Origin of the sequence: Deinococcus fonticola (assembly GCF_004634215.1) — a bacterium.
GTDB classification, from domain to species: domain Bacteria; phylum Deinococcota; class Deinococci; order Deinococcales; family Deinococcaceae; genus Deinococcus; species Deinococcus fonticola.
Genome location: NZ_SMMH01000003.1, coordinates 1 through 55997, shown reverse-complemented (window position 1 = coordinate 55997; position 55997 = coordinate 1). Strand labels below are relative to the sequence as shown.

The 55997-nt window shown below is 65.3% G+C and carries 55 protein-coding genes and 1 tRNA gene (1 of these 56 running past the window's edge); 30 read left to right on the top strand and 26 right to left on the bottom strand.

Annotated elements, in window-relative coordinates:
• On the bottom strand, window positions 1–451 hold the 5' portion of the coding sequence (locus tag E5Z01_RS02605; RefSeq protein ID WP_240738145.1) for a TetR/AcrR family transcriptional regulator. The gene continues 122 nt to the left of window position 1, outside the view; 451 of the gene's 573 nt are visible here — the first part of the coding sequence; it begins with the start codon at window positions 449–451; the stop codon falls past the left edge of the window.
• Window positions 452–581: 130 nt separating this feature from the next.
• On the opposite strand from E5Z01_RS02605, the gene E5Z01_RS02600 reads away from it, so the two are divergent.
• From E5Z01_RS02600 to E5Z01_RS02585, 4 genes are read left to right on the top strand one after another with little or no spacing between them, the layout of a single operon-like run.
• Complete coding sequence (locus E5Z01_RS02600) at window positions 582–1286, top strand: MBL fold metallo-hydrolase (RefSeq protein ID WP_135227952.1); 705 nt, start codon at window positions 582–584, stop codon at window positions 1284–1286.
• A 52-nt stretch (window positions 1287–1338) separates the two neighbouring features.
• Window positions 1339–2100 (top strand): type I methionyl aminopeptidase, encoded by a 762-nt coding sequence (gene map, locus E5Z01_RS02595; protein ID WP_167757734.1) that lies wholly within the window; start codon window positions 1339–1341, stop codon window positions 2098–2100.
• 18 nt (window positions 2101–2118) lie between these two features.
• Window positions 2119–2763, top strand: a complete 645-nt coding sequence (locus E5Z01_RS02590; RefSeq protein WP_135227950.1) for a metallophosphoesterase — start codon at window positions 2119–2121, stop codon at window positions 2761–2763.
• Window positions 2753–3388 (top strand): pentapeptide repeat-containing protein, encoded by a 636-nt coding sequence (locus E5Z01_RS02585; RefSeq protein ID WP_135227949.1) that lies wholly within the window; start codon window positions 2753–2755, stop codon window positions 3386–3388. The genes E5Z01_RS02590 and E5Z01_RS02585 overlap by 11 nt, the downstream gene beginning before the upstream one ends.
• A gap of 161 nt (window positions 3389–3549) precedes the next feature.
• On the opposite strand, the gene E5Z01_RS02580 is transcribed toward E5Z01_RS02585, so the two are convergent.
• Complete coding sequence (locus tag E5Z01_RS02580) at window positions 3550–4086, bottom strand: hypothetical protein (RefSeq protein ID WP_135227948.1); 537 nt, start codon at window positions 4084–4086, stop codon at window positions 3550–3552.
• Between the two features lie 150 nt (window positions 4087–4236).
• On the opposite strand from E5Z01_RS02580, the gene E5Z01_RS02575 reads away from it, so the two are divergent.
• The 6 genes from E5Z01_RS02575 (at window position 4237) to gluQRS (ending at window position 9603) form a co-directional block, all read left to right on the top strand.
• Window positions 4237–5364, top strand: a complete 1128-nt coding sequence (locus E5Z01_RS02575) for an ABC transporter ATP-binding protein (protein ID WP_240738144.1) — start codon at window positions 4237–4239, stop codon at window positions 5362–5364.
• An 88-nt stretch (window positions 5365–5452) separates the two neighbouring features.
• Window positions 5453–6277: an ABC transporter permease gene (locus tag E5Z01_RS02570; RefSeq protein ID WP_135227947.1), complete on the top strand. Its 825-nt coding sequence runs from the start codon at window positions 5453–5455 to the stop codon at window positions 6275–6277.
• Window positions 6274–7086 (top strand): ABC transporter permease, encoded by an 813-nt coding sequence (locus E5Z01_RS02565; RefSeq protein WP_135227946.1) that lies wholly within the window; start codon window positions 6274–6276, stop codon window positions 7084–7086. The genes E5Z01_RS02570 and E5Z01_RS02565 overlap by 4 nt, the downstream gene beginning before the upstream one ends.
• Entirely contained in the window at window positions 7083–8186 is a 1104-nt protein-coding gene (locus E5Z01_RS02560; protein WP_135227945.1) for a polyamine ABC transporter substrate-binding protein, read from the top strand. The genes E5Z01_RS02565 and E5Z01_RS02560 overlap by 4 nt, the downstream gene beginning before the upstream one ends.
• Window positions 8186–8677, top strand: coding sequence for a DUF3592 domain-containing protein (locus E5Z01_RS02555; RefSeq protein WP_167757733.1), 492 nt, complete (start codon window positions 8186–8188; stop codon window positions 8675–8677). Before E5Z01_RS02560 ends, E5Z01_RS02555 begins: the two co-directional genes overlap by 1 nt.
• A 17-nt stretch (window positions 8678–8694) precedes the next feature.
• On the top strand, window positions 8695–9603 hold the full coding sequence (gene gluQRS / locus E5Z01_RS02550; RefSeq protein WP_276321223.1) for a tRNA glutamyl-Q(34) synthetase GluQRS: 909 nt from the start codon (window positions 8695–8697) through the stop codon (window positions 9601–9603).
• Here gluQRS and E5Z01_RS02545 read toward each other — a convergent pair.
• Entirely contained in the window at window positions 9580–10722 is a 1143-nt protein-coding gene (locus tag E5Z01_RS02545) for an alpha/beta fold hydrolase (RefSeq protein WP_135227942.1), read from the bottom strand. The genes gluQRS and E5Z01_RS02545 overlap by 24 nt on opposite strands.
• A 29-nt stretch (window positions 10723–10751) precedes the next feature.
• Here E5Z01_RS02545 and E5Z01_RS02540 point away from each other — a divergent pair, with 29 nt between their 5' ends.
• Window positions 10752–11396, top strand: coding sequence for a helix-turn-helix domain-containing protein (locus E5Z01_RS02540; protein WP_167757732.1), 645 nt, complete (start codon window positions 10752–10754; stop codon window positions 11394–11396).
• 179 nt (window positions 11397–11575) lie between these two features.
• Here the strand turns inward: E5Z01_RS02540 and kynA are convergent, their stop codons facing one another.
• The 3 genes from kynA to E5Z01_RS02525 all read right to left on the bottom strand — a co-directional run bounded on the left by kynA (window position 11576) and on the right by E5Z01_RS02525 (window position 14767).
• Window positions 11576–12424 carry a tryptophan 2,3-dioxygenase gene (gene kynA / locus E5Z01_RS02535; protein WP_240738143.1) on the bottom strand — a complete coding sequence of 283 codons (849 nt, stop codon included), beginning with the start codon at window positions 12422–12424 and terminating at the stop codon, window positions 11576–11578.
• A complete protein-coding gene (kynU, locus tag E5Z01_RS02530; protein ID WP_135227941.1) occupies window positions 12421–13638 on the bottom strand; it encodes a kynureninase in 1218 nt (405 codons plus the stop codon). The genes kynA and kynU overlap by 4 nt, the downstream gene beginning before the upstream one ends.
• 202 nt (window positions 13639–13840) lie before the next feature.
• Window positions 13841–14767, bottom strand: a complete 927-nt coding sequence (locus E5Z01_RS02525; protein WP_135227940.1) for a restriction endonuclease — start codon at window positions 14765–14767, stop codon at window positions 13841–13843.
• Window positions 14768–14907: 140 nt separating this feature from the next.
• Here E5Z01_RS02525 and trpB point away from each other — a divergent pair, with 140 nt between their 5' ends.
• Both trpB and trpA read left to right on the top strand, forming a co-directional pair.
• On the top strand, window positions 14908–16188 hold the full coding sequence (trpB, locus tag E5Z01_RS02520; protein WP_135227939.1) for a tryptophan synthase subunit beta: 1281 nt from the start codon (window positions 14908–14910) through the stop codon (window positions 16186–16188).
• Window positions 16185–17048 (top strand): tryptophan synthase subunit alpha, encoded by an 864-nt coding sequence (gene trpA / locus E5Z01_RS02515; RefSeq protein WP_135227938.1) that lies wholly within the window; start codon window positions 16185–16187, stop codon window positions 17046–17048. The genes trpB and trpA overlap by 4 nt, the downstream gene beginning before the upstream one ends.
• Before the next feature lie 98 nt (window positions 17049–17146).
• Here trpA and E5Z01_RS02510 read toward each other — a convergent pair whose 3' ends face one another.
• Window positions 17147–17857: an esterase/lipase family protein gene (locus E5Z01_RS02510; protein WP_135227937.1), complete on the bottom strand. Its 711-nt coding sequence runs from the start codon at window positions 17855–17857 to the stop codon at window positions 17147–17149.
• 249 nt (window positions 17858–18106) lie between these two features.
• On the opposite strand from E5Z01_RS02510, the gene E5Z01_RS02505 reads away from it, so the two are divergent.
• Window positions 18107–18182, top strand: a tRNA-Lys gene (locus E5Z01_RS02505).
• Window positions 18183–18315: 133 nt separating this feature from the next.
• On the opposite strand, the gene ychF is transcribed toward E5Z01_RS02505, so the two are convergent.
• From ychF to E5Z01_RS02485, 4 genes are all read right to left on the bottom strand, one after another.
• Window positions 18316–19413: a redox-regulated ATPase YchF gene (ychF, locus tag E5Z01_RS02500; protein WP_135227936.1), complete on the bottom strand. Its 1098-nt coding sequence runs from the start codon at window positions 19411–19413 to the stop codon at window positions 18316–18318.
• Window positions 19414–19530: 117 nt separating this feature from the next.
• Window positions 19531–20511, bottom strand: a complete 981-nt coding sequence (locus tag E5Z01_RS02495) for an MBL fold metallo-hydrolase (protein ID WP_135227935.1) — start codon at window positions 20509–20511, stop codon at window positions 19531–19533.
• On the bottom strand, window positions 20508–20975 hold the full coding sequence (locus E5Z01_RS02490; RefSeq protein WP_135227934.1) for a MaoC family dehydratase: 468 nt from the start codon (window positions 20973–20975) through the stop codon (window positions 20508–20510). The genes E5Z01_RS02495 and E5Z01_RS02490 overlap by 4 nt, the downstream gene beginning before the upstream one ends.
• 92 nt (window positions 20976–21067) lie before the next feature.
• Complete coding sequence (locus E5Z01_RS02485; protein ID WP_135227933.1) at window positions 21068–21688, bottom strand: nitroreductase family protein; 621 nt, start codon at window positions 21686–21688, stop codon at window positions 21068–21070.
• A gap of 87 nt (window positions 21689–21775) precedes the next feature.
• Between E5Z01_RS02485 and E5Z01_RS02480 the strand changes: the two genes are divergently transcribed.
• The 7 genes from E5Z01_RS02480 (at window position 21776) to meaB (ending at window position 29374) form a co-directional block, all read left to right on the top strand.
• The gene (locus tag E5Z01_RS02480) at window positions 21776–22117 is read left to right on the top strand and encodes a winged helix-turn-helix transcriptional regulator (protein ID WP_135227932.1); all 342 of its coding nucleotides are present in this window, start codon (window positions 21776–21778) and stop codon (window positions 22115–22117) included.
• 222 nt (window positions 22118–22339) lie between these two features.
• On the top strand, window positions 22340–23617 hold the full coding sequence (locus tag E5Z01_RS02475) for a S41 family peptidase (protein ID WP_240738142.1): 1278 nt from the start codon (window positions 22340–22342) through the stop codon (window positions 23615–23617).
• A 228-nt stretch (window positions 23618–23845) separates the two neighbouring features.
• Window positions 23846–26092: an ATP-dependent Clp protease ATP-binding subunit gene (locus E5Z01_RS02470; protein WP_135227931.1), complete on the top strand. Its 2247-nt coding sequence runs from the start codon at window positions 23846–23848 to the stop codon at window positions 26090–26092.
• 158 nt (window positions 26093–26250) lie between these two features.
• Window positions 26251–26532, top strand: a complete 282-nt coding sequence (locus tag E5Z01_RS02465) for a DUF2087 domain-containing protein (RefSeq protein ID WP_119762534.1) — start codon at window positions 26251–26253, stop codon at window positions 26530–26532.
• On the top strand, window positions 26525–27880 hold the full coding sequence (gene radA / locus E5Z01_RS02460; RefSeq protein ID WP_135227930.1) for a DNA repair protein RadA: 1356 nt from the start codon (window positions 26525–26527) through the stop codon (window positions 27878–27880). The genes E5Z01_RS02465 and radA overlap by 8 nt, the downstream gene beginning before the upstream one ends.
• A gap of 78 nt (window positions 27881–27958) precedes the next feature.
• Window positions 27959–28213, top strand: coding sequence for a WGxxGxxG family protein (locus E5Z01_RS02455; protein ID WP_135227929.1), 255 nt, complete (start codon window positions 27959–27961; stop codon window positions 28211–28213).
• Window positions 28214–28408: 195 nt separating this feature from the next.
• A complete protein-coding gene (gene meaB, locus E5Z01_RS02450) occupies window positions 28409–29374 on the top strand; it encodes a methylmalonyl Co-A mutase-associated GTPase MeaB (RefSeq protein WP_135227928.1) in 966 nt (321 codons plus the stop codon).
• 124 nt (window positions 29375–29498) lie between these two features.
• Here meaB and E5Z01_RS02445 read toward each other — a convergent pair whose 3' ends face one another.
• A complete protein-coding gene (locus E5Z01_RS02445) occupies window positions 29499–30740 on the bottom strand; it encodes a cytochrome P450 (protein ID WP_135227927.1) in 1242 nt (413 codons plus the stop codon).
• Between the two features lie 168 nt (window positions 30741–30908).
• On the opposite strand from E5Z01_RS02445, the gene E5Z01_RS02440 reads away from it, so the two are divergent.
• The 4 genes from E5Z01_RS02440 (at window position 30909) to E5Z01_RS02425 (ending at window position 35957) form a co-directional block, all read left to right on the top strand.
• Complete coding sequence (locus E5Z01_RS02440) at window positions 30909–31937, top strand: PIN/TRAM domain-containing protein (protein ID WP_135227926.1); 1029 nt, start codon at window positions 30909–30911, stop codon at window positions 31935–31937.
• Between the two features lie 29 nt (window positions 31938–31966).
• A complete protein-coding gene (locus tag E5Z01_RS02435) occupies window positions 31967–33178 on the top strand; it encodes an alanyl-tRNA editing protein (RefSeq protein ID WP_135227925.1) in 1212 nt (403 codons plus the stop codon).
• 46 nt (window positions 33179–33224) lie between these two features.
• Window positions 33225–34904: a bifunctional metallophosphatase/5'-nucleotidase gene (locus tag E5Z01_RS02430; RefSeq protein WP_135227924.1), complete on the top strand. Its 1680-nt coding sequence runs from the start codon at window positions 33225–33227 to the stop codon at window positions 34902–34904.
• 120 nt (window positions 34905–35024) lie between these two features.
• The gene (locus tag E5Z01_RS02425; protein WP_167757731.1) at window positions 35025–35957 is read left to right on the top strand and encodes an NUDIX domain-containing protein; all 933 of its coding nucleotides are present in this window, start codon (window positions 35025–35027) and stop codon (window positions 35955–35957) included.
• Here the strand turns inward: E5Z01_RS02425 and E5Z01_RS02420 are convergent.
• The gene (locus tag E5Z01_RS02420; RefSeq protein WP_135227922.1) at window positions 35954–38191 is read right to left on the bottom strand and encodes an ATP-dependent helicase; all 2238 of its coding nucleotides are present in this window, start codon (window positions 38189–38191) and stop codon (window positions 35954–35956) included. The genes E5Z01_RS02425 and E5Z01_RS02420 overlap by 4 nt on opposite strands.
• A 147-nt stretch (window positions 38192–38338) precedes the next feature.
• Here E5Z01_RS02420 and E5Z01_RS02415 point away from each other — a divergent pair, with 147 nt between their 5' ends.
• Window positions 38339–38737, top strand: coding sequence for a hypothetical protein (locus tag E5Z01_RS02415; protein WP_135227921.1), 399 nt, complete (start codon window positions 38339–38341; stop codon window positions 38735–38737).
• Here the strand turns inward: E5Z01_RS02415 and E5Z01_RS02410 are convergent.
• The 4 genes from E5Z01_RS02410 to E5Z01_RS02395 form a co-directional block, all read right to left on the bottom strand.
• Entirely contained in the window at window positions 38715–40109 is a 1395-nt protein-coding gene (locus E5Z01_RS02410; RefSeq protein WP_135227920.1) for a hypothetical protein, read from the bottom strand. The genes E5Z01_RS02415 and E5Z01_RS02410 overlap by 23 nt on opposite strands.
• A gap of 166 nt (window positions 40110–40275) precedes the next feature.
• Window positions 40276–40542, bottom strand: a complete 267-nt coding sequence (locus E5Z01_RS02405; RefSeq protein WP_135227919.1) for a hypothetical protein — start codon at window positions 40540–40542, stop codon at window positions 40276–40278.
• Window positions 40543–40692: 150 nt separating this feature from the next.
• Window positions 40693–41775 (bottom strand): enolase C-terminal domain-like protein, encoded by a 1083-nt coding sequence (locus tag E5Z01_RS02400; protein WP_135227918.1) that lies wholly within the window; start codon window positions 41773–41775, stop codon window positions 40693–40695.
• A complete protein-coding gene (locus E5Z01_RS02395) occupies window positions 41772–42539 on the bottom strand; it encodes a DEAD/DEAH box helicase family protein (protein ID WP_240738141.1) in 768 nt (255 codons plus the stop codon). Before E5Z01_RS02395 ends, E5Z01_RS02400 begins: the two co-directional genes overlap by 4 nt.
• A 328-nt stretch (window positions 42540–42867) precedes the next feature.
• Between E5Z01_RS02395 and E5Z01_RS02390 the strand changes: the two genes are divergently transcribed.
• Entirely contained in the window at window positions 42868–44790 is a 1923-nt protein-coding gene (locus E5Z01_RS02390; protein WP_135227916.1) for a PRC-barrel domain-containing protein, read from the top strand.
• A gap of 54 nt (window positions 44791–44844) precedes the next feature.
• Here E5Z01_RS02390 and E5Z01_RS02385 read toward each other — a convergent pair whose 3' ends face one another.
• A complete protein-coding gene (locus E5Z01_RS02385; protein WP_135227915.1) occupies window positions 44845–45519 on the bottom strand; it encodes a Type 1 glutamine amidotransferase-like domain-containing protein in 675 nt (224 codons plus the stop codon).
• Window positions 45520–45645: 126 nt separating this feature from the next.
• Between E5Z01_RS02385 and recQ the strand changes: the two genes are divergently transcribed.
• Window positions 45646–47868 (top strand): DNA helicase RecQ, encoded by a 2223-nt coding sequence (gene recQ / locus E5Z01_RS02380; protein ID WP_135227914.1) that lies wholly within the window; start codon window positions 45646–45648, stop codon window positions 47866–47868.
• A 59-nt stretch (window positions 47869–47927) separates the two neighbouring features.
• Here the strand turns inward: recQ and E5Z01_RS02375 are convergent, their stop codons facing one another.
• From E5Z01_RS02375 to E5Z01_RS02360, 4 genes are read right to left on the bottom strand one after another with little or no spacing between them, the layout of a single operon-like run.
• Window positions 47928–48308, bottom strand: a complete 381-nt coding sequence (locus tag E5Z01_RS02375) for a DUF1622 domain-containing protein (RefSeq protein WP_167757730.1) — start codon at window positions 48306–48308, stop codon at window positions 47928–47930.
• Window positions 48308–49822 carry a S10 family peptidase gene (locus tag E5Z01_RS02370; RefSeq protein ID WP_167757729.1) on the bottom strand — a complete coding sequence of 505 codons (1515 nt, stop codon included), beginning with the start codon at window positions 49820–49822 and terminating at the stop codon, window positions 48308–48310. The genes E5Z01_RS02375 and E5Z01_RS02370 overlap by 1 nt, the downstream gene beginning before the upstream one ends.
• Before the next feature lie 25 nt (window positions 49823–49847).
• Complete coding sequence (locus E5Z01_RS02365; RefSeq protein WP_135227913.1) at window positions 49848–50642, bottom strand: Cof-type HAD-IIB family hydrolase; 795 nt, start codon at window positions 50640–50642, stop codon at window positions 49848–49850.
• A 53-nt stretch (window positions 50643–50695) separates the two neighbouring features.
• Window positions 50696–51586, bottom strand: coding sequence for a PhzF family phenazine biosynthesis isomerase (locus E5Z01_RS02360; RefSeq protein WP_135227912.1), 891 nt, complete (start codon window positions 51584–51586; stop codon window positions 50696–50698).
• A 281-nt stretch (window positions 51587–51867) separates the two neighbouring features.
• Between E5Z01_RS02360 and E5Z01_RS02355 the strand changes: the two genes are divergently transcribed.
• Entirely contained in the window at window positions 51868–52281 is a 414-nt protein-coding gene (locus tag E5Z01_RS02355; protein ID WP_135227911.1) for a bleomycin resistance protein, read from the top strand.
• Between the two features lie 2 nt (window positions 52282–52283).
• On the opposite strand, the gene E5Z01_RS20330 is transcribed toward E5Z01_RS02355, so the two are convergent.
• Genes E5Z01_RS20330 through E5Z01_RS02345 form a run of 3 tightly spaced genes read right to left on the bottom strand, consistent with a single transcriptional unit; the run spans window position 52284 to window position 53757 of the window.
• On the bottom strand, window positions 52284–52436 hold the full coding sequence (locus E5Z01_RS20330; protein WP_167757728.1) for a hypothetical protein: 153 nt from the start codon (window positions 52434–52436) through the stop codon (window positions 52284–52286).
• Window positions 52437–52454: 18 nt separating this feature from the next.
• The gene (locus E5Z01_RS02350; protein ID WP_135227910.1) at window positions 52455–53168 is read right to left on the bottom strand and encodes an SDR family oxidoreductase; all 714 of its coding nucleotides are present in this window, start codon (window positions 53166–53168) and stop codon (window positions 52455–52457) included.
• A gap of 28 nt (window positions 53169–53196) precedes the next feature.
• Complete coding sequence (locus E5Z01_RS02345) at window positions 53197–53757, bottom strand: DUF3592 domain-containing protein (protein ID WP_135227909.1); 561 nt, start codon at window positions 53755–53757, stop codon at window positions 53197–53199.
• A gap of 44 nt (window positions 53758–53801) precedes the next feature.
• On the opposite strand from E5Z01_RS02345, the gene asnS reads away from it, so the two are divergent.
• On the top strand, window positions 53802–55145 hold the full coding sequence (gene asnS / locus E5Z01_RS02340; RefSeq protein ID WP_135227908.1) for an asparagine--tRNA ligase: 1344 nt from the start codon (window positions 53802–53804) through the stop codon (window positions 55143–55145).
• A gap of 74 nt (window positions 55146–55219) precedes the next feature.
• On the opposite strand, the gene E5Z01_RS02335 is transcribed toward asnS, so the two are convergent.
• A complete protein-coding gene (locus E5Z01_RS02335) occupies window positions 55220–55870 on the bottom strand; it encodes a mycothiol transferase (RefSeq protein ID WP_135227907.1) in 651 nt (216 codons plus the stop codon).
• Window positions 55871–55997: the final 127 nt, after the last annotated feature.

Sequence of the window (55997 nt, the reverse complement as noted above, 5' to 3'; positions counted from 1 at the left end):
ATGTCCAGAGGGCGACGGCGTGGTCGGTGTCGTCGGGGTGGCCGCTGACTGCGCCGACCAGTTGCAGCAGGGTGTTCCAGAGCTGCTTTCCGGCGCTGGCCTGGAGTTGTTCGGGGGTCAGTTCGCTTTCTTTAGCCAGGAGCAGCGCGTACAGGTGCGGGTGCGTGCGCGCGTAGGTCAGGTAGGCGTCGGCGGCCTGGCGCAGCGCAGTGGCAGGGGGGCTGCTTTGCGCGGCCTGCTGAAGTTCGTCGCGAAGGTTCAGGGCGGCCTGGTCGCCCAGGGTGCGCAGCAGGGTGTCGCGGCCCTCGATGTGGCGGTACAGACTGCTGGCGCGAACGCCAAGAGCTTCGGCAAGGGTTCGCATGCTGAGGGCTTCGGCTCCGTTCTGTTCGACGATTTCCTTTGCGGCCCGGGTGATCTGTTCAGGGGTGAGTCTGGCGGGGTACGGCACGGTGAACAGTGTACGTCTTGACGGTCTTCTCGGAATTGCGTACAGTGTTCGCCATCAAAACTAATGATGTTCGTCTTACTAGGGCAGGAGTTTGTTCTCGACCCCAATCGAACCCCTCAGGAGCCTCCCCATGACTCAGCCTCCCGTTCGTACCGCTCTGCTTGGCCTCATCAACACCTACCTCGTCCCGGAAAAAGACGGCCTGACCCTCATCGACACGGGGATGCTTTCACTCGTTCCCCGCATCCTGAAGAAGGCCGCGCAGCTGGGCCAGCCGATCACGCGAATTGTCCTGACGCACGGCCACGACGACCACGCGCTGGGCCTCGATGGCGTCAAACGGGCCTATCCGGAAGCGCGTGTGTTCATGCACCAGGCCGAGGCTGCCAGCCTGACCCGCCTGAACGTCGAAACACGTCCGGACAGGGCCGTGCGGGGCGGGGAACAGCTCGGTTCGTTGCAGGTCATCGCCGCGCCCGGTCACTCCGAAGGCCACCTGGCGTACCTGGATCCCCGCGACGGCACGCTGTACGCCGGGGACGCCTTCGTGAACGTGCCTTCCCTGCGCGTAGCCACGGAACTCCATCCCCTGTTCCCCATGCCGACGTTCGCAACGTGGAACGCCGACGCCGCCCGGGCCAGCGCCCGCACCCTCACTGAACTGCACGGACTGAACTGGCTGGCGTTGGGGCACGGCCAACCCATTCGTGCGCCGCAACAGGCCATGCGTACCGCACTGCTCCGGGCAGAGCAGCAGATTCCGGTGACCGGCTGGCAACTGGCGCTGGCCCACCGCATCAATACCCTGTCGGGTGGAGCAAAAGGACACATTTAAGTCCCTCCCACGCCGCAGTGTTCAGAGGGCAAAAGTGCTAGCCTCTGACGTTATGAGCCGCGTCGCCCTGAAGTCCGCCCGCGAAATCGAGATCATGCGCCGAGCCGGTGGGCTGGTGGCCGAAACCTTCCGCCTGCTGGAACCCCACGTGAAACCCGGCGTGACGCTCAAAGAGCTTGACCGCATGGCCGAGGAGCACATCCGCAAAGCCGGCGCGGTGCCCGCCTATGTCGGCTATGGCCCGCGCAACAATCCCTTTCCTGCCACCCTGTGCATGAGCGTGAACGAAGTGATCTGCCACGGCATTCCCAGCGACCGCGAGCTGAAAGAAGGCGACATCGTGGGCGTGGACATCGGTGTGTTGCTCGACGGGTACTACGGTGACGCCTGCTACACGTACAAGGTCGGCCAGGTCGCGCCGGAAGTCGACGCCCTGGTGGAAACCACCCGGCAATGCCTGCAAGCGGGGCTGGAAACCGTGCGGCCCGGCTCGCGCACCGGGGACATCGGCCACGCCATCCAGACCCTCGCCGAAAGTCGGGGCTTCAGCGTGGTGCGTGAGTACACCGGCCACGGCATCGGCAAACGCCTGCACGACGAACCCACCATCTATCACTGGGGGGCGCGCTACACCGGCCTGAAGCTCCAGCCGGGTATGGTGTTCACCATCGAACCCATGATCAACCTCGGCCAGCCCGACACGCGCCTGCTCGACGACGGCTGGACGGTCATCACCGCCGACAAGAAACCCAGCGCCCAGTTCGAGCACACCCTGGTGGTCACGTCCAGGGGGTACGACATCCTCACCCTTTAAGGCACGCCAGGTCACGTCATGAATTCCATCGTTGTCCCCGACCTGCACGGCTGCCCGCATTTCCTGGACTGGGTGCTCCTGAAGTACCCGGGCCGCCACCTGATTCTGCTGGGTGACCTGATCAACCGTGGCCCGGACGCCCGGCTGGTCATGCGAACGGCCCTGAACCTGGCCCGTGAGCGCCGCGCCACCCTGCTGTGGGGCAACCACGAGGACTGGGCCTGGGCCGCCACCGCCAGACTGAAATTCCCCGCGCAGGAACGCTGGTTTAAAAGCAAAGGCCGCGAACTGCACCAGGCCTATGACGGAGACGTGAAAGCCTGCATGGCTGACCTGACGCAATTTGCCCTGTTCGCCCACTCTTACGTGGTCGAGGGGGACATGCTGTGCGCCCACGCCGCCCGCCCCAACCTGGGCCGCGACCCACAGGACGTGCTGGACAAACGCTGCCTGCGAGACCGCCCGGACAGACGCCTGCTGCCGTTGCCGGTGCAGTTTTTCCCGAACCTGCGGTATTCCGTTCACGGCCACACCGTCATGCCAGAGCCGCTGGTCGACCTGGGTGGAAAAGGCGTCGTCTACCTTGACCTGGGCAGCGCCAAGACCGGGAAATTCTGCGTCTGGGACTCGGTCAAGCGCGAGGTGGCATCGTATGGTGAGTGATGCGGTCAAGCCGCCCACGGCGCCGAAAATCCCGAAGAAGCCCCTCCCGCCCCTTGATGTTCAGTTGCTGGAAGATGAAACGGTCATCCGGGGCCGCCTGATCAGTGGTCTTGACCTGACCGGCCGTGAACTCCGGGCAGCCTCCTCCGAGAATTGCGTGTTCCAGCGCGTCAACCTGATCGGCACATCCTGGCAACAGCTGCGCCTGCTGGACGTGAGCTTCGAAGAGTGCGACCTGAGCAGCGCCAGATGGCCGGAAGCCAGCCTAGAACGGGTTTCTTTTACGGATTGCCGCCTGCTGGGGTTCCAGAGCCCGCAAGCCCGTTGCCGCCACGTGCGGTTCACGCGGGTTCAGGCCGGGCTGGCCCTGTGGTACAAACTCGACGGTAAAAACGTCTGGTGGCAGGACAGTGACCTGAGCGAAGCCTCGTTTCTGGAAGCCAAATTACCGGGGGCGGTGTTCCGCATGTGCAAACTGCACCGCACGGACTTCCTGGGCGCGGCGCTGACCGGGGGCGACCTGCGCGGCTCCGACCTCACGAAAACCCGCCTGGGCCTGCGCGAAGTGGCGGGGTCACCGTCGAGGCTGCGCAACTCCTCGACCTCGCCTACCTGCTGGACGTGACCGTAAAGGCGTTAGAAGAGAATTGACGGCTCCCGCCTTGAAAAGCCCCAATGCCGAGCGGCGGTGCTTCGAGGGGACAAGCGTCATTCGGAGAACGGCTGTAACAGCCCTGCAGCTGGCCCCTCTCCTGAAAGGAGGGCGGCCCGGAGCGCCAGAGCCTCTTAAACCTGAACTTTTTCCCGCCCCGGCTCGAACACTTCACGCAGGAAAGCGCCCTGCGTCAGCACGTTCTGGGCGGCGTGGTGATCCTGGCGTAGGGCGTCGTCTACCCCCCGGCTGATGAGTTCCAGTTGCTCGCGCAGCAGCCCCTCGGGGTCATGGCCCTGTGCCCGAAGCTGAGCCTGTGCGGCTGGCGTGACCCTCAGGTAGCTGCGCAGGGTGGCGGGCAGGTACTCGAACCGCGCCTGCTTGATCAAGAATGCGGCTCTGGCGTCGAGCTTCGTGCCCTGCGTGTCCTGAAGGCGGCACAGCAGGGCCAGCGCATAAAGCCGGTGCGGTTCGGGCAGGCGCAGGGCTAGCGCCGCCGCGTCCTCCGGCAGGGGCGGCCCCTCTGTCCCGGACAGCCTTTCTGGCATGGGCGGCGCGGCGTGCTGCAACCTCAGTTTCTCCATGGTGTGGCGGTGAATGAGTTCGCGCCGCAGCAGCGGAAACCCGAACACCATACCGAAAAACCCCAGCGGAACCAGCACTTCTTCCATACGTGACCTCCAGCGTGAACCCAGCCTAGAGGGGCAGGAGGGGGGCTGGCGTCCACCGAAAGAGGGACGGGCGAAAGGGGAAGCGGGCAGCGTTACAATGCCGGGCATGACGGGCATTTCACGCCGGGGGGCACGCGCATAACAGGCGTCGTGTTCAGGGGAAAACGCGTTCGTGAACTCTCGGCCGATGCCGCCGTGAGCGTCGTGGACGTGTTCAAAAGTTACCGCGACACCCACGGTCAACCCACGCCAGTGCTGCATGACATCGACCTGGACATTCGCCGGGGCGAGTTCTTCAGCCTGCTGGGGCCGTCCGGCTGCGGAAAAACCACGCTGCTGCGCATTCTGGCCGGCTTCGAGCAACCGGACTCCGGCGCGGTGGTGATCGGCGGGCGGGACATGACCGGCGTTCCCGCACACCAGCGGCCCGTCAACACCGTGTTCCAGAGTTACGCCCTATTTCCCCACCTGAGCGTGGCCGACAACGTGGCGTTCGGCCTGAAGCAGAAGGGCGTGCGCGGTCAGGAACTGAAAACCCGCACGGAACGCGTGATGGAAACGGTGCAGATTGGCGATCTCGGGAACCGCAAGCCCGATCAGCTTTCGGGCGGTCAGCGGCAACGTGTGGCCCTGGCCCGCGCCATCGTGAACCAGCCCGAAGTGCTGCTGCTCGACGAACCCCTTTCCGCGCTTGACCTGAAACTCCGCAAGCAACTGCAAGTCGAACTCAGCAACCTGCAGGAACAACTGGGCATGACCTTCGTGTTCGTGACGCACGACCAGGAGGAAGCCCTGGTCATGAGTGACCGCATCGCCGTCATGAACAGGGGGCGCATCGAGCAACTGGGCCGCGCCGAGGAACTGTACGAGCGGCCCCGCAGCGCCTTTGTCGCCAGCTTTCTGGGCAGCAGCAACCTGATTCCCGGCACGGTCACGGACATTCAGGCCGGTGGAGCCATCATCCAGACCGAATTTGGCCCACTGCGCACCACCCAGACGCAGGGCATGACCACCGGACAGCCGGTTACCCTGTCCATTCGCCCCGAAAAACTGCGCATGGAGCGCGACATGGAGACCGAAGGCAACGAAATCCGCGCCCGCGTCGACGACATCGTTTATACCGGAGCGGAAAACCAGTACCTGCTCGAGGCGAACGGCCAGCGCCTCATTGCCTTTCAGCTCAACACCGATATCGGCGCCGATGAAGACTTCGGCTATGACGAGGAAGTCGCGCTGTACCTGCCGCCTGCCAGCCTCGTGGTGCTGGAGGAAGGGTGAAGGGGCTTGACCCGCGAGGCGTGTGGCGTGCATTGGCTTTCGCTGCTCGACAGACCGTAAGCTACAGCTCGCAAGCCGGGGCCAGGGCGTGACCGTTCGCCGTTTCCTCGCCACGCTTGGCCCCGGGGTAGTCTGGCTGGCGGCGTTCCTGGTGGTTCCTGCGGTGATCATGTTCGGGTATTCGCTGCTGACCCGAACCGACTTGGCGCAGGTGGGGGGGCCGTGGACGCTGGAGAACTGGCAGCGCGTGTTCGGGTACGACGCGCTGTTCAGGGAGTGGATTCCCGACAACCTGCGCGTGCTGTGGCGTTCCCTGTGGCTGGCGGCCCTGAGCACACTGCTCTGTGTGCTGATGGGGTACCCGCTGGCGTTCTTCATTGCGCGGCAGGACGACCGGCGCAAGAACCTGTTGTTGCTGCTGCTGATTATTCCATTCTGGACAAATTTCCTGATTCGCGTTTACGCCTGGATTCTCATCCTGCGCCCGTTTGGCCTGGTGCCCAGCATGACCGCCACGTTTCTCGGCATGGTGTACGCCTTCCTGCCGTTCTTCGTGCTGCCCGTATATGCCAGCGTCGAGAAAGTCGACTGGCGGCTCCTCGAAGCGGCGCAAGACCTCGGGGCACCGCCCACGCGCGCTTTTATGAGCGGCGTGTTCCCGCAGACCCTGCCGGGGCTGGTCGCCGGCATTCTGCTGACCTTTATTCCCGCGCTCGGCATGTTCGTCGTGTCGGACATCCTCGGCGGCGCTAAAACGGCCCTGATCGGCAACCTCGTCCAGAACCAGTTCGGCCAGGCTGGCGACTGGCCCTACGGCAGTGCGCTGAGCTTCCTGCTGATGGGCGTCGTGCTGCTCGGCCTGTGGCTTTACGCCCGCACCGCCGGACAGAAAGGCCTGGAGGAACTGCTATGAAAAGTCGCACCCATCCGGCCCTGACCGCCTGGGCGTGGCTCACGTACGCTTTTCTGTACCTGCCTATTCTGGTCTTAGTCGTCTTCTCGTTCAACGACAGCAAGTTCGGGGCGACCTGGGCGGGATTCACCACGAAATGGTACGGGGTGCTGTTTGCGCGGGAGGACGTGCGCGAGGCGGTGCTGAACACCTTGCTGGTGGCGGTCACGAGTACGGCGGTCAGCACGGTGCTGGGGACGCTGATCGGGTTCGGGTTGTGGCGCTACGATTTCCGGTGGCGCACGCCGCTGACGTTTCTGCTGGTGATGCCGATCGTCATTCCGGATGTGGTGATGGGCGTGATGTTCCTGATGTTCTACGCCATCGTGCGCGGGCTGCTGGAGCGCAGCGGCTGGACCTACGAGAACGGATTCTGGACCGTCATGTTCGCCCACGTGACCTTCCAGATCAGTTACGTGGCGCTGACGGTGCGTTCGCGCCTTGCGGGGTACGGGCGGGAACTGGAGGAAGCCGCCGCCGACCTGGGGGCCAGCCCCATCCAGTCGTTCCGTCAGGTCATTCTGCCGCTGGCGTTGCCGGGCGTGCTGGGCGGCGCCCTGCTGGCCTTCACGCTCAGCCTGGACGACTTCGTGGTCACGTACTTCACCAGCGGCTCCGGGTTCAAAACGCTGCCCGTTCTCATTTACACCGCCGTGAAGAAAGGCGTGACGCCCGACATCAACGCCCTGAGCACGCTGCTGATTCTGTTCACCGTGCTGGCCATTCTGGTGGCGAATGTCCTGCTGCGGCCCCGGAAGGAAAGAGCATGAAACGCGCCCTGCTGCTGGCCTTGCTGCTGCTGACCGCGTGTCACCGGGTGGAGAAGAAGGACACGGCCACCGAGGGAAACGGCACCACCACGCCGAAACCCACGCTGAAGGACGACGGGAAGACGCTGCGGATTTTCATGTGGTCCGATTACATCGACCCGGAAATCGTCAAGGATTTCGAGACCGCGAACGGCGTGAACGTCGTTATCGACACTTACGAGAGTAACGAGGCCATGATCGCCAAGTTGCAGGGCGGTGGGGCCAGTTACGACCTGGCGAACCCCAGCAATTACGTGGTGCAGACGATGGTACGGGCCAAGTTGCTTCAGCCCCTGCAAAAGGAGCAGTTGAGCAACTTCAGGAACCTGCTGCCCGGTTTCGTGAGCCCAAATTTTGACCGGGGCAACGAGTACTCCATTCCTTACCAGTTCGCCGCGACCGGCCTGGCGTACAACTCTGCCCGTTTCACACCGCCCAGGATGAGCTGGAACCTGATTTTCGGCCCGCAGGACAGCATCCGTTTCGCCCTGCTGGACGATCCCCGCGAGGTGATCGGCGCGGCCCTCAAGTATCTGGGCTACTCCGTGAACGCCACGAAACCCGAGGAACTGCGCGCTGCCCGCGACCTGCTGCGCAAAACCGTGCAGAAAAGGGGGTTCGAGTCCTTCGCGGGCGGCCCGGAAATTCGGAACAAACTGCTGGCGGGCAGCATCGACCTGGGACAGATCTACGTCGGTGACCTGCTGCAGGGCGCCGCCGAGAACGATAAGTTGCACGTCTTCATTCCCCGGGAGGGCACCACCATCAGCACCGATACCCTCGTCATCCTGCGCGGCAGCCCCAACCCCGCGCTGGCCCGCAAGTTCATGGATTACGTGCTGCAACCCGGCGTGAGCGCAGCCATCAGCAACTACACGTATTACGGCAATCCGAACGCCAGGGCCCAGCCGCTGCTCGACCCGTTCCTCAAGGATCAACCTGCCTTCAACCCCCCCGCCGGGGAATTCGCCAGCGGACGCATCGAATTCATCAACGAACTCCCCAGAGGCAACCCGCCGCGCCTGTACGACCGCATCTGGACGGACTTGAAGAGTCGCTAGTGAAAGTGCCGTCCTTCTCTCCCGGTTGTGTCACGGGGCTAAGCACCGGGTGCCTCGGCTTTTTCTTCGGTGGCTGGTTTCTGCTGCTGTTCCTGTGGCTTTCGGGCACGGGCCTGAAAGAAAGTGTCAGCCAGTACTACCACTCGGCCACTTACCCAACTGTTCAGGGAGTGGTGGTGCAGTCTGAACGAATTGACGGCCAAAAACATGACACCTGCCATTACCGTTACCGGTACGTGGTGAATGCACAACCCTATGAAGGCACTGAAATGGGCGTGGAAGGGCAGGATTGTTGGGCGTTCAGTAAGGTTCCTCACGAGACAGGGGCCACTGTGAAGGTGTACTATCAGCCGGAAAATCCTGCACAGTCCTTTGTCGGACGCTGGTTTCCGTGGAACACCCTCCTTGTTTTTGCCATGATGCTGGGAATGCTGTTTGGGGTTTTCTTGACGGCCTATCAGATGAGCAGGGGGCAGGTACGTTGGAAGTGATTCCCTCACCCTTCCGTGTGGGCCGTTTCGCCCCGAGTCCGACCGGGGCGATGCACCTGGGGAATGCACGGACGGCTTTGCTGGCGTGGCTGCACTCCCGTTCACTTGGTGGAGCCCATCTCCTGCGCTTCGAGGATCTGGACGTGGGGCGCGTGCGGGAATGGGCCTTCGACTGCACGCGGCGCGACCTGGAATGGCTGGGCCTCGACTGGGACACGGAGTTCATTCAGTCGCAGCGACTGGACTTGTACGCGCAGGCGCTGGCGCGACTGGACACCTACCCCTGCACCTGCACGCGCCGGGAAGTGCTGGCCGCCATTCAGGACAGCGCCGGCGCCCCGCACGGCGCGGAACCCGTTTACCCCGGCACGTGTCGTCCCGGCTCAGGTCGTCCCAAATTAGGCGGCACGGCACCAGGCCGCACAGAACCGGTCAACCCGGCGCGTCCCGCCGCGATCCGCTGGCGGGTGCCTGACGAGCAGGTGTGCGCCCATGACAGCTGGACAGGGGAGACGCTGTGCCAGCACCTCGCCGCTGACGTGGGGGACTTCGTTCTTCGCCGCAACGACGGCGCTTACGCCTATCACCTGGCGGTGGTGGTGGACGACGCCTTGATGGGCGTGACCGACATCGTGCGCGGGGTCGACCTGTGGCCGGCCACGCCCCGGCAAATGGCGCTGCAACAGGCGCTGGGTTACCCGACCGCGCGCTACTTTCACGTTCCGCTGCTGACCGATTACCACGGCGAACGCCTCGCCAAACGCGGCGGCGCACCGCCCGTCAAGGATTTACGCGAACGGGGCGAGAACCCCCGGCAGGTTCTGGCCCAGCTCGCGCAGTCCCTCGGCTGGCCCGTGCCGCAGGAAGTCAGTGCGCCGGAGCTGATTCCGGTATGGCGGGCTTCACTTGGCGCTGAGTTGCTTTAGCCAGTCGGTCAGGTCGTTCAGCGGCCGGGCCTCCATCGGCCCCAGCGTGGGGATGCCGCCCTTCATGGGGGCCAGCGAGTGGCCCAGGCCGGGGTAGACGATCAGTTTCGCCTGGGTGTTGCCGCTGGCCTGCACGGCCTGTAAGGCTTTCCGGGCGCCGTCCAGAACAGTCTGGGCGTCCAGTTCGCCGTGCAGCATCAGCACCGGGCCCTGGTAGCCGGGCAGCAAGGTGGTGACGGAGCCGAATTTCTCGGCGTCCGAGAGGTACAGTACCTCCTGCGCGGGCAGGCCGGGCAGGTTGGGGAACGGAGCAAACAGCGCTTCCAGGTGCGCTTTCAGGTCACGGTCAATGTTCACGCGGCCCTGCGCGTCCGGGTTGAGGCTGGGCGCGAACACCCACGAGTCTCCTTTGGGCACCAGGCCCAGACCGTCCGCCTGACTGGCCGGCGGAATGCCCAATTTTTTGAAGGTGTCCAGCAGCTCGGGAATGGTCAGGAAACCGTCCCTATCGGTGTCGAACAGCTGGTGCAGTTGCGCCAGGGGGCGATCCACCAGCTGAAAATGCAGGGTGTCACGGAAGGAATGGCCGACCGTACCGATCAGCACCAGGCCGCGCACCAGCTGGGGGTGCTGGCGGGCAAGGCTGGCGGCCAGCATGGTGCCTTCCGAGTGGCCCAGCAGGTAGACCTGCGCGGGGTTCACGGCGCTGAGGGTGCGGGTGTGGTTCAGCACCGTGAGCGCGTCCTTCAGGTAACCGCTGACCGTAAAGGCCGCGCCCATGCGCTGCGCCGCCGGCAGTACCTGTGGCCCCACGCCCAGCACGCCGCGCTTGTTGAAACGCACCACCGCGAAGCCCTGGCTGTTCAGTTGCTGCGCGAGTTGCAGAAACACCGCGCTGCCGCCCGGCACGCCCGCCACCTGCGCGGGCAGGGTTTCGTTCAGGTCGTTGGGGCCGCTGCCGTGCAGCAGGATAACAGTGGGGAAGCGCTGGCCGGGTTTCGCGCCGACCGGCAAACTCAGTTCGCCGCTCAGCACCGCGCCGTCCGCCGTTTTGAAGGTTAGGGGCTGGGTGTTCTGCAAGGTGATTTGTGCGGCGGGTGGGGGAGGGGGCGTGGTCATGTCAGCAGTCTCCAGCTATTCTACTGGCCATGCCAGCGCAGCCTGCAAGTAGCCTGCCGGACGGAGTCGTTCAGTCGGAGGCCACCGCCCGCGCCCTGATCGATGCGGTCGTCAGTAATGAACTTTCCGCTTTCCGGCAGGGGCCACTCAGTCCCGCCGAACTGGCGGCGCAGACGCAGCAGCCCGTATACCGCGCCCTGCGCTGCATTCGCAAATGGGAAAAAATGGGTGTCCTGCGCGTCCACTCCGAGCACAAACGGGCCGGGCGACCCATCCGGCGCTACGCCCTGAGCGCCCCCAGTTTCTTCATTCCCGCCCAGGTGCTGCCGCTGGAAGACGTCGCCGGGATCATCAGCCGGCCGCTGGAACAGCAGCTTCATGCCCACGTGGCCCATGCCCTGAGGGACGTGGTGGGCCTGCAAGGCAGCGAGGTCTTTTTAGAACCGCGCCGTTACGGGGCATTTCTGGTCAGTGCGCCGGGGCAGGTGTGGGACGGCAGCGGTGAGAATCTGCCGGTGCTGGCCAACCGCTGGGCCACCCTGAAACTGTCCTACGCCGACGCCTGCGCCATGCGGACCGAACTCGACGAGGTGTTCGCCCGCTACGCGGACAGGGCCGGCCCGCAGACCTACTGGCTGCACCTGCGCCTGGTGCCGGAAACCAGCAAAGCCTGAGCTTTAAAGCAGGACGAAGAATGGAGCGCGCTGTGGAGGGGCATCCCAAAGCACTCCATTCTCTCCTTCAGGGCTGTGCCAGTTCGTCCTGCTCGTCCGAATTCACTCGCTCTCTGCGAGCTGTACCAGTCTGCTCGGACAGAAAAGACCATGTTTCTTGGTCTTTGCTGTCAAATGCTTTACAGCCGCGTGCGTACCTCCCACAACTCGGGGAACAGCACGATGTTCAGCGCCTGCTTGAGGTAGCCCACACCACTGGTGCCGCCCGAACCGCGTTTGAAGCCGATGGTGCGCTCCACGGTGGTGACGTGGTTGAAGCGCCAGCGGCGGAAGTTGTCTTCCACGTCCATCAGTTTTTCGGCCAGTTCGTACAGGTCCCAGTAGGTGTCGGTGTCGCGGTACACGGCGATCCAGGCGTCCACCACGGCCTCGTTCAGGGTGTACTTCTCGGCGTAGTTGCGCTGCAGCACCTCGTCGGGGACGTTCAGGCCACGCGCGGCCACCAGGCGCAGGGCCAGGTCGTACACGCTGGGGCCTTCCAGGGCGGCTTTCAGGGGATCATGCAGATCCGGGCGGTGCGCGTGTGGGCGCAGCATCACGGGGTTGCGGTTGCCCAGCAGGAACTCGACCATGCGGTAGTTCTGTGACTGGAAGCCCGACGCCTGCCCAAAGGCGCTGCGAAATTCCAGGTAATCGCTGGGCGTCATGGTTTTCAGGACTTCCCAGGCGTTCGTCATCTGCTCCTGCGCCCGCACCACGCGGGTCAGCATCTTCAGCGGGGCGTCGGTAATGCCCTGTTCCAGCAGCTTCATGGCGGCCTGAATTTCGCGCACGATCAGCTCCAGCCACACCTCGGAGACGTGGTGAACGGCGATGAACAGGTGCTCGTCGTGCGCCTGGGTAATGGGCTGGTGGGCGGCATGAATCCCATCCAGGTGCAGGTAATCCCCGTAAGAAAGGCTGCGTGTAAAGTCGCTGTAGGCCTGCTCGGCGGAATTCTTGTCGTTCATGGCCGGCTTGTCGTTCATGGCTGGCCCTCCAGCACTGCGCGGATGCCCAGGACAGCCCGCTCCACATCTGCGTGGCGGTGGTACAGCGGTGTGAACCCGAAGCGCAGGATGTCCGGCGTGCGGAAATCCCCGACGATGCCGCGCTCGATCAGCTTTTTCATGACCTGCTGGGCGTCCGGGTGGCGGTAACTGACCTGGCTGCCGCGTTCCTCGTGGTTCAGCGGCGTGACCAGGGTGAGGGGGTACTGCCCCGTCAGCGGTTCCATCAGGCGAATAAAAGTGTCCGTCAGCGACAGGGATTTGCGGCGCAGGGCGTGCATGTCCACGTCGGAAAAGACATTCAGGGCTTCATCCAGCGCACTTAAACTCAGCACCTGCGGGGTGCCCACCACGTACCTACGCGCCCCCGCCGCCGGCGCGTAGGCGCGGGCCATCTCGAAGGGGTCGGCGTGGCCCATCCAGCCGCTCAGAAAGACCGGCGCGGACCCGTGGTGCCGCTCGGCCACGAACAGGAACGCCGGCGCGCCAGGCCCGCCGTTCAGGTACTTGTACCCGCACCCCACCGCGAAATCCGCGCCGCAGCCGTTCAGGTCGACCGGGAACGCGCCCGCCGAGTGGGCCAGGTCCCAGACGGTCAGAATGCCCAGTTCACGCGCCCTGGCGGTCAACCCCTTCATGTCCAGTTTGCGCCCGGTGCGGTAATCCACTTCCGTGAACAGCAGCGCGCCCACGTCCGGGGTCAGGTGCTCCATGATCTCGGTGTTCCGGCAGGAGCGCAGTTCCCAGGTGTCGCCCAGCAGTTTGTTGAGGCCCTGCGCCATGTACAGGTCCGTGGGGAAGTTCTCGGTGTCGGTCAGCAGCACGCGCCGCTCGCCGGCCATGCTCATGGCCGCCGCCAGCGCCTTGAAGGTGTTCACGCTGGTGCTGTCCCCCACTGCCACCTCGTTCGCGTTCGCGCCGATCAGGCCGGCCAGTTTTGCGGCGACCCGGTCCGGCAGCCCCATCCAGTCCTGCGCTGCCTCTGCGTTGCGCGTCCAAGAGCGGATCAGGTGCTCGCCCCACTCCTGCTGTGCCACCTGCGCCAGTCGGGCCGGCACGGCTTTCGGCAGGCACCCCAGGCTGTTGCCGTCCAGGTAAACGATGTCCTCCGGCACGCTAAATTCGTCGCGTTTGTGTCTCAGCGTGTCCTGCGCGTCCAGTTGCTGTAAATCGGTGGGAAGTTGCGAAGTCATCAGTCACCTCAGGGAAAGAAGTCGGAAAGTGAAAACCAGGTTCTTTCCGGTTCAGCGTGGCTGGCCCAGGTTGGCACACCACCAGTCGCACAGCGCCGCCGCAATACTGTTCGCGGCGGCCCTGGCGCGGGCGTCGGCCCGGTGGTGCGGCATGCCCCGCAGTATAGGGGCGCAGGGTCAGGCCAGCCGGGGGCCCTACCCGTCAGAGTTCCTCGAAATACTCGCTGTCCACGCGGCGAATCCTGTACGTCTCGCGGGTGCTCACGCCCACGCCGTAATCGATCATGAGGCGGGCCAGGGTTTCTCCGTCGATCAGGATGATGTTGCCGATCTGGGCCGCTGTTTTCCTGGCCCCCTCACTGAAAGTCGACGTGGTGATGAACACGCCTTTGCTGGCTTTGTGGTAGGTCAGACTGCCGGAAAATGTCCGAATTTCCGGACTATGTACCGTGTCCCGCCAGCGTTTCGCCTGAAGATAAATGCGATCCAGGCCCAAAGGATCCTGTTTGATCAGTCCGTCCACGCCGTTGTCGCCGCTGCGCCCCAGGGCCTGCCCGGCGTCGCGCACACTCCCGCCGTAGCCCATCGCCACCAGCACTTCCACCACCAGCCGCTCGAACTGTGCCGGGGTCAGCCCCTGCGCCTGGGCCAGCAGCTCGGCGGCCAGGGAAGCGTTGAGTTCCGCGTAGAGCGAGGAAAACTGTTCTTCGGGCGACAGGCTTTCGGGGCTGGCTTCACTGCTGTGTGGGCGGGCAGTGTCGGCGTCAGTTCGTACGCTGCCCGTTTTGGCCTGCTGAAACGCCATGAATTCGTCGAATTGCATCAGGTCTTTGGCGGTCACACGCTCAGGGAAGCGCTGAAGCAGGGCCAGGCCACGCGGCGTAATGGCCACGCTGGCCCGCTGCGGGCTGCTCAGCGTCCCCGCCTTGACCAGATACGTTTTCGCCCAGCCGACGCGGTTCATGAACGTGGATTGCCGTCCGCTGGGCAGCATCTCGGCCAGGTCGGCTTCGGTCAGGTGGAACTGTTCGGCCAGCGCCGCGTGCACCTCGCGCATGGTTCGGGTCTGCCCGTCCGACAGCAGGGCCAGCAGGGGACGCATGAAAGTCTGGTAATCAGGGACAGCCATAATGGGCAGTGTGGCATTTTATGTTGCCCAGACGGTGAAAAACCCAGTTTGCGCTCAGGCTTTACCATTCGGTAGGATTAGACCGCTTGTCTAAGACTCCCGTGCTGTTCGGCGGGTCAGGCTTCTAGGCTAGGGACATCATGACCTTTTCTATTCCAGAGTTCCCGTTGCCCGACGGGCGAGGCCGCTACGGGCGCTACGGTGGCCGTTATGTGCCCGAAACACTGATTCCGGCACTGGACGAACTTGAAACCGCTTACCGCGCCGCGAAGAACGATCCCACCTTCCTGACCGAACTGGAGCGCCTGTTCAAGGAATTTGTGGGCCGCCCCAGCACCCTCTACCTGGCCGAGCGCCTGACGCAGCACGCGGGCGGCGCCAAAATCTACCTGAAGCGCGAGGATCAGAATTTCACCGGGGCGCACAAGATCAACAACTGCCTGGCGCAGGCCCTGCTGGCGCGGCGCATGGGCAAAAAGAAAGTCATCGCGGAAACGGGAGCCGGCCAGCACGGCGTGGCCACTGCCACCGCTGCCGCGCTGCTGGGCCTGGAGTGCGTGGTGTACATGGGCGAGGAAGATATGCGCCGCCAGGCCCTGAACGTGTTCCGCATGCAACTGCTGGGCGCGCAGGTGCGCCCCGTGACCAGCGGCACCGGCACCCTGAAGGACGCCACCAACGAGGCCATCCGTGACTGGGTGACGAACGTCCGCGACACCTTCTACATCCTGGGCAGCGTGGTGGGGCCGCACCCCTACCCGGCGATGGTGCGGGATTTCCAGAGCGTCATCGGCGTGGAAACCCAGGCGCAAATGCTGGAGCACGAAGGACGCGCCCTGCCCGACGCTGTGGTTGCCTGCGTGGGGGGCGGCAGCAACGCCATTGGTATTTTCGCGCCGTTCGCTTACCTGCCGCAGGAGCAGCGCCCGCGCCTGATCGGTGTCGAGGCCGCCGGCAAGGGCGTGGAGACCGGACTGCATGCCGCCGCCATCGCGGGGGGCCGGGTGGGCGTGCTGCACGGCTCGCTGATGTACCTGATGAACGACGATGAGGGCCAGATCGTGCCGCCGCACTCCATCAGCGCGGGCCTCGACTACCCCGGCATCGGCCCGGAGCACTGCTATTACGCCGATTCAGGCCTGGCCGAGTACGTGCCCGTCACCGACGCGCAGGCCCTCGAAGCCTTCCAGCTGCTGACGCGCCTGGAGGGCCTGATTCCGGCCATCGAGTCGGCCCACGCGGTGTACCACGCGGTCGAGCTGGCCCGCAGCATGCGCCACGATCAGGTGATCGTCGTGAACCTCTCCGGGCGCGGCGACAAGGACGTGGCCGAGGTCATGCGCCTGCTGGAACTGGAAAGGCAGGGTGGGGCGCAGGAGTTCACCCCTGGCCCGGCCAGACGCGAGGAGGTCTTCGCATGAGTGCCACTTCAACCCCCAGCGACACCGCCCCCAGCAACACCGCCCCTGGTACCACGGCCCCCAGCAGCACGACCAACCGGGGGGTGCAGCGCATTCGCGCCGCGTTCGAGCGTGCCGAGGCCGCCGGGCGGGCCGCCTTCATGCCCTGCATGACCGCCGGGTATCCCAGTGCGGCCACTTTCCCCCAGGTGGCCGACGACCTGCTGACACACGCCGACCTGATGGAGGTGTGCATCCCCTACAGTGACCCCCTGGGAGACGGCCCCACCATGCAGCAGGCCAGCGAGCAGGCCCTGGCGGGCGGCACCAGCACCCGCCGCAGCCTTCAGCTCGTCAAAGAACTGCGGCAGCGCCACGACACGCCCATCGCCCTGATGACCTATGTCAACCCGATCTACGCGGTCGGCCCGCGTGAATTCATGCGCCTGGCCGCCGACGCCGGGGTGGACGGCCTGATTCTGCCCGACCTGCCCCCGGATCAGGATCTCGAAATCGCTGACCTGGCCGCCGAGTACGGCCTGGCCGTCACTTTCCTGATCGCGCCGACCAGCACCCCGGAGCGTGTGAAGCTGGTCGCCGAAGCCTGTACGGGGTTCGTCTACGCCGTCAGTGTCGTTGGCGTGACCGGTGCCCGCGAGGGCAGTGCGCTGGGTGAGGTGCCCGCTATGCTGGCCCAGGCGAAACAGTACAGCCGGGTGCCGGTGGCGGTGGGTTTCGGCGTGAAGGACGCCGCCACCGCCCACAGCGTCGCGCAGGTCGCTGACGGCGTGGTCGTCGCCAGCGCCTTCGTCGATGCCCTGCGGCGTGGGCAGGAGGTCGGGCCGCTCGCCGACGAGATCTGGGCGGGGTGCCAACGGTAACAGCCAGAGGCAATGATCAGTGAGGTTGAAGGTGTCCAGGCGAGCCAGGGCACCTTCAACAAGTTATAAAGACAGACATGCCTGGGAAAGTCGGGGGCTTACTTCGTGATGAATGCGAGCACCTGCGCGAACACGCGACCGTCGTCGTGGAGGCCGCTGTGTGACAGGCAGGACGTCTGCACGTTCATCGCGCCGGTCAGCGGGACACTGCTGTCCGGGTTGATCGCCTCGTCACACGGTGAACGCCAGGTGCCGTAACGTACGTTGCCCGGCGTCTCATCACCGGCGTTCAGGTTTGACAGGAACGCGGAATTCAGGCGCATCTCCCCGCAGGCCACCGACGCGCAGTAATTCGACATGAATGTCCCGTGGTTCGGCCCGGCTATGGACACCCAGGCGTCCACCTTCGCCGTCCCGCCCAGGAATTTCAGGTAGTACCGGCTGGAGAGGCCGCCCATGGAGTGCGTCACGAGGTCGACCCGCTGCGCCCCGGTCTGGCGCAGCACCCGGTCGACCAGTTCACGGAGTTGCTCGGCTGTCCGGGCATTCGACTGCGAAACGTCATACGCCCAGTTGAAAAGCTGCGCGTCCGGAAATCCTGCCTGACGAAAATGCTGAAGCATGGCGTCCCAGGTCGTGGCGTCTGCATGCCAGCCGTGAACGAAAATCACGGGGTCGTTGCCCGCCGCTTGTGGCTGCGGTAATTCCTGCTCCTTGAGCCAGTTAGGCGGCCCTTCTTCACGCCCGCACCCCGAAAGGACGAGCAGCCCCAGCAGTGCCGCCAGACCTATTTTGACTCGACGCGTCATCTTTCCCCTCCCCATGCAATCACCTCAAAGTAACAACCGTGACAGAAGGGCACAAGCAGAAATGCGAGGTGGGCGTTCAGCCAGCCGGGCCGCCTCCCATTTAGACGGGAGAGTCCGGCTTACTTTTCCCCAGTTGCGCGGTTCCTGCCTCAGGTTGGGGTGACGCTTGATTCTTACGAATTTCAATGCTATCTTCTTCCTCGCTGCCGAAACGGCAAACAGTCGGTAACGTGCAGCACGAACAAATCAGGGTTGTTAGCTCAATTGGTAGAGCAGCTGACTTTTAATCAGCGGGTTCCGGGTTCGAGTCCCGGGCGACCCACCAGAAATAGCCCCGCCTAGTGCGGGGCTTTTGTGTTGTTGGTCGTGACAGCCCTCAGAGGTCTTGCAGGGCCAGCAGCAAAACCGGGCCTTCCAGATTGGAAAAGCCCGGCTATGCCTCGATTTCCCGAAGATTTTTACATGTTGTGCAGGACGTTCATGATGTCGCCGTCCTTCATGACGTAGTCCTTGCCCTCGGTGCGTACCCAGCCTTTGCTTTTGGCGGCGGCCCAGCCCCCTGCCTCGACCATCTTGTCCCACTCGATCACTTCGGCACGAATGAAACCGCGTTGCAGGTCGCTGTGAATTTCCCCGGCGGCCTCGGGAGCCGTCTCACCTTTCCGGATCGTCCAGGCACGGACTTCCTTTTCACCCGAGGTGATGAAGGTGATCAGGCCCAGCGTCTCGTAGCCGACTTTCACCAGTTGATCCAGACCGCTTTCCTGAACGCCCAGGTCGTGCAGGAACTCGCGGGCTTCGTCCTCAGGCATTTCGGCCAGTTCCCCCTCGATCTGGGCGCTGATCTTCACGACGGGGGCGCCTTCCCTGGCGGCATACTCGCGCACGGCTTTCACGTGCTCGTTGTCCTCCTGCAGGTCGCCCTCACCGACGTTGGCGACATAGATGATGGGTTTGATGGTGATCAGCCCGAAATCCTTGGGAATCTTGCCGTCGTACGTGCCGGCGCGCGCGGGCTGGCCTTCGCCCAGGACTTTCAGAATCTGTTCGGCCAGTTCAGCCTGCTCCCTGGCTTCCTTGTCATTGCTCTTGGCTTTCTTCTGGAGGTTCTGCACGCGTTTTTCCAGGCCGGCCATGTCGGCTAGGATCAGTTCGGTGTTGATGGTCTCGATGTCGTCCAGCGGATCGACTTTGCCGGCCACGTGAACCACGTTGCCGTCCTCGAAGCAGCGCACCACGTGTGCGATGGCGTCCACCTCGCGGATGTTCGCCAGGAACTGGTTGCCCAGGCCTTCGCCCTTGCTGGCCCCCTTCACCAGGCCCGCGATGTCCACGAACTCCACGAACGTGGGAATAATCGGGGGCACGCGCTCACCCTTCGTGAACACCTTGCTGAGCCCGCTGAGGCGCTCGTCAGGCACAGTCACGCGGCCCACGTTCGGCTCGATGGTGGCGAAGGGGTAATTCGCGGCCAGCGCCCCGGCGCGAGTGATGGCGTTGAACAGCGTGCTTTTTCCGACGTTGGGTAGACCCACAATTCCAATTCCGAGACCCATGGTTTCACTCCTTTACTCCGCCTTAGGGCGGCAACCCTGACAGTTTAAAGGATGCACGTGTTAAAGGAGGCGCGGGCCTAGAGCAGCGGCCCAGAGCGTCGACACAGAGCGGCTGGCTCAAGTCCATTCTGCCGAGGCGGGGGGCCAGTCACTCACGTTGGTAGGTGTGCTGGCCCAGCCGGGGGTGGCCTGTCGGTAAGGCCTGGTGATGATGAGATGGTCGCCTTCCCAGCGGGCCGCGCCGGAACGGGTCATTTCCCCGAGCAGTTGCGTGAAGAATTTGGTGGGCGTGACGTGGAAGACATCCCTGGCGTAGTCCGTGATCCAGGGGTTTCTGGTCTGGTAGGCGTGTAAGTCCTGCTCGGTCATGGGATCTTCGCTCATAAGGGCGAAAGCAAAAATACGCTTGGTGCCGTGCCAGGCGGCCTTCATGGGGTTCCCAAGCATTTTCTCCGTGCGGGTGCGGGCGTCGTTGATGGCGCTGGGAACGTCCGTAATCACGGGGCCGTGACCGGGGTAAGCCACTTCAAGGTTCAGTGCCGCCAGCCTGTCCAGGGATTCCAGGGCTCGCTCGGCGGAGTTCAGGCCATCCCGGTGAAAGTTGAGCCGCCCGATGTCCCCGGTCATGAGGGCGTCCCCGGTGATCCCGCCCCCCTCACGGTGCAAAACGATGTGCCCCAGCGAGTGACCGGGCGTGTGCAAAGCGTGCCAGGTCGAGTCGCCAGCGTTAAGGGTGTCCCCGTCCCGCAGGAACTGGGTGACGTGGTACGCCTGCACGGGTTGCGTGAGCCAGCGGCCCAGGCACGCTTCCGGGTCGCGGCGGTTCACGGCCCGGCCTTCCCAGGGGTGCGCGGCAATGGGCGTACCGTGGTGGGTTTGCAGGTGGTGGTTTCCGCCCACGTGATCGGTGTGGTGGTGCGTGTTCACGATCAGGGCCAGCCGGGCCGCACAGACGCCCTGAGCGGTCAACCAGCTTTCCAGCTCATGCACGCCACTGCCAAAGCCCGCGTCCACCAGGGTGGGGCGTTTTCCGTACATCAGGACGCTGTTCGCGTCGGGGTAAGGGCGCTCGAAAAAGGAAATCCGGTTACGGCTCACGCCTGACCTGCGGGCGCGTCGGGCTGCAGGCGCGGGAACGTGGGAAAACCCGTGAACGTCGCCTGGACGACCACTTCGCCGCCCTGGTTGGTCATGCAGGCCGCGCACAGCAGGCGTTTACGGCTTTCGTCCTTCTCCAGCACCTCGACCACACACGTCACGGTGTCGTCTATAAACACGGGCCGCCGGAACTCGAAGTGCATGTCGGCCGCCAGAAACCCCTGCATGCCGCCGATGTGCGTCAGCATGCTGCCCGTCAGCAGGCCCGGCACGATGCGCCGCCCGAAGGGGGCTTCACGCGAGAACTCGTCGTCCTGGTGAAACGGGTTGAAATCCCCGGTCACGCCGCAGAACACCGACACGTCGCCGTCCGTGAAGGTGCGGCGGTAAGTGTACGTCTGTCCAACCTGCGCCTGTGCAAAGGCCTGCTGGCGACGCTGTCTGAAGTAGGCGGCATCGGTCATAGACCACTGTACCGCCCAGCTACCGCTAAAAAAACCGCCCGGCACGTTGGCTGGGCAGTTCTTCAGTGGCGCGCGCACACGGAGGTATCGGTTCAGTAGAACGTGCTGATGCGCTCGACGTTGTGGCGGTGGTGCGGGAAGCCTTCCTCGGCACGGTGACCGATGGGCAGCATGCCGGCAAATTGCACGTGCTGGGGCAGGCCCAGGAGTTCCTTCACTTTCTCGGGGTCGAAGCCCAGCATGGGCACGCTGTCGTAGCCTTTGCCGCGTGCGGCGAGCATCAGGAAGCCGAAGGCGATGTTGGCCTGGGTCAGGCCCCACTGGCCGCGCTGGGCGACGTCCTGGCCCTCGAAGTTGCTGCGCAGGCCGGCGGCGCGGGTTTTGATCTGTTCTTCGCCCATGTTGGGGTGAACGGTCTCCTCGGCGCTTTGCAGAAAGTCTTCCATGTCGCTGTAAACGACGATCACGGCGGGGGCGCTGGTGACCTGGCCCTGGTTGTAGGCGGCTTCCTGAAGCCTGGCCTGAAGCTCCTTGTTCTGAATCACGGCGAAGCGGGTGGGCTGCACATTGTTGGCGGTGGGCGCCAGCGAGGCGAGGCGCAGGATGTCTTGCAGGTCGTCCTGGTTCATGGGTTCCTGGACGAATTTGCGAATGCTGCGGCGATTTTCGATGGCTTCGGTCATGCTCAGGGGTTTGGTGGCGGTTAACGTCATGACCCGATATTAATTGAAGTGCTTTGAAATATCAAGCAGTGTAATTGACCTCCTGATTTGTAGGGCAAAAGAGTGTAAGATGTTGTCATGAACGATCACTCTCCTTCCTTCTGCCCGGTCTACAGGGCCATCGGCATGCTGCAGGAAAAGTGGGTGCTGCACATTATCCGTTCGCTGCTGGACGGCGAAAAGGGCTTCAACGAACTGGCCCGCGCCATCGGCGGATGCAACAGTGCCACCCTGACGCAGCGCCTGGAACACCTGGAAACGCAGGGCCTCATTCAGAAACGCAGCGAGGACAGCTACGGCAAACTGGCCCGCAGCGTCTACAGCCTCACGCCCGCCGGACAGGAACTCCAGGCCGTCATCCAGGCCATCGACGGCTGGGCCCGAAGCCACCTGCACGCTCAAGAGCCCGCCCACGCCTGAGCGTTGTGGAGTTCATGAATTTTCGACGTTGCTCGGTCGGGAAGCGTTCTAAAGTCAGGTTCCACCCCTCCTGACCACCTGCTCTCTCGTCGAACTGGGAAGGGGAGAGATCGGGTGACCGACAGGGACGCCGAGAACTCCTTTCATCTCATGCCGCTGAAGTTCCAGCGTCACCAACCCTGCATCCCTTTTCCCATGCGCTTCACCGCCTACACTTCAGGGGTGAAGCGTCTTTCACTGTCCCTTCTGCTTGTGCTCGCGGCCAAACCGGCGCAGGCCAGCCCCGCTACCGACCTTTTCAGGGCCGCCACCAGCGTGGTGCAGCGCGAGTACTACGGCTGGGCCAGCGCCGACCTGAATGCCCTGATCGCCGGGGCCGCCACCTCGCTGGACGCCGAGTGCGCCCCGCAGGCCGACACCTGCCCTTTCGAGACCGGCCGCGCCGCGCTGACGAACCTGTTCGAGCATTACGGGGACGCGCACACCAACGTCCGCTCGCCCGAAGCGGCGCAGCGCCTGCGCGAAGCGATGCAGGATCTGGCGGTGCCGCGCACCGGCGCACGCACCGTCCGCGCCGAGGGCGGCCTGCTGGTGGTGTCCGTCATCGCGGGTAGCCCTGCCGAGCAGGCCGGACTGCGCCGCTTCGACCTGCTGCCTACGGTGGACGGCCAGCGCGCCGGGCAGCGTGACGGCCAGAACGCCGAGATCGGCCCCAACGAGTTCATGCGGCTGGAACGCCGCGCAAAGCCCATCACCGTCACGCGCCGCCGCGCCGGGCAACCCGAGGACACCCTGCAACTGGGCAGCGCCCTCCTGCGGGCCCGTGATGAACCCACCCTGCTGTGGGCCGACGACCAGCACGGCACCGCCCTGATCGACCTGCCGTCCTTCCTGACGGCCGGCACCGCCCGGCGCTTCCTGAACGCCGTGCAGCAGGCCCGGCAGCAGGGGGCGCGGCAACTGGTTATCGACCTGCGCTTTAACGGCGGCGGCAGCCTCAGCGAGTGCGTCATGGCCGCCAGTGTGTTCGGCCCGGTGATCTACCGCAGCCAGGACAGGTGGGGCCAGTTCAGTTACTACGGTTTAAGAGGCGGGCGCGGCGACCCGGCCAGCACCGAACAGGCGGCCAGCCGCCCCGACTCGCCCTCCGGCGAGGCCGTGTGGTCAGGCCCAGCGGCCGTGCTGGTCGGCCCGAACACCGCCTCATGCGCCGAGGTGTTCAGCCATTACGCCCGCCAGGCCGGGGTGAAGGTGGTGGGCGAGGAGACCAAGGGCGTCGGCAATTCCGGCGTGCAGTTCCACGATCTGCCCGACGGCGGCCTGGTGGCCGTGACCGTCCTGAAGGCCTTTGACGCCGACCAGCACCCCCTGCCGCCGCGTCTGGCCCCCGACGTCACCGCGCCCCTGAGCATTCCGGCACTGACCGGCCTGGGGCGCGACACCACCCTGGAAGCCGCGCTGCAAACCCTGTCGCAGGCGGTGGTGGGTTCGCCGCCCTGATTGCCTTACTGAGGTCGCCGTAGTGGGGGCGCCGCACTGGGGTGGGCCGGCCCGCTATCCTGCCTGACGGGTGGCCCCGGTTGCCTTGAGGGCTTGGGCAAATCGTAACTTCCGGTCTGCTATGCCCCCCCCGGAACGCTATTCTGAGGGTGGTCAAGCCCTACAGACCACGATCACACCCACCAAGCGCCGCCCCGGCGCACTTCGCCCCAAAGGGGGTTTCCCTGCATGACCAACCGTTACGATGACCGCGCCCGACTCGTGTTCCACTACGCACGCGAGGAAGGCAACCGCCTGGGCCATGCCATGGTTGGCCCGGAGCACCTCCTGCTGGGCCTGATGCGCGAAGGGGGCACCGCCGCCGGAATCCTCGCGGAGTTCGGCGCTTCGCTGGACGGCCTGCGCCGCCGCGTCGAGGAAATCATCGGGCGGGGCGAGGGCAGCCGCCTGAACGACGCCCCCAGCATCACCCCCCGCGCCCGCCGCGTGATGGAACTGGCCAGCAGCGAGGCCCGTTCCCTGGGTGCCCAGGTCACTTCCACCGAGCACATCCTGCTGGGCATCATCCGCGAGGGTGACGGCGTGGCCTTCCGCATCCTTCAGGAACTCACCAAGGACGTGGACACGATTCGCTGGCGCATCCTGGCGCAGGGCGACACCAGCAGCGGCGGTAAGGCCAACAAGCCCGTTCCCACTCCCTTCCTGGACGAGTACGGACGCGACCTGACCAAGTGGGCCAGGGAAGGCAAACTCGACCCGGTGATCGGGCGCAGCGAGGAAATCCGCCGCGTGACGCAGATCCTTACCCGCCGCACCAAGAACAACCCGGTGCTGATCGGTGACCCCGGCGTGGGCAAAACCGCCATCGTGGAGGGGCTGGCGCTGGCCATTCACGAACAGCGCACCCCGCCCAACCTGCACAACGTGCGCCTGGTCAGCCTCGACCTGAGCGGCGTGGTGGCAGGCACCAAGTACCGCGGCGAGTTCGAGGAACGCCTGCGTCAGATCATCGAGGAACTCCGCAACGCCAAGGTCATCGCCTTCATCGACGAGCTGCACACCCTGGTCGGCGCGGGCGGCGCGGAAGGCACGCTGGACGCCGCCAACATCCTCAAGCCCGCCCTCTCGCGCGGGGAGATCCAGGTGATCGGCGCGACCACCACCGGCGAGTACCACCGCTACATCGAGAAGGACGCCGCGCTGGAACGCCGTTTCCAGCCGGTGATCGTGCTGGAACCCAGCCCCGCCGAAACGCTGCAAATCCTCAAGGGCCTGAAACCCAAGTACGAGGAACACCACGGCGTGCAGATTCCCGACAGCGCGCTGGAACTGGCGGTGCGCATCGGCGAACGCAGCCTGCCGGGGCGCAACTTCCCCGACAAGGCCATCGACCTGATCGACGAGGCCGCCAGCCGCGTGCGCCTGAACATGAGCGTGGGCCTGCCCGTGGCCGAAACCGACGACGGCGAACCGATGGTCACCCGCGAGGACATGGAAGCCGTCATCAACAGCATGGGCGGCATCTACAGCGAGGAAACTGCCGCGCAACTGCAAGACCTGGAAGAGCAACTGGGCGAGCAGGTGTACGGCCAGCCTGACGCGGTGAAGGCGCTCTCCAGTGCGCTACGCCGCGCCCGCGTGGGCCTGGGCGGACGCACCCGCGTGGCCGCCAGTTTCCTGTTCGTCGGCCCCAGCGGCGTGGGCAAAACACACCTGGCAAAAGCCCTCGCCAGAACGCTGTTCGGCAGTGAACGCGCCCTGATCCGAGTGGACATGAGCGAATTCCAGGAAGGCCACAGCGTCAGCAAACTCATCGGCAGCCCCCCCGGTTACGTCGGGTTCGAGCAAGGCGGACGCCTGACCGAAGCGGTGCGCCGACAACCATTCAGCGTCATCCTGCTCGACGAGATCGAGAAAGCCCACCCGGACATCTACAACACCTTCCTGCAAGTCCTCGACGACGGACGCCTCACCGACGGCCTGGGCCGCACCGTGGACTTCAGGCGCACCATCATCATCATGACCAGCAACACGGGCTTCAACGTGAACCCCACCATGGGCTTCAGTCCCGTCACGCCCGACAACAACGCCCCGCTGCGCCACATCTTCACCCCGGAATTCCTGGATCGCCTGGACGACGTGATCCGCTTCAAGGCCCTGGGAGAGGAAGAACTGGTGCGCGTGGCCCAGCAACTGATGGGCGAGATGCGCGAGGAACTGGCCAGCCGCGAACTGAACGTCACCTTCGACCCGGCCATCGCTAGCTGGCTGGTCGGCAAACTCAAGGCCCGCAGCCCCAAACACGCCGTGGGCAGCAGCCGCCAGCTCCGCACCCTGGTGCGCGAGGAAATCGAAGACCCGCTGGCCGTAGAACTCCTCGGCAACAGCGGCCAGGAAGTTCGCGTGGTGCTGGGTGACGAAGGCATCCAGTTCGAGAAAGGCGAGGAACCTGCCGCCCGGCAAATCCTGGCGTAAACGGAGGGAGCAGCAGACTGGGCGGGGGAGACCTCGCTCAGTTTTCTTGTCTGGATTCCCAAGTCCCGGCCGTTCTTTCCTGACTGGGAAGACCGTTCATACCCTGAGTCTGCTGCCTCACCCATTCGTTTTGGAAGGCACGCTTTAACATACGGGTCATGACGAAAAGCATCCACGATTTTCAGGACGAGCACGGACGCATTACCTACTGGCCCAGTGACCGCCGCAAGGCGCACCAGCAGGCAGTGCTGCATTACCTGAGGGGCCTGTTCGAGACGGGTGTGTCCTACCAACAGGGCGAGGTCGAGCAGATTCTGACCGATCACAGCACGCTGGAAGACCCCAGCATTCTGCTGACCGAATTGCTGGAGAGCGATTACCTCGTCACTGACGGCGAGACGTACTGGCGGGCCGACGGGCGCCCCAGTTCACGTGGCTAAAGCCCCGAAAACGCAGTTTGTCTGCAACAGTTGCGGCTACCGTTCCGCCAAGCCGCTGGGGCGCTGCCCGAACTGTCAGGCGTGGAATTCCTTCGAGGAGGAAGCACCTTCGGTCGTGGCTCCTGCCGGTCGGGGCGGGTACGGTGGCGTTTCCGGTGGCAAACTTACGCCGCTGTCCAGCGTGGGGCGGCGCGAGGAGCCGCGCACGAGCAGCGGCGTGCCGGAACTTGATCGGGTGCTGGGCGGCGGGCTGGTGGCGGGCGGCGTGACGCTGATGGGGGGCGAGCCGGGCATCGGGAAAAGCACGCTGCTGCTTCAGGTGGCGGACAAAGTGGCGGCCTCCGGCGGCCCGGTGCTGTACGTGGCGGGCGAGGAGTCGCTGGAGCAGATCCGGTTACGGGCGGATCGGCTGGGCGTCACGGCTGAGCTGCAACTCACGCGCGACACGCGGGCTGAACACATCGCCGCGCTGATGCAGGAGCACCGGCCTGCGCTGTGCATCGTGGACAGTATTCAGACCGTCACCGTCGAGGGCGAGGGCGCGCCCGGCGGCGTGGCGCAGGTGCGCGACGGCACGTCCATGTTGACCCGCGCCGCCAAGGAAACCGGCACGTCCACGGTGCTGGTGGGACACGTCACCAAGGACGGCACGGTGGCGGGGCCGAAGGTGATGGAGCACATCGTGGACACCACTATTTTTCTGGAGTCGGTGGGGGCCTTCCGCCTGCTGCGCAGCGTGAAGAACCGCTTCGGGCAGGCCGGTGAACTGGGCGTGTTCGAGATGCGCGGTGAGGGCCTGATCGCCGTCGAGAACCCCAGCGCCGCGTTCCTGGCCGAGCGCCCGGTGGATGTGCCCGGCAGCGTGGTGGCCGCCACCGTGGACGGTCAGCGCCCCATGCTGCTGGAGGTGCAGGCCCTGGCCTCCAAGACGCCTTATCCGAACGCCCGCCGGGTGGTGGTGGGCCTCGACCCCCGGCGCGTGGACGTGGTGCTGGCGGTGCTGGAACGCCGCCTCGACCTGACGCTGGGCGGCCTGGACGTGTACGTGAACCTCGCCGGTGGTCTGAAGGTGCCGGACCCTGGCCTGGATCTGGCGGTGGCCCTGGCGGTGTATTCCGCTGTGGTGGGCCGCGCCCTGCCGCAGAACGTGGCCGTGTTCGGTGAGGTGGGCCTGGCCGGCGAGGTGCGCAGCACCCAGATGGCGCTACGCCGCGCCGAGGAAGCCGGCCGCGCCGGATACCAGCGCCTGGTGTTACCGCCTGGCCTGGAAGGGCATCCGGGCGTGAAGAGTGTCGAGGAAGCCGTGGGCGCCGTGTGGCGCGGCACCGAACATTCAAGAGCGCATTAAGGTTTGATGGTGTTTTTCCCCGGCATTTCGGCGGCCGCTCGGTACATGGCCCGCCCGGGGATGGGTCAAACTGCCTGCATGAAGAACGCCCTGAAACTGCTGACCCTCACCGCCGTGCTGCTGACGCCCGCCGCCCTGGCCCAGGACAACAACAACGACGTGGCCACGACCGACACCACCACCGCCGACAACCGTGGCGCCACCGATTCCGCCACCGACTGGGGCTGGCTGGGCCTGGCCGGCCTGCTGGGCCTGGCCGGCTTGGCAGGCCGCAAGTACACCGAAACGTACACCACCACCCGAACCACCGGCACCACCAGCACCCCCCGCTGAAGCGCGCTCAGCTCGCCTGACCGTCCTCTTTGCAGGACGGTTTTTTTGGTCTTGCACTGGAGCAGGTCTGCGAATTCTGTCAGGTAGAGAACTGCACTCCGTAGGGCTCCATTCTTCGTCCTGCTCATCTCAATTCACTCGCGCTGCTCGGACAAAATTACTTCGTTCTTTCATCAAATGTTCTAGCATCAGGGCATGACCACCGCGCTTGCCGAACTGGCCGGGGCCCTGCTGGCCGGGCAACGCCGCGCCCTCGCCAAGGCCATAACCCTGGCCGAGTCCACCCGCCCCGAACACGAGCAACAGATCCAGCACCTGCTGACCCTGCTTCAGGGCCGGGCTGGGCCGTCCATTCGCGTGGGCCTGACCGGCGTGCCAGGCGTGGGGAAAAGCACCTTCATCGAGGCGCTGGGCGTCCTGCTGGCCGAACACGGGCACAGGGTGGCGGTGCTGGCAGTCGACCCCAGCAGCGCCCGCACTGGCGGCAGCATCATGGGCGACAAGACCCGCATGCCCCAGCTGACGGTTCACCCCAACGCCTTTATCCGGCCCAGCCCGTCAGGCGGGACACTGGGGGGCGTGGCGCGGCGCACCCGCGAAACCACCCTGCTGTGCGAGGCCGCCGGGTATGACGTGATCCTGGTGGAAACGGTCGGCGTGGGCCAGTCCGAAACGCATGTGGCCGGCATGACCGACCTGTTCGTGCTGCTGACCCTGCCCAACGCCGGCGATGAACTCCAGGGCATCAAGCGCGGCATCATGGAACTGGCTGACATCTGCGTGGTGAACAAGGCCGACACCGCCCCCAGGGCCGCCATTCGCGCCCAGACCGAACTGCGGACTGCCCTGACCCTGCTGACCCCGCACGACGCGCTATGGCGACCGGTGGCGCTCAAGGCCTCTGCCGTGACGGGCGAGGGTATCCCGGAACTGTGGAAGAAAGTGCAGGAGTACATCAGCCAGGTGGACATTGCCGCCAAACGCCACCAGCAGACCGCCGGGTGGTTCGATGAACTGCTGCGCGAGGCCGCCTGGCGCGAATTCAGGGAGCGAACCGGGCCGCCGCGGATGCAGGAGGTGCGCCGCGCGGTGCAGGCCGGTGACCTGACTGCCGTGCAGGGCGTCGAGAAGCTGCTGTCCAGAGAAGCCGCGCAGGTTTAGAGCATTGAACAAAAGAACGCAGCGCTTTTTGTTCGAGCAGACCGGCATAGCTTCACAGGAGAGACAGGAGAGAATGGAGCTATGTAAGTGGCGTTCTCGGCAGAACGGAATTCGGAGACCTGCTCTAGCGCGTGCTCACCGGCAGCCGCGCCAGACCCCGGATCACGAACCCCCCCGTATATTCCGGCGTTTCGTTGACCAGGCGCAGGTTCGGGAAGGTGCGGCACAGGGCTTGCAGGCTCAGCGCCAGTTCCAGCCGGGCCAGCGGGGCGCCCAGGCAGTAGTGAATGCCCAGCCCGAAGGTCAGGTGCGGGTTCGGCTCGCGGGTCAGGCGCAGCTCATCCGGCTGCTCGAAGCGCCTTGGGTCGCGGTTGCCGCTGGCGTACAGCAGCGCCACCCGCTCGCCCACCTTGACCTCGTGCCCAAAAAGCGTCATGGGTTCCAGCGCAATCCGCTCGAACATCGGTAGCGGCGTGTCGAAACGCAGCAGTTCATCCACCGCCAGCTTGAATTTCGGCAGGCTGCCGGGTTCCTGCGCCCACCCCACCAGCTCGTTCCAGCGGTCGCGGCGGCGCATCAAAGCCAGGATGCCCGCCGACAGACCGTTGACGCTGGCCTCGTGCCCGGCGTTCAGCAGCAGGATGCAGGTGTCGATCAGCTCTTTTTCTGTCAGGCGCTCACCCTCGCTTTCCACCTGCGAGAGCGCGGTAATCAGGTCGTCGGCCGGGGTTTTCCGGCGTTCGTTCAGCAGTTCTTGCAGGTGCGCGCTGAAGTCCAGCACTGCCCTTTCCGCGTCCGCCTGATCCTGTGGGGTCTTGTCCGGTTCGTACATCTTGACGATGGCCGCCGACCACGGACGCAACTGCTCGCGCCATTCGTGCGGCACGCCCAGCAACTCGGCGATCACCGTGACGGGCAGCGGTTCGGCATAGTCGGCCACCAGGTCGAACGTGTCGCCCAGAGTCCTCAGCCGGTCAGCCAGAATGACCTGAATACGCGGCGTAAGGCCCTCCACGCGCCGGGGCGTGAAAGCCAGTTGCAGCAGGCCCCGCAGGCGCGTGTGCTTGGGCGGTTCGCTGTCCAGCACGTGGTTGTCATTGAAAGCGTCGAAGTTCACCTGCCGGGGGTCCGGCGGCGGCCAGCCCAGCTCGTCGCGCGAGTAGCGGTGCAAGACGCTGCGCCCAAAGCGTTTATCGCGCAGCAGGGCGCTGATGTCCGCGTGGCGGGTCAGCACCACCCGGTCGAGGCCCGGATCGAAGAAAGCCGCCGTCTCCTCGCGCCACTGTGCCAGCAGCGGGTAAGGATCGGCCACGAAGGCCGGATCGGAGAGCGGCAGGGTTCGTTGCGGGAGGGAAAGGCCCGTCATGGCGTCAGTATCGCGCATCTGGGCACGCTGCGGCGGCTGAACTGGGCGGCTGGCTTGGGCGGATGAGCTGGGCTGATCCTGTTCGGCTGGCCCTGTCCCCAACTGAGGCGCAGGTGAACTTCAGGACGGTTCCTGTTTTTCACGTGTACCCGGTACACTGAGGAAGTTATGCTGCCGGTGCGCCTCCTGATGATGTTCCTCGGACTCCTGGCCGGATACGGTGCCGGGGGGGTGCTGGCGGCCTCGACGCCGCCGGACACGGCCACCGTCAACACCGTCAGCCTGATGCTCGCCGGGATGCTCAGCGGCCTGCTGCTGGCCCCGCGCGTCGAGAAGTTCATCGCGCCGCGCCTCAGCGCCCTTCAGGGCTGGTACGGGCGCCTGACGCCCACCACCGTGACCGCCGCGACCTTCGGGCTGATCGTGGCGCTGCTGGTCAGCGTGCTGCTGGCAAACCTGCTGCGCGGCCTGCCGTTCTATTCGTCGGCCATCAGCATCGCCTTCACGGTGATTCTGGCGGCCTTCTTCATCACCTTCGCGGTGCGCAACGAGGACCAGTTCGGGGCGCTGGCCTTTCAGCAGCCCAAGCGCAAAACGGGTGGCAAAATCCTGGACAGCAACGTGATTATCGACGGGCGCCTTCTGGAGCTGGCCCGCTCGGGCTTTCTGGAAGGCGACCTGATCGTTCCCGCGTTCATCCTGCGCGAACTCCAGACCCTCTCGGACAGCGCCGACCCGCAGAAACGCACCCGGGGCAAACGTGGCCTGAACGTGCTGGAAGAGCTGCGCGGCCTCCGGCCCCTGCGCATCGAGGACTGGGACGACCCCAACCTGCCCACCACCGACGACAAACTGATCCGGCTGGCCCGCGAAACCCACGCCAAACTGCTGACCAACGACGGCAACCTCACCAAGATCGCCAAGCTGCACGACGTGCAGGTGCTCAGCATCCACGAGGCCGCCGTGGCCCTCAAGCCCCAGGTGCAGGCCGGCGACAACCTGACCATCACCATCACCAAGGGCGGGCAACAGAAGGATCAGGGCGTCGGTTACCTGGAAGACGGCACCATGGTGGTCGTCGAGGACGGGATGAAAATGCGCGGCAAGCCTGCCCGCGTGACGGTGGTGAATAACGTGCAGACCAACGTGGGCCGCATGATCTTCGCCAAGCTGGACAAAGAGCAGCCCGCCGCGTGACACGCTAGAAATGCTCTAGCCTCTGGGGCATGACCCGCGCCCTGTACCATGAAAACGTGTTCCATGAGAGCGGCACGCCACTCGCTTTTCAGGCGACCGTGAGCGCCGTGCGAGACGGTGAAGTGAAGCTGGATGCCAGCGCGTTCTACCCGGAAGGCGGCGGTCAACCCGGCGACACGGGCCGGCTGCGCTGGAACGGCCACGAGGCCCAGGTCACCGACACCCGCAAGGACAAGGGCAGCGGCGAAATCTGGCACGTGGTGCAGGGTGATCTTCCGCCCGTCGGCACCGCCATCTCCGGTGAAATCGACGCGGCGAGGCGCTGGCGGCATATGCAGCGCCACAGCGGCGAGCACCTGCTGGCCCAGGCCTTCTTGCGCGTGAACCCCGCTTTTCAGGTGGTGGCAGTCAGCATGAACAGCCCCGAATGCCACCTTGACCTGAAAGGCGACCCGCAGGAAGCCGACGTGCGGGCGGCCGAGGTGCTGCTGCGCGAAGTCCTGGGCCGCGACGAACTCACGCTGGAAACGCCCGTCGTTGCCGAAACGGAACTGGCGAATTACCCGTTGCGGCGTGAAACGAAAATCACCGGGCAGGTCAGGCTGGTGATCTTCAGAGACCGAATGGGCCACTCCTTCGATGTAAGTGCCTGCGGCGGCACGCACGTCCCCCGCGCCGCCATGTGCGCGCCGGTCGTCGTGCTGCGCACCGAGCGCATCAAGGGCGGACTGACCCGCGTCACCTTCATGGCCGGGGAAGAAGCCGGCGAGTACCTCAGCGGCGTCTACCGCGTGGCGCGGGCGCTGGGCCAGACGTTCAGCGTTCCTGTCGAGCGCCTGACCGAGAAAGTCGAGGCCCTGGACGGCGAACGCCTGGCCCTGAAACGCGAACTGGAGGCGGCGCGCTCCAGGCTGGCCCAGGTTCTGGTTCAGGCCACCCCGGCAGAAGGGCTGGGCCAGTTGCGGGTGCGCTTCATGGAAGTGACGGACGCCGCCCTGCTGCAACCCGCCCTGACCGCCGACCATGACGGTGACCTGGTGGTGGGCCTCGCGCCGGATGGCCGCTGCGGCGTGGCTTCCCGCGTGCCCGAGCTGCACGCCGGCCACCTCCTGCGCGCGGCATTGACGGTCACCGGCGGCCAGGGCGGCGGGAAACCTGACCTGGCCCAGGGCAGCACCCTGAACCCCAGCGGGTTCTTCGAGGCCGTCCGTTGGCACATGAAGACCATGAAAATATTGTGAAATGCCGATACTTCCCTGACATTTTTCCCCCTACACTGTGGAACGCATGAAAAAGAACCTTGCCCTGATCGGCCTCAGCCTGACCCTGAGCGGCTGCACCATGCTCGGCCCGGCCACCACGGACATAACGGTGATCGGCCTGAACGACTTCCACGGCAACCTGGAACCCACCAGTTTTGCCGGCGTGATGGTGCCGGATCCCAAAGACCCCAGCAAGCAGGTCAGGCTGACCACCGGGGGCATCGAGGTGATCGGCGGTTACCTCGACGCCGAACGCGCCAAGCAGAAGAACCTGGTGTTCGTGGGGGCAGGTGACCTGATCGGCGCGTCCCCGATCACCAGCAGCCTGCTGCGCGACGAACCCAGCACCATCGCCCTGAGCAAGCTGGGCATGAAGTACAGCAGCCTCGGCAACCACGAGTTCGATCAGGGGCTCAAGGAACTCCAGCGCATGCAGAATGGCGGCTGTGACAGTAACGACATGAGCAAGGCGTGCAAGTTCATGAACCCATACCCCGGCGCGACCTTCAAATGGCTGGGCGCGAACGTCGTGGACAAGACCACCGGCAAACCCGTGTTCCCCGCTTACCAGATCGAAACAGTGAACGGCGCGAAAATCGCTTTCATCGGCGCAGTCACCAAGACGACGCCCACCATCGTCAGCCCGGAAGGCGTCGCCAGCCTGAACTTTCTGGACGAAGCCGAAAGCGTGAACAGGTACGTCCCGGAACTCAAGGCGCAGGGTGTGGACGCCATCATCATGCTGATTCACGAGGGCGGCGTCAGCAAGGACGGCTTCGACAAGCCCGCCTGCGGCACCCTGACCGGCCCCATTGCCGACATCGTCAACAAGCTTGACCCGCGCGTGGACGCCGTGATCAGCGGTCACACCCATCAGGGCTACAACTGCGTCGTGAATGGGCGCACCGTCATTCAGGGCGACTTCTACGGGCACCTCTTGCAGCGCCTGGACATGACCATCGACCGCCAGCAGCACAAGGTCACCAGCATCCGCGCCGCGAACGTTGTCATGGATCCGCGCAGCACTGCCAGGAACGCCGACATGACCGCGCTGGTCACCAGGGCCCGGCAACTCACCGACGCCGTGAAGCAGACGCCCATCGGGACGCTGGCCAGCGCCAGCGTGTCGCGCACCAACAACGACGCCGGCGAAAGTGCCCTGGGCGACCTGATCGCCGACAGCCAGCTGGCCGCCACCAAAGACAAAGGGGCCGTCATCGCCTTCATGAACCCCGGCGGCGTCCGCGCCGACCTGAACGCCACGGCACCCAACAACACCGCCACCTTCGGCGACCTGTACGCCGTGCAGCCCTTCGGGAACACCCTGGTGGTCATGGACTTGACCGGGGCGCAGATCAAGACCCTGCTGGAACAGCAATTCGACAACCCCAGCGCGGGCCAGAACCGTATCCTGCAGGTCAGCCAGGGCTTCACCTACAGCTACGACAGCACCGCCCCCAAAGGCAGCAAAGTCGACCCCGCCAGCATCAAACTGGACGGCCAGACCCTCGACCCGGCCCAGACCTACCGCGTGACCATGAATTCGTTCCTGGCCACCGGCGGCGACAACTTCGCGGCCTTCAAGGACGGCGTCAACGTCCTGCAACTCCCCAACCTGGTGGACGTGGAGGCCTTCAGCACGTACCTGAAAGCCAACGCGGGCCTGGCGGGGGGCAAACAAGACCGCATCATCAAGAGCAAGTAAGCACGCCGAACAGGGCAGACGGCTCCGGGAAACTGGGGCCGTCTGTCTTTTTTCGGGATGCGCCAGCCGGCAGAGGGAAGAAGCCGCAGCCAGAAGCCACAGCCCAGGCATACTGGGCGGGTGCCTGACCTGCGCCTGCTTGTGGATGATGTGGCTTTCGCCGTGCGTGCCGTACTGGTCTGCCAGCGTGACGGGAAGCTACTGGTCGAATCAGGCGATTACCCCTTTCAGAATTTGCCGGGCGGAGCCCTCCTCACGGGTGAAGCCCTGGCAGACGGCGCAGCGCGTGAATGGCACGAGGAAACCGGGCTGAAGGCGCAGGCGGTGCGTCTGCTTGGCCTGGTGGAGAATTTCTTCGAGTTGAATGGCCGCTGCTGGCACGAACTGGGGTTTTACTTCGGGGTCGATGCGCAGGACGCCTTACCGGACAGGCCCTTCAGGGTGGTCGACAACACCGCGAACGTCCTGAACTGGATTGACCCGCTGGCCGAAATGGACAGACCGACTTACCCCACCGCCGCCCTGAAACTTCTTGACGTTCCAGAAGGAAAATTTCGCCACATCATCAACCGGGAGGCTAAACGCCCGCCCGCGCTGGACTTGCGGCTCGACATTCACGGAACAGCTTTCCAGCTGCGGGTACACTTGATCTACGTGCAGGACGGCCAACTCCTGACCAATACCGTGCCCGGTTCAGGGTTCTGGTTCCTGCCGGGCGGCAGCGTCCTGCTGAACGAGGATTCCCTGACGGCGGCCAGGCGCGAATTCCAAGAGGAAACGGGCCTGCACGCCCAGAGTGCGCGACTGGTCGGTATCACCGAAGGCTTCGACCGCCGCACGAACAGGCAGCAACTCGGGCTGTGTTACCGCGTCGAGACGGAGGAGCGGCTGCCAACAAGAGCTTTCCCTGTTCGGGATCACGACGAGTTGCAAATGCAGTGGGTTGCCCTGTCCGAGGTGGATTCGACCGTGCATCCACGCGATCTGTCGAAAATGCTCGACGGTGCAGAAGGACAGATCGAGCATTCCGTCACCGGGTGGGACACCGTCTAAGCGGGGCTGAGGTTGGCAAATTTCACCAGCAGTTTCTTGGCACCCACCGAGGGGAAATGCACCGTGACCTCCTGCTTGTCGCCGGTGCCGGCCACCGCCAGCACCTGCCCGGCGCCGAATTTCGGGTGCGTGACCTTCTCGCCGCCCCGGTAGGCCATGCCGGCGGTCAGGGGGCTGGTGTTCTTCACGGCCACGCTCGCGGAGGTGTCGGGGCGCGCCGGCACAGTGGGGCGGTACTGTTTCCAAGATTTGGCGCGGTAGTCGATCACCTGCCCGTAGGGGTCGATGGTGTCGAAGTGGCCCTCCAGTTCCTCCAGGAAGCGGCTGTCCTCGGCGGCGTTCGTTTTGCCGTACTGCATGCGGTTCTCGGCGGCCGTCAAAAAGAGACGTTCCATCGCCCGAGTAATGCCGACGTAGAACAGCCGGCGTTCCTCCTCGATGCCGCTGGGGCCTTCGGTGAGGGCGCCCCGGCTGGGCAGCAGGCCTTCTTCGGTGCCCACGATGAACACCACCGGGAATTCCAGGCCCTTGGCGTTGTGCATGGTCATCAGGGTGACGGCTTCCTCCGGCACGTCCTTGTTTTCCGTTTTTGTGCGCATGTCGTCCACGCTGGACAGCAGGGCCGCGTCGTCCAGGAAGTCGGCGATGGTGCCGTCGTGATCCTGCGACCACTCCTCGGCGGCGTTGATCAGTTCGTCCAGGTTCTCCATCCTGATCTGCCCTTCCTGGCCCTCCTGGCGCAGCATGTCCAGGTAACCGCTGGCGTCCATGACCGTGCGCAGGAACGCCGAGGGGCCGTAAGCGTCCGCCGCGTCCGAGAGGCCCTGCATGAGCTGGGCGAACTCCACGGGTTTGTTGGCGCCGCGTTCCAGAATATTTTGCTCGGCGGCATTCGCGCACGCGGTCAGCAGGGAAGTGCCGTTCATCCGCGCCCAGTCCATCAGTTTCGCCAGCGCCGTGTCCCCGATGCCGCGTTTGGGCCGCCCCACGATGCGGCGCAGGGCCACGTCGTCCGCCGGGTTGATCGATAGCCGGGCGTAGGCCAGGATATCCCTGATTTCGCGGCGGTCATAGAAGCCCACACCGCCCACGATTTTTGCCGGAATCTGCACGCGCCGCAGCGACTCCTCCAGCACGCGGGACTGCGCGTTCGTGCGGTACAGAATGGCCATGTCGTTCCAGCTGCGGCCCTCGCCGTGCAGGCGCGTCAGCCACTCGGCCACGAAATCGCCCTCACTGCGCCCGTCCGTCGCGCGGTGAAAGTGAACCGGGTGCCCGTCCTCTTTCACGGGTTTCAGGGTTTTTTCTAGACGTTCGGCATTGTTCTCGATCAACTTGTTGGCGGCCGTCAGAACCCTGGCGCTGGAGCGGTAATTGTGCTCCAGCATGTACACCTTCGCGTCCGGATAATCCTTCTGAAAGTCCAGAATATTCTGAATATCAGCGCCTCGAAACTTGTAAATCGACTGGTCGGGGTCTCCCACCACCAGCAAATTCCGGTCCCTGGAAGCCAGCAGCCTCGTCAATTCATACTGCGCCTTGTTCGTATCCTGGTACTCGTCCACATGAATGAACCGGGCCTTGTTCTGCACCTTGTCGAGAACGGCCGGCACCTCCTTGAACAGCCGCACGGTTTCCGTGATCAGATCGCCGAAATCAATGGCGTTCTGAGCTTTCTTGCTGCTCTCGTAACGGCGGTAGGCTTCGGCGGCGGACTCGCGCGGAATGCCGGAGATGTAGACCTCGGGCACGCGCTCCAGGTCGTCGGGGGTCATCAGGTGGCTCTTGGCGCGGTCGAGGATGCCCCGGATGGTGCGCGGCGTGGTGTCCGGCCCGATGCCGGGGATGCTGCCCATGATCTCCTTGAGCAGGTCGAGCTGGTCGTCGTCGTCGTAAATCACGAAGCCGCGTTTCAGGCCGATGTACTCGCCGTAAGCCCGCAAGATGCGCACGCCGGCACTGTGGAAGGTGCTCATCCACAGCCCCCCCGCGCCGGGCACCAGGTGGCTGGCCCGCTCGCGCATCTCGGCGGCGGCCTTGTTGGTAAAGGTCACGGCCAGGATTTCGCCGGGGTCGACGCCGTAATGCCCGATCAGGTGAGCGATACGGTACACCAGCGTGCGCGTTTTGCCGCTGCCCGCGCCCGCGATCACCAGCGCCGGGCCGGTGAAGTGGTCAGCCGCCTGGGCCTGCGTTTCGTTCAGTTGAGAGAGAAGATCAGTGCCAGAACTCACCGAACCAGTATAACCGCGCTGATTCTGTTGGGGGCATAATGAGCGGAAAGTGGAAGTCGCCGCCCCCGCACCGACCCGTAAAAAAAGACATTGCTTGGAACCTCTAAGATTTTTTCCAGGTCAACATCGGGTAAAATTCCGCCACCTATGCCCGGTCTGACGCGACCTCTTCACCAGCCGGCCGTGTCCCTGGCGATGTTTCTTCTGGCCGTCTGCGTCCTGGCGACGCTTGCGGTGTATGTCCTTCTGATCGTGAACTTCCTTCAGGATCCCGCTGGCAGCCCGCAGGAAAGACAGTTGGGCGAAGGTCTCCTGAGGGCCATGGTCTACCTGCCAGCCCTCGGTGCTTTAGGTCTGGCGTGGCTGGCGTGGTTACTCCGGCGGCCGTGGCTGTGGATCGTAGCGGCGGTGCAATTCCTTCTCAGTTCCGTGATGTTTTTGAACGTCTTTCCCGCCCTGATCACCCTCGCGGTGCTTTTGCTATGGAGATTCATTTCAGGCCGTTCGCCACGGGTTTGGCAGGCTAGGCGGTCGCTTCCACTCTAACGTTTCCATCTATGTCGTTTCGCAGCAGGTCACGGATGTTTTGCGGCAAATCTCCCCGCCCGGCGATCATCAGGCGCACGCCGTCGTCGAGGTCGGCGGCCAGCTGGCGCACGATTTCGGGCGTGAGGTCGTCGCGGATCGCCACGCTGCGGCGCACACCTGCATTGGTGTCGCCCGTCAGCCGGGTCAGCACAGCGGGCGGCAACGTCTCCGCGAAAGCCACGCCCCGGCGCACCTCGGCGCTGTTGTCCTGCGCCAGTTGCATCAGCCGCTCGCTGCCCAGATCCGGGCGCACCGCCAGAATCGTGCGGATGTTCGGGTCGTCGTCCTGCATCAGGACATCGAGCGCCCCGGCGGGCAGCGTCTCGGCGCTCGCCACGTGCACGCGGATGTCCTGCTCGGGGGCCCGCGCCAGCGCCACGACGGCCTCGTCCGGCAGGTCGTTGCGTTCCAGCAGGGCGCGGCGCACCGTCTCGGCCTCGTCGTGCGCCAGGTGCGAGAGCAGCGCCGGGGAAGCGTCCGGGCGACGGGCCAGCGCGGCCCGCACGTCGGGGTCGGCGTCGTTCTCGGCGCGGCCCAGCCACTCGCGCGGCACCTTCCACGCCTGCAGGGCCGCCGCGCGCACCATCGGGTGGTCGTTGGCCGCCAGCCACTCGCGCACCTTGCGGGGCAGGTCCACGCGCCGCGCCAGGGTGGACAGCACGTCGCTGTCCCCGTCGGCGGCCAGCGTCAGCATGCAGTCCAGCGGCAAGTCCAGCCGGCGGGCCACGTTTGCCCGCACCAGGCTGTGCGAGTCCGCCGCCAGCGTGCGCAGGGCGTCTCCCGGCAGGTCGGCGCGCAGGGCAATGGCTTTGCGCACGTCGTAATCGTCGTCCGCCGCCAGTTGCCGGATCAGCCGTTCGGGTAGGTTGGTGCGCCTGGCGATGGCCTCGCGCACCTGCCAGCCGGCGTCCTGCGCCAGGGCCGACACGCGCTCGGCGCTGAGGCCGGCATACGACGCCAGCGCGGTGCGCACGCTGAAGTCCTCGTGCCGCGCCGCGCCCTCCAGCACCCAGGCGGGCACGTCCGGCAGGGCCAGCAGCGCCGCCACCCCCTCGGCGGGAAAGACGCCCAGCAGGTTGGGCCGCGCCAGGCGCATCAGCGGCAAACCGGGGTTGCTCAGCACTTCGCGCGGAAAAGACGCCGCCAGGCTGCCCAGCACCTCCAGCGGCGTGTTGGGGTGGCGCGCCACCAGCGCCCGTACGCGCGAGTCCGGGTGGGCACTCAGGCCCGAGAGCACCTGCGCGGTCGCCTGCGGGTGCGCCGCCGCCTCCAGCGCCCCCGGAACCCCCAGCACCGTCAGGGTGCGCGGGTCAAGTTCGGAAAACGTCATGTCCCGATGATGCCAGAAGTGACGCCGCCGGGCGCGGGATTCAGGGGAAAGGGGGACGGGCTGGAAGGCGGCCACCGCACACCTTGCTCAGGCTGAGGGCATGCAATAGAAATCAAGAAAAAGCCCGCTCGGTGAAAAGCGGGCTGGCTGGCGTTCTGGAATGAATTCAGCGTTTGACGTGCACCGGCACCAGTTCGGGGCTCTGCACGTGCTTGGCCAGCAGAATACCCACGCACAGGACATGCAGCGCCATGACCGACAGCAGCTGAATGCTCGGCTCGGTTCGGAGGGCGAAAGCCCCCACGAACTGAAAACAGATCAGGTTGAGCAGCAGCGTGGGGCGGCGCTCCGGAAAACGACGAAAACCATAGATACCCGCCGCGATGCTGAACAGCAGCGGCAGCACCAGGGCCGTGAACAGTTCCAACTCCATGCCTTAAGTTTTACTTAATCCGTATTTCAGAAACGTTACTGGACAGCAAGTGAACTAGGGGACAGGCCACGCCTGACCGTTAAACGCTCAGTCATACCTACCGGAAAAGCGGACGCCAGGGAGAGAAAAACCAGGCCTTCGAGCTCATTCTTAGAGGGCGTACTGCTGCCATTTTCGGTCATCCAGCGCGTGTTCGCGCAGGTCGTTCACGTCCAGCCAGCCGTCTCTGAAGGTCACCGGGTGGTTGAGCAGATCGTCCTTCAGCTTCAGGACGAAACTGAGTTCACAGGGTTCGGTGACTTCTGCCTGGGTGCTCAGCAGCGCGGCGTGAATGGTGCCGAGGCCGGTACTGGCCTGGCTGCCCACCATGCCGCGTTTGCCTCTCGCGGCGGCGCTACGCAGCATCGCCAGGCCGTCGGTAAAGCCGTTGCGGGCCGTTTTCACGTTCAGGACATCGAACGTACCAAAATCCAGTTCGCGCCCGAGGTCGGCGGGCGTAAAGCAGCTGTCGTCCGCCACGATGGGCAAGACGCCCTGCGCGTGCAACTCGGCGCGGGCGCGCAGGTCGCGGGCGGGCAGCGGTTCCTCGACGTACAGCAGGCCCTCGCCCTGCATGGCGGCCAGCACGCTGGGGGCCACCTCCGGCGTCAGGGTTTCGTTGCTGTCGGCGTACAGCAGCACGTCCTGGCCGAAAGCGCGGCGCAGGTCACGAATCACCTCCAGGTCCTTCTGGTAGTGGCGGCCCACCTTCACCTTCAGGCAGCGCACGCCCGCCTCGACCACCCGTGTGGCCTCGTCCAGCATCTCGGCGGGCGTGGCGATTCCCAGGATGAAACTGACCCGCACCCGTTCCTTTGGCCCCACCAACGTGTCGAACAGCGTTTTTCCCTGTGCTCTGGCGCGGGCGTCCCACAGCGCCATGTCCAGTGCGCCGCGCGCCGTGTGGTTGTTGGTGACACTGTTGCGTACGCGCTCCAGCGCCGCCGTGTCATGGATGTCCAGCCCGGTCAGGGCGGGGGAGAGGTGCGCCAGAATGGCCTGCACGCTGCCCACCGTCTCGCCGTAGATGGTGGGGCGCGGGGGGGCTTCGGCCAGGCCCACCGACCCGTCCGAGAGGGTCACGCGCACCAGCACGTGTTCGGCGGCACTCAGGGCCGAGTGGGCGCCCCACGCCAGCGCGGACGTGAGCGGCAGGCGGTAGGGAAGCGCCTCGACGTTCTGAATGGTGCTCATGCCCACTCCCTCACGGCCTGCGCCACCTGCTCGGGGCTGAGGGCCACGGTGTCCAGCAGCAGGGCCCGTCGAAGCGGCAGCGTGGCCAGAAACGTCTCGGCAGCCTGCGGATCATAATTGCGGCGTTCGCTTACCACGATCTTGACCTTCGCCAGCACGTCCTGCGGGGCGTGCCCCCGCGTGGTCAGTGCCGCCAGTTGATCCAGTTCCGCGTCTGTAAACACGTCGCTCACACCTTTCAGTTCCGCGAGGGCGGCCCGCAGGTCACCCGCATTCTCCGCCTGCACCTGATCGAAGCCGTCGCCGCGCCCCAGCAGCCGCTCCACGCGCACCACGTCCGGCGCGCCCAGCGCCACGAAGCGCCACGCCGGGAAGGACTCGGCCGCGAACTGCACTTCCTCCAGGCCGCGCAGACCGTCGAACACCGGGGCCTCGCCCCACACCCGCGTCTCCGCCACCAGCGACCCCAGCGCCTGCGCCATGCCACCCGGATGCGTCTCGCGGTACTGCGCCGTCCACCGGAAGCGTTCCTCGCGGTCACGCACCTCGCGCCCCGCCAGCGGGAGGATCATCACCGCGTCGGTCACCTCGCGCCGGTCGGGCAAAACGCGCAGGGACGCGCCCTCCAGCGCCTTGAGGGCCGTGCTTTTTCCTACGCCTGTCACCCCGACCAGCACCGTCAGGGGCGAGTCCCCCAGACGGCGCTCGAACGCTCCCAGCGGCGCCCCTCCGGCCCGCAACCCCTGCCACGCAACTGAACTCACGCCCGGTAGCCTAAAGCATTTGACAAAAGAACGAAGTGCTTTTTGTCCGAGCGGAGCGAGTGAATTTAAATGAGCAGGACGAAGAATGGAGTTGTGCGGAGTAGTGTTCTTCGCAGAACGGAATTCGGAGACCTGCTCTAAAGCATCACTGTGCGCCACAGGGGGCCGGGCGCAGCGGCCTGTCCAGCCAGCGCGGAAAGGAAAGCTTCAGTGCGCCCGCTTTCCCCAAGATTCAGTCAAGAATGCCCGTGTAGACGCGGCGCAGGGCCTTCATAAACTGTTCAGCACAGCAGCCGAAGTCTCGCGTCAAGTCAAGGAAGTGACCCCCATGATCAAAGGTAAGGAAATTCTCGGCAGGAATATCGTCGCCATCAGCACCGGCGAGAAAGTGGACAGCGTGCGGGACGTGGTGTTCGACCACCAGGGCAACCAGGTGCTGGCGTTTCTGGTCGACGAGGGCGGCTGGTTCCGCGCCGCCAAAGCCGTGCCGTTTGAGCGCGTACGCAGCATCGGGGAGCACGCCATCATGATCGCCAGCGCCGACGACGTGACCTCCAGCCGTGACGACGGGCGCCTGGCCGACGCGCTGGAAAGCAAGACCAGCCTGCTGGGCATGACCCTGCTGACTACCGACGGGCAGAACCTCGGCAAGATCGCGGACGTGTACTTCGACGAGAACACCGGCCGGGTGGTGGGTTACGAGGCCACCGGGGGACTGTTCGCGGACCTGAGCAGTGGCCGGGCCTTTATTCCCGCACCCAGCGACGTGCAGATCGGCGCGGACGCCGCCATCGTGCCGCTGAGCGTGGCCGCCGCCATGAAGGAAAATCCCGGCGGCCTGAAGGGTGCGATCAAGACTGCCGGGGACGCCGTGACGGGCGCCGTTCACCACACCGGCGAAACGGTGACGGGCGCGGTGCAGAGTGCCGGCGAGGCGGTCAAGGACACCTACCAGAGCGCCGCCAGCAGCGTGAAGGAAACCGCCCAGAACGCCAGCGAGGCCGTCACCGAGCGCCAGCAGGAGTACGTGATCGGCAAGACCAGCAACACCGAGATTGTGGCCGCAGACGGCACCGTGATCGTGCATGAGGGTGAAGTCGTGACGCCGCTGCACGCCGAGGTCGCCGAGTGGCACGGCAAACTTCCGGCGCTGGCCGCCGCCGTGACGGGCGCCAGCGTCTCGACCTCGCTGGGGCAGGCCACCGAATCCTTGACCAGCAAGATGACCGCCGGATTCCGTGACCTGCTGAACGAGACCCGCACCCGCCAGAAACACTACGTGGTCGGAAAAACCGCTGGGCAGGACATCGAACTGGAGAACGGCCTGTTCATCGCCCATAAGGGTGACACCATCACCGCCGCGCAGGCCGAGGCCGCCGAGAAAGCCGGCAAGCTCGCGGCCCTGACCGCCGCCGCCACCGGTGGAGCAGTAGCCGACGCTTACGACGACGCCAGAACCCGCGTGCAGGAAGGCTACGCAGAGATCAGGGAGGCCACCGCTGACCGGCAGAAGGCCTACGTGACCGGCAAAGTGGCGGGAACCAACGTGGTCAGCGACTCCGGCGAGGTGATCGTGTCCCGGGGCGTGACCATCGGCGCCCACCACGCCGAGCGCGCCGAAGCGACCGGCAGTCTCGCGGCCCTGACCGCCGCCGCCACCGCAGGGGCCGTGACCGGAGCAGGCCAGGACGACATGGAGGACAACACGGCCAGCCCGCACCGCATCGAGGATACCCTGGGCCGCCGCGTCAGGCACGACATCCGCGCGCCCGGCGGCAGTCTGCTGGCGGCGCAGGGCCAGATCGTCAACACCGACATTGCGGCCCGCGCCCAGACGCTGGGCCTGGAACAGCCGCTGATCGAGGCCACGCTGGGCGAGGAGGTTCAGGGGAGCAATGCTGCCGCCGCCAACCTGCTCGACCGGGCCAAATCCTGGTTCAGCGACCGCAAGGAGGAGACCGAGCAGGCCATGCGGCAGCGTGAACAGGAAGCGCACGAGCAGCGCATCCGCTCGGCCCTGGGCCGCCCGGTGACCCGCGTGATCCTGGCGCCGGACGACAGCATCATCCTGAACACCGGCGAAATCATCACCAACAAGGCCGTCGACGCCGCCCGTGCCGGCAACGTCCTCGACATTCTGCTCGACAGCGTCAGCAAGGAAGACCCCAGCATCGACCCCCTCGCCACTCGCCCCACAGAAACCGGGCAGGCTGCCCTCGAAAGCCAGCAGAAGCCCGACGCGGAAAGCTGAAAGACCTCGACACGGCACGCCTCCCCGCGCGACAGGGGAGGCGTCTGCTGCACCTCAATTCGGCGGGTTGAACAGTTTCCAGTGCCCCTCGGAGATCACGGTCACGTGCCCGTCATTGACCTGAATGGCGGTCTGGTCATCGATGGCGTAGGCTGGCCCGCCGATCTCCGCTGCCCACTTCTCGGCGTGGGCGAGGGTGTTCTCCGGAAAATGCGGGTAGTCCAGGTGCGGAAAAATCGAGAAATCAACCAGGCCTAGTGTTTGGTCATTGCCCGCAGGCGCTGTCCAGCCCACGAACCCGGCCCCGATGCGCGGCGTCATGACCATGCTTCCGGCGCTGAGGCCCACCCACACGGTGTCCGGCAGGGTGGGCAGCAGGTCAGCCAGCCCGGACTCGCGCATCCAGTGAGCCAGGTACAGGGCGTCCCCACCGTCCACCAGCAGCACGTCCGCTTCACGAACCCAGGGCGCCCAGCGCTCGCGGCCCAGGCTGGGCAGGGCAGTCAGTTCCAGCACCCCCGGGGATTTCCAGCCCAGGTCGCACATGGGGGCCGGCGACCCACCCGTGATGAAACGGTAGGCGTTGACCGGCGTACACCAGGGGTGGGCGTAGGAGGCGGTGGGAATGCACAGGGCGTGACATTCGCTGATGGGTTTGCCCAGCAGGTCGAGCAAGGCGCCCTGAAGGCTGGGGTTGGTGATGCCGCCTGAAGTGAGCAGGAGTTTCATGGTCTGTATCCTTGTGCTGTGTCCTTGTGGCTGAGTCCTCGTCGCTGGGGAGGCAGGCCCTTGTCGAGGAACCATGCTGTCGTGGCTTCTATTCTGCTCTCTACATAATGCGTTATGCTGGGGCCGATGTCATCGCCTGCCCCGTCCCCGTCTGCTCTGCCCACCGCTGACCGCGCCCTGCAAGTCCTGCAAAGGGTGTGGGGCTACCCGGCGTTCCGGGGCGTGCAGGGCGAGATCATCGAGCAAGTGGTGGAGGGCGGCAACGCGCTGGTGCTGATGCCCACCGGCGGCGGCAAGAGCCTGTGCTACCAGCTTCCCAGCCTGCTGCGCCAGGGCGTGGGCGTGGTGGTGTCCCCCCTGATCGCCCTGATGAAAGACCAGGTGGACACCCTGCGCCAGAACGGCGTGCGGGCCGCCTACCTGAATTCCACGCTGACGGCCCCGGAGGCCAGGGCGGTCGAGGACACCCTGCAACGCGGCGAACTCGATCTGCTGTACGTGGCCCCCGAACGCCTGCTGCTGCCGCGCACCCTGGAACTGCTGGAGCACGCCCCGGTGGCCCTTTTCGCCATCGATGAGGCGCACTGCGTGTCGCAGTGGGGCCACGACTTCCGGCCCGAGTACCAGCAGCTGGGCGTGCTGCCGCAGCGCTTTCCGCACATTCCGCGCGTGGCCCTGACCGCCACCGCCGACGACCGCACGCGGGCCGACATGAAAAGCGTGCTGCACCTGCACGACGCGCCCGAGTTCATCTCCAGCTTCGACCGGCCCAACATCCAGTACCGCGTGATGCTGAAAAGCAGTCCCAAGACGCAGCTGCTGGAATTTATCCGCGAGGAACACGGTGCAGGTTCAGCGGGGGGCGACGCCGGAATCGTGTACTGCCTCTCGCGCAAGAGCGTGGAGGACACCGCCAAGTGGCTTCAGGCGCAGGGAATCGCTGCGGTGGCGTACCATGCGGGCCTCTCGCCGCGGGAACGCAGCCACGCGCAGGAACGCTTCCTGAACGAGGAAGGTCTCATCGTGGTCGCCACCGTGGCGTTCGGCATGGGCATCGACAAACCCAACGTGCGCTTCGTGGCGCACCTCGACCTGCCCAAAAGCATGGAAGGGTACTACCAGGAAACCGGGCGCGCCGGACGCGACGGCCTGCCCAGTACCGCCTGGATGGTCTACGGTCTCAGCGATGTAGTTAACGTCAGGCGCATGCTGGCCCAGTCGGACGCCCCCGAGGACGTGAAGCGCGTGGAGAGCGCCAAACTGGACGCCCTGCTGACCTACTGTGAGACCGCCGCGTGCCGTCGCCAGACGCTCCTCTCGTATTTCGGAGAGACGCTGCGTGACCCGTGCGGCAACTGCGACACCTGCCTCACCCCCCCACAGGCCCGCGACATGACCCGCGAGGCGCAGATGGCCCTGAGCGCGGTGGTGCGCACAGGCAACCGCTTCGGCGCGGCGCACATCACCGACGTGCTGCTGGGCAAGGAGACCGAGCGCATCGTGGCGCTGGGGCACCACCAGTTGCCCACCTTCGGCGTGGGGGCCGCACACGACGAGAAAACCTGGCGCAGCGTCCTGCGGCAGCTCGTCAGCCTGGGGTATCTGGCCGCCGACGACCATTACGGCCTGAACGCCACCCCGAAATCCCGCGCCCTGCTGAAAGGCGAGACCAGACTGCAACTGCGCGAGGACGCCCTGATCGCGCAGACCAGCACCCGCAAGAAAGAGAAACGCAGCCGCCAGGCCCCGGTGGACACCCAGGACGCCCCGCTGTTCGAAGCCCTGCGCCAGTGGCGGCTGGAACGCGCCAGGTCGCTGGCGGTGCCGCCCTACGTGATCTTCAGTGACGCCACGCTGAAGACCATTACCGAACTGAAGCCCAGCAGCCACGCCAGCCTCGGCACCGTCAGCGGCGTGGGGCAGCGCAAACTCGCGGATTACGGCGACGAGGTGCTCCAGGTCGTGCGCGACAACGCCCCTTCGCGGGACGGGGGGCGCGGCGCGCGGCTGGAAACGCCGCAGGAGCGCGGCCTTCAGAACAACCAGACCATCCTGGGGCTCCTGAAAAAAAGCTCCGCTCAGGCCACGGCGCTGCTGCCGGGCCTCCCCGAGCAGGTAGCGCCGGACGCGGAAGTGATGGCGGCCCTTGGGGCCTTGCGCCAGGAACTGGCCCGCGAGGAGGAGGTGAGCGCCTTCGTGGTGTACCCGAACGCTGCCCTGAACGCCCTGGCGACCCGCCAGCCCCGCACCCTGGACGACCTGCGCGGCATGCCGGGCCTGGGTGAAAAGCGCATCCAGGCGTATGGCGAGCGCATTCTGGACGCCATTGCCACAGCCCTGGACGGGTAACGCGCTGGACAGTTTCGGCTGGACGCCGCTTCACTGCTTCGCCGGGCAGGTCGTCCTCTTCAGCTGGCACCGGCGTCCACCCGCGTGCCGCGCTGCTTTTCATGCACCTCGATTTCCCGCTGAAGAAAGTAGTTCAGGGCAGTGCGGATAAACGCGATGGCCCCCAACTTCCCAATGTCGTCCCAGGTGGGGGCAATGGCCGTCAGCAGGATGTCGGCGGCCAGCAGGAACTCCAGTGAAATCGCCAGCCAGCGGCCCAGTTGCAGCCGCAGGCTCTCCTTGACGGTGTCGGGGGCGCGGTCGCGCTGCCAGAACACCCGCGCGGCCCGCCACAGCGCCTCGACCACCGCCAGCGTGATGATGAAGGCGGCGGACGCCTCGGCTATTCGCGCGATCAGCTGCGCCGCCGTCTGCACCGCCCCCTCCAGCGACTCCAGCATCAGCTTTGCCCGTCACCCCTGGCCCACTCGATGAATTCGCTCAGGTCGCGGGCCTGCTGCGCCAGGCTGGGCTGGTGGACGTACATCATGTGGCCGGCCTCGTAAAACACCTCGCGGATGTTGCCGCGCAGGCCGGGGTCGAGTTGCAGGTGATCCAGGGTGTGACGGGCGGCCCAGTACGGCGTGGCGAAATCGTAGTACCCGGCGGCGTTCAGGACTTTCAGGTGCGGGTTCTGGTGCATGGCGCTGCGCAGCGTGTCGGCCGCGCGGACGTGCCGGCCCTCGAATTCCTTCATGCTCCACGGGCGCGTGCGGCCCGAGAGTACCTCGTAGGCCAGGTCGGACTGGAACTTCAGCTCCTGGCGCACGTAGTGGTTGAAGGTGGCGGTGTACGGCCCCAGGATGGCCGCGTAGCTGGGATCGTAGTCGATGGCGCTGCCGCCCGCCGTGCGGTCGAGGCCGGTAAAGCGGCTGTCCAGGCGGCCCACCGTGAGCCGGCGGTCACGCAGCAGTTCCTTGCAGAACTTCATCAGCTCGACGCGCAGGTCGTTTTGCAGCACGAACTCGGTGCCCAGGCCGGTCAGGCGGGCGTACTTCTGCGCCACGCGGCGGCGGGCAGTGGGCGTCAGGCGGGCGCCCAGGTGCAGCGCCGCGGCGTACTCGCCGTCCGCGAAGGCCTCGGCTTCCCGCAGCACGCCCTTCAGGGTGCGGCGCTTGCCGAGTTTGCCGTGATACCAGGCGGTCGCCACCTGCGTCGGCAGGTGCGTCACGTAGGCCAGGTCGTGCCCCGGAGTAATGTCCACCGTGGCGTAATCCAGGATGGTGCTGATCAGCATGATGCCGCTGAGGAACATCCCGTGCCGCTCCTGCAAATACCCGCTGAGGCCCGCCGAGCGCATGGTGCCGTAACTCTCGCCGATCAGGAACTTGGGCGAGAGCCAGCGGCCTGCCCGCGACGTCCACAACCGGATGAAATCCCCGACCGACTCGATGTCCTTTTTGAAGCCGTGAAACTCGCCGGGCTTCTCGCCCTCGGTCACGCGCGAGTACCCGGTGCTGACCGGGTCGATGAACACCAGGTCGCTGTGCGTCAGCAGCGTGAACTCGTTGTCGGTCAGCCGGTAGGGTGGCCCGGTCAACTCGCCGGCGTCGCCCATCACCACGCGGCGCGGCCCCAGCAGGCCCAGGTGCAGCCACAGCGCCGGACTGCCCGGCCCGCCGTTGTAGGCAAAAGTCACCGGGCGGCTGGCGGCGTCCTGCTCGTCCAGCGCGTAGGCCACGAAGAAGATGCGCGCCCTGGGCTTATGGCCCTCGAACTCGCCTTCCTTGCCGTGCTTCTCCTCGGGCAGCACCATCGTGCCGGCGGTGGCGGTGTAATTCAGCGTCTGCCCGTTCACGGTGATGCTGTGCCGCGTGACACTCACCTCGTCATGCGCTTCCCCGGTGGGTTTTTCGGGAGTGGATACCTTCACTTCCAGCTCGTGACTGGCCTGCACGTCTGAACTGTCGCTCACGCCCTTACGTTACAGCGTCCTTACGTTAGAGCGTTTGGGCCAGCTGCACGGCCTCCACCAGCCCGCCCTCGTCCACGTGGCCCACCACCGTCTCGGCCACGGCCTTCAGCACGTCCTCGGCGTTGCCCATGGCGACCGGGTGCCCCACCGCCCGCAGCAGGTGCAGGTCGTTGCTGCCGTCGCCTACCGCCATCACCCGGTTCATGCCCAGGCCGTATTTTTCCGCCACGCGGCGAATGGCGCTGCCCTTGTCGACCCCGGCCTTCGTGACACTGACGAAGATGGTGTCGCGCATGACCGGGCTGCCCGCCGGGTGCAACTCCAGCCCTTCGTGCGGCTCGCCCGTGATCTGCGCGCTGTCCTCGATCGGGGCGACCCACTGCACGCGCACCACCGTGCCGGACAGGTCTTCGGGCCGGATAGGCCGGTAAGGCAGGCCCAGCAGCGCCGCGTGCCGCTCGGCCAGCTCGCCCGGCTTGGTGATGGCGTATTCGGTGTCGGTGTAAATTTCCAGCAGCCTATCGGTGTGCCGCGCATGCTCGATCAGCGCCTGCAACTTCTGCGCCGGGAACGGCTCGGAGAGACTTTCGCCCGTGTCCACCTTCACGACGCTGGCGCCGTTCTGAAAGACGTGCCAGCCGTCGGCGTCCAGTTTCCGGGCGTACTCCAGCGCGTTGCCCACCGCCGGCCGCCCGCTGCAAATCGCCAGCCGCATGCCCTGCGCCCGCGCCTGCGCCAGCGCCGCCCACACGTCCTCCCGCACCACGTTCGCCGTACCCACCAGCGTACCGTCCACATCAATCGCCATCAAACCAAGCATCACGGGCAGTCTAGAGGCAAAACCTCAGCGGGAAGAAGGTGCTGTCTTCCTCCTCAACCTTCGTCGCGTTGCCAGTAGCCTTCGCGGTCCAGCGCTGCCCGGCCGCCCACGTGAACCGCCTGCACGGCGTTCCCCAGCACCTCGATCTCCACTTCGATCTCGCCGGGCGTGCCCAGGCCGTGCCCCTGGTAAATCACGCCCACCGCACGGTTTTGCTTGACCGGCAGGCGGCCCTCGGCGGCCAGCAGGGCCATCAGCGCCCCGGCCGCGCTGCCCGTGACCGCGTCTTCGGGAATGCCCAGCAGTGGGGCAAAATCGCGCGCGGCAAAGCGGTTGACGCCCATCGGTGCGTAAGCGTACACGCTGCCGACCCCCAGGGCCTCCGACAGCTGCGCAATGGCCGGAAAATCCGGTTCCAGGCCGTCCAGAATCAGCGCGTCCAGCAGCGGCACAAAGGCGCTCCACAGCCCTGTGCTGGCCGCCGCCAGCGGCAAGCCCCGGTGAATCATGCGCTCGTCGATGCCCAGCGCCCCCGCCAGTTCGGCCCGCCACTCGCGGCCCAGTGGGCGGAATTCCGGCTGGCGCTGCGTCATCCAGATCTGTTTGGGCACGCCCGCCTCGCACGCCTGGCGCAGTGGAATGCGCCCTGCCAGGGTTTCCAGCGTCACCGCTGCGCCGGGCCACAACCCCGCCTGCGCCAGCATCAGCCCCAGGGCAACGGTCGCGTGCCCACAGAACTCGACTTCCTGGGTGGGCGTGAAGTAGCGCACCTGCACCAGCCCGGCGTCCAGGCGCGTCACGAACACCGTTTCCGGCGCCCCCACGAAAGCCGCCAGCGCCTGCATCTCGGCGTCGGTCAGGGAGGCGGCGTCCAGTACCACGCCCGCTTGATTGCCCTGGCCCGGCGTATCGGTGAAAGCGCTCACCTCGCTGTAAGCGATCATGCCTGGAACATAGCAGAAGTGTTCAGGCCAGTCGGTGAAGCCTACACGCTGAAGAAGTTGAGAAAATGCCATTCAAATCTTTTCTGGCACAGCTGCGAAGCTGATCGGAGCGGTACAGCAGTTCTCCGAATTCCGTCAGGCGAGGAAGGGCACCCCATCGGATGCCATTCTCTCCTGAGAGCTGTGCCAGTCCTTCCTGCTCGTCGAATTTCACTCGCTTTGCTCGGACAGACGGCCCTCCATTGTTTATGCCCGAAGCCCTACTGTGAAAGACTCGGGCCATGAATAGCTCGCATGTTCCGGTCACCGAGTGGGCCGCCCTGACCCCCGAACTGATGTGCAGCGACCTCGCCCACAGCCTGGGCGTGTATACCCGGCTGTTCGGTTTTACGCTCAACTACACCCGCCCCGGCTTCGCATACCTGAGCCTGGGCCGCGCGCAACTGATGCTGGAGCAGTACGACCCCGGCAACGGCTGGCTGACCGGGCCACTTGAACAACCGTTTGGCCGGGGCATCAACTTTCAAATTGAGGCGCCGGATGTGGCAGGACTCCACGAACGGCTTCAGGCGGAAGGCTACCCGCTGTTCAGGCCACTCAAGACAGCAACGTATATGGAAGGCAACACCGCGCACACGCAGCAGGAATTTCTGGTGCTCGACCCGGACGGCTACCTGCTGCGGTTTATCGGTTAAGTTCATTGCATTTTCGCCGCGACAAGCGGCGCTGGAAAGCTGAACGAACGCTTACTTGGTTGCAGAACTTCAGACGAGTCCGGACTTGCGATAAGCTCAAAGCGGTCAACATTCTGGCGATGATTCAGCTCGCCTGCAGCTTCATCCTGCTTCACGTCATTTCTGGCTAGCTCCTAGAACGCCACGTCCTGCACCACCGGGTGTAACAGAATCTCATCGACGCGCACGTGCTGCGGCACACTCAGGGCGTAGGCGACCGCGCCAGCAATGTCGGCGGGCTTGAGCCACGCGACCTTCTGAGGTTCGCCCGGCTGACTGCCGTTGAAATAGGTGTCCACCATGCCAGGGCGCACTTCCGTGACGCGCAGGCCGTAAGCGTGCCCCTCGTGGGCCAGGGCCTGCGTCACGGCCCGCTGCGCGTACTTGCTCGCGGTGTACAGCGCGCCCCCGGCGAAGGTGCGGGCGCTCACGTCACTGGTGATGTTGATCAGGTGACTGACCTGGCCCTGGGAATGACGGAACTGAAAATGCGCCACCAGCGCTTTCGTCATCAGGAGGGTGCCCAGCACGTTGGTGTCCATCACCCGGCGGTACTCCTCCACGCTGATCTGCTGCAGCGGCATGAACGAGCCCACGCCCGCGTTGTTCACCAGCGAGTCCACGCCCGCCGACCGGGCCGCCTGCGCGAACGCTGCCACGCTGTCCTCGCTGGTCACGTCCAGCGGCAGGAACACTGCCCCGTCCCGCGCCAACCCGTCCACGTCCCGCGCCCCGGCGATGACCCTGGCGCCCTGCGACACCAGCAATTCCACGATGCCCAGTCCAATGCCCTTGCTGGCGCCCGTTACCGCGATCACGCGGCCGGAAAGAGGAACAGAAGTGGTCATGATCGATGAGTGTAAATCAATCAGGCATTCACGGCGCTGAGCGGCCCACCACGAAAGCCAATCCGAGGAGGCCCAGCCCTGCCGTTCCGGCAACGACACCGAGCAGACCCAGCCCCAGGGAAGCGCCAGCGTTGTGGACGTGGGTGGGTGCGCAGTCCGATGCTTCGGCCGTCACCCAGCTGCCCTGCGGCAGGTCATTGGGGTCGATTCGTATTTGCAGAAAGGAACCGACTGGCAGGGCCTGCTCCGCCTGCTGTCTGATCTGCTTCGCTGTGCCGTCACCCGTCAGATTCCGCAGCGCCCGGGGGAAAACGAAAGCCCGGATCAGCTGCCCCTGCCACGGCGCTTCGACCAGACAGGAACCGGAGGTGTACCGGGGATTGAGGGGGCGATGACCCCTGTAGGGTGTCGGGTAGGCGCTGTGACCGACGACCCGGGCGCTGACTTCCGGCCACTCGCGCGGATTGCGGTTCGGACGGGTCATCCAGCCGACCGTTCCCCCAAACCCCGTGGAGACGAACACCACGCCCAGAAGCAGCAGCAAAACGCCCAGTATCCCCAGGAACAGGCCCAGCAGCAGGAACACCATGTCAGGCTGATGTTAAATCCTGCTATCTGCCATAATTCTTGCCGATGACAACTCGTTCTTCTATTCAGGGTTTGAAGGGACACGTGGGTGAAACGGTGCAGGTTCACGCGTGGCTGCAGGACAAGAGCGGCAAGGGCAAGATTCAGTTCCTGAAAATCCGCGACGGCAGCGGCTTCGTGCAGGCCACGGTGTTCAAGGGCGACGTTTCGGAAGACGTGTTCGAGGCGGCCAAGCGCCTCACGCAGGAGCAGGCGGTCACCGTCACCGGCGAGGTGCGGGCCGACGACCGGGCGCCGGGCGGCGTGGAACTCAGCGTGCGGGACGTCGTGACCATCAGCGAGAACCACGGCGAGTATCCCATCACACCCAAGGAGCACGGCATCGAGTTCCTGATGGATCACCGGCACGTGTGGCTGCGTCACCGCCGCCCCTGGGCGATCATGCGCGTGCGCGACTGCGTGCAGCGCGGCGTAGTGGAGTTCTTTCACGGCGAGGGGTTCGTGCGCTTCGACGCGCCTTTCTTCACGCCCAACGCGGCGGAGGGCACCACCGAGCTGTTTGAAATCGACCTGTTCGGCGAGGACAAGGCCTACCTCTCGCAGACCGGGCAGCTGCACGCCGAGGCGGGGGCGTTCGCGTTTGGCAAGGTGTACACCTTCGGGCCGACCTTCCGCGCCGAGAAGTCCAAAACCCGCCGTCACCTGCTGGAATTCTGGATGGTCGAACCCGAGGTGGTGCCCAGCAACCACGTGGAAAACATGGCCCTTCAGGAACGCTTCGTAAGTTTCCTGGTGCGCAAGGTTCTGGCCGAGTGTCAGGCCGAACTGGAACTGCTGGGCCGAGACGTGAGCAAACTCGCCGGGGCCGCCGAGGGCCACTACCCCCGCGTGACATACACCGACGCGCTGGAGATCATCCGCCGGCACATCGAGGACAAAGACCTGCCCGAGAACGTGCAGGATGACGTGCAACCCGTCGAGTGGGGCGACGACCTGGGTGCGCCGCACGAGACCATCCTGGGCCACCACTTCGACCGGCCGGTGATTATCGAGCAGTACCCGGTGGGCGTGAAGGCGTTCTACATGCAGCCCAACCCCGATAACCCCAGAGTGGCCCTGTGCGACGACATGATCGCCCCCGAAGGCTACGGCGAGATCATCGGCGGCTCGGAGCGCATTCACGATTACGACCTGCTCAAGGCCCGCATCGAGCACGAGGGCCTGCCCCTCGAAGCGTTCGACTGGTACCTCGACCTGCGCCGCACCGGCAGCATGCCCCACGCCGGCTTCGGGATGGGCCTGGAACGCGTGATCGCCTGGATCACCGGCATCGACCACATCCGCGAGGCGATTCCCTTCCCGCGCATGCTCAGCCGCATGAGACCCTGAGAGATGGGCTGGGAGATCGTGGGCAAATCTCAGCACCACGATCTCCCAGCCATCTTCCTTGTTCCTGACGACTCTTAGCCGGGCCTGACCCGTTCCACCCCGAACTCAAGAATGGCCCCGTCACGCTTTACCCGGAACCGGCTTTTCACTCCGGCGGGCCGCTCCAGCGGTACTTCCATATAGGGTGTTTGCGTGACGTCATGTCCGTCGTACTCCAGCACGGTGTCGCCGCGCTGCAATCCGGCTTGCTGGGCCGGACTGTCGTCCCATACGTGGACACACTGCATGCCCAGCCCGTCCGGTGTGACGGCCGCAAACTGGGCGCCCATCATGCCGCGCCCCTTCAGCCGCGGCATATGCTGCCGCAACATGCGGATCTGGCCCCGGTGGTTGATCTCGTCCTCAAGTACGTGGAACCACATAAAAGAGCGGTTGCCGGTCTGTCCCCAGAAAGGCAGGGGTTCTTCCAGCCACGCGTCGTCCCTGGCGCGGAACAGTTCCAGCGTTTCGGCGCGGGCTTCCTCCAGATTCCGCAGGTAATACGAAAGTCTGTGGCCCCTGATGTGCTCGCGGCCCAGGTCTCCCAGCATCAGGCCCGGCATCCAGCGTTCCCCCAGCGCCTCGTCCGGATCGGGGTGCCCCAGGCTGATGTGCTGGTAGATGCGTTCCACCGCCGCGAAGTGTTCCAGCAGCATGCCCACGCTGTTGCCGTAGGGTTCGGGCACTAGTACAGCGTTCTAGAAATTATAATACTTAGCCTATGGGACGCCCAATTCAGTATGCGGTCGTGCTGAGTGCTGAGCAGGAGCAGTACTTGAAGAGCCTCACGTCAAAAGGAAGCGGCAAGGCGCG

Excerpts from the sequence above, each read along its gene's own strand:
- E5Z01_RS02600 (WP_135227952.1), top strand. The coding sequence starts at position 582 with ATGACTCAGCCTCCCGTTCGTACCGCTCTGCTTGGCCTCATCAACACC.
- map (WP_167757734.1), top strand. The coding sequence starts at position 1,339 with ATGAGCCGCGTCGCCCTGAAGTCCGCCCGCGAAATCGAGATCATGCGC.
- E5Z01_RS02590 (WP_135227950.1), top strand. The coding sequence starts at position 2,119 with ATGAATTCCATCGTTGTCCCCGACCTGCACGGCTGCCCGCATTTCCTG.
- E5Z01_RS02585 (WP_135227949.1), top strand. The coding sequence starts at position 2,753 with ATGGTGAGTGATGCGGTCAAGCCGCCCACGGCGCCGAAAATCCCGAAG.
- E5Z01_RS02580 (WP_135227948.1), bottom strand. The coding sequence starts at position 4,086 with ATGGAAGAAGTGCTGGTTCCGCTGGGGTTTTTCGGTATGGTGTTCGGG.
- E5Z01_RS02565 (WP_135227946.1), top strand. The coding sequence starts at position 6,274 with ATGAAAAGTCGCACCCATCCGGCCCTGACCGCCTGGGCGTGGCTCACG.
- E5Z01_RS02560 (WP_135227945.1), top strand. The coding sequence starts at position 7,083 with ATGAAACGCGCCCTGCTGCTGGCCTTGCTGCTGCTGACCGCGTGTCAC.
- E5Z01_RS02545 (WP_135227942.1), bottom strand. The coding sequence starts at position 10,722 with ATGACCACGCCCCCTCCCCCACCCGCCGCACAAATCACCTTGCAGAAC.
- E5Z01_RS02540 (WP_167757732.1), top strand. The coding sequence starts at position 10,752 with ATGCCAGCGCAGCCTGCAAGTAGCCTGCCGGACGGAGTCGTTCAGTCG.
- kynA (WP_240738143.1), bottom strand. The coding sequence starts at position 12,424 with ATGAACGACAAGCCGGCCATGAACGACAAGAATTCCGCCGAGCAGGCC.
- kynU (WP_135227941.1), bottom strand. The coding sequence starts at position 13,638 with ATGACTTCGCAACTTCCCACCGATTTACAGCAACTGGACGCGCAGGAC.
- E5Z01_RS02525 (WP_135227940.1), bottom strand. The coding sequence starts at position 14,767 with ATGGCTGTCCCTGATTACCAGACTTTCATGCGTCCCCTGCTGGCCCTG.
- trpB (WP_135227939.1), top strand. The coding sequence starts at position 14,908 with ATGACCTTTTCTATTCCAGAGTTCCCGTTGCCCGACGGGCGAGGCCGC.
- trpA (WP_135227938.1), top strand. The coding sequence starts at position 16,185 with ATGAGTGCCACTTCAACCCCCAGCGACACCGCCCCCAGCAACACCGCC.
- E5Z01_RS02510 (WP_135227937.1), bottom strand. The coding sequence starts at position 17,857 with ATGACGCGTCGAGTCAAAATAGGTCTGGCGGCACTGCTGGGGCTGCTC.
- ychF (WP_135227936.1), bottom strand. The coding sequence starts at position 19,413 with ATGGGTCTCGGAATTGGAATTGTGGGTCTACCCAACGTCGGAAAAAGC.
- E5Z01_RS02490 (WP_135227934.1), bottom strand. The coding sequence starts at position 20,975 with ATGACCGATGCCGCCTACTTCAGACAGCGTCGCCAGCAGGCCTTTGCA.
- E5Z01_RS02485 (WP_135227933.1), bottom strand. The coding sequence starts at position 21,688 with ATGACGTTAACCGCCACCAAACCCCTGAGCATGACCGAAGCCATCGAA.
- E5Z01_RS02480 (WP_135227932.1), top strand. The coding sequence starts at position 21,776 with ATGAACGATCACTCTCCTTCCTTCTGCCCGGTCTACAGGGCCATCGGC.
- E5Z01_RS02470 (WP_135227931.1), top strand. The coding sequence starts at position 23,846 with ATGACCAACCGTTACGATGACCGCGCCCGACTCGTGTTCCACTACGCA.
- E5Z01_RS02465 (WP_119762534.1), top strand. The coding sequence starts at position 26,251 with ATGACGAAAAGCATCCACGATTTTCAGGACGAGCACGGACGCATTACC.
- E5Z01_RS02455 (WP_135227929.1), top strand. The coding sequence starts at position 27,959 with ATGAAGAACGCCCTGAAACTGCTGACCCTCACCGCCGTGCTGCTGACG.
- meaB (WP_135227928.1), top strand. The coding sequence starts at position 28,409 with ATGACCACCGCGCTTGCCGAACTGGCCGGGGCCCTGCTGGCCGGGCAA.
- E5Z01_RS02445 (WP_135227927.1), bottom strand. The coding sequence starts at position 30,740 with ATGACGGGCCTTTCCCTCCCGCAACGAACCCTGCCGCTCTCCGATCCG.
- E5Z01_RS02440 (WP_135227926.1), top strand. The coding sequence starts at position 30,909 with ATGCTGCCGGTGCGCCTCCTGATGATGTTCCTCGGACTCCTGGCCGGA.
- E5Z01_RS02435 (WP_135227925.1), top strand. The coding sequence starts at position 31,967 with ATGACCCGCGCCCTGTACCATGAAAACGTGTTCCATGAGAGCGGCACG.
- E5Z01_RS02430 (WP_135227924.1), top strand. The coding sequence starts at position 33,225 with ATGAAAAAGAACCTTGCCCTGATCGGCCTCAGCCTGACCCTGAGCGGC.
- E5Z01_RS02415 (WP_135227921.1), top strand. The coding sequence starts at position 38,339 with ATGCCCGGTCTGACGCGACCTCTTCACCAGCCGGCCGTGTCCCTGGCG.
- E5Z01_RS02410 (WP_135227920.1), bottom strand. The coding sequence starts at position 40,109 with ATGACGTTTTCCGAACTTGACCCGCGCACCCTGACGGTGCTGGGGGTT.
- E5Z01_RS02405 (WP_135227919.1), bottom strand. The coding sequence starts at position 40,542 with ATGGAGTTGGAACTGTTCACGGCCCTGGTGCTGCCGCTGCTGTTCAGC.
- E5Z01_RS02400 (WP_135227918.1), bottom strand. The coding sequence starts at position 41,775 with ATGAGCACCATTCAGAACGTCGAGGCGCTTCCCTACCGCCTGCCGCTC.
- E5Z01_RS02390 (WP_135227916.1), top strand. The coding sequence starts at position 42,868 with ATGATCAAAGGTAAGGAAATTCTCGGCAGGAATATCGTCGCCATCAGC.
- E5Z01_RS02385 (WP_135227915.1), bottom strand. The coding sequence starts at position 45,519 with ATGAAACTCCTGCTCACTTCAGGCGGCATCACCAACCCCAGCCTTCAG.
- recQ (WP_135227914.1), top strand. The coding sequence starts at position 45,646 with ATGTCATCGCCTGCCCCGTCCCCGTCTGCTCTGCCCACCGCTGACCGC.
- E5Z01_RS02375 (WP_167757730.1), bottom strand. The coding sequence starts at position 48,308 with ATGCTGGAGTCGCTGGAGGGGGCGGTGCAGACGGCGGCGCAGCTGATC.
- E5Z01_RS02365 (WP_135227913.1), bottom strand. The coding sequence starts at position 50,642 with ATGCTTGGTTTGATGGCGATTGATGTGGACGGTACGCTGGTGGGTACG.
- E5Z01_RS02360 (WP_135227912.1), bottom strand. The coding sequence starts at position 51,586 with ATGATCGCTTACAGCGAGGTGAGCGCTTTCACCGATACGCCGGGCCAG.
- E5Z01_RS02355 (WP_135227911.1), top strand. The coding sequence starts at position 51,868 with ATGAATAGCTCGCATGTTCCGGTCACCGAGTGGGCCGCCCTGACCCCC.
- E5Z01_RS02350 (WP_135227910.1), bottom strand. The coding sequence starts at position 53,168 with ATGACCACTTCTGTTCCTCTTTCCGGCCGCGTGATCGCGGTAACGGGC.
- E5Z01_RS02345 (WP_135227909.1), bottom strand. The coding sequence starts at position 53,757 with ATGGTGTTCCTGCTGCTGGGCCTGTTCCTGGGGATACTGGGCGTTTTG.
- asnS (WP_135227908.1), top strand. The coding sequence starts at position 53,802 with ATGACAACTCGTTCTTCTATTCAGGGTTTGAAGGGACACGTGGGTGAA.